Below are 57241 nucleotides of genomic sequence, written 5' to 3'. Positions count from 1 at the left end.
AGTTCGAGGCCCGCTTGTACGTCGTGCCGTCGTGGAGCGGTCACGGCGTGGCCGAGACTCGACGCAGCCTCGGTCCCGAGATCCAGGAGACGGACCGAGGAGGCGCGAGTCCGGGCCGGTGGGCGGCCCTCGGCGCGCTCGTGGGCGGCTCGTTCCTCGGGGGAGTGGCCGCGACCGTGTGGCGGGTCAACGGCCTCTGGGCTCTGTCGCTGATCTTCGTCGTCGGGGCCGCCGTCGGGGCCGTGCTCGCTGTCGGTACCCGGACCATCTTCCGAGAGGGCGAGGCGGACCCGGCGTCTGAGGTCTCTGCCCCGAGACCGACGGAGGGACGCCTGCCGGCGGTCGAGGTCCCCTGGGACGTGGCCCGTGCCGCTCCCGAGGACTCGACCGGGGACGAACTCGTCCTCTGGTCGACCCTGACCAGCCGATATCGCGAAGCGAGGGAGGCATTGGTCGCCGGTGGAGGCGAGGACGACCGCTTCACGGACCCCGGTGAGGCCGGAGCACGGATCGCCGAGTGGGAGACCGCCTACCGGACGGCGAGCCGGGACTACGAACCGGTGGCGCGCCTCCTCGGCTTCACGTTGCCCTGAGGGCACGAACCCGACGGTCGGGCCCCGCGGGTCGGGGCCGAGGACGGAGAAAGCCCCGACCCGCAGAAGCGGATCGGGGCTCTCGATTCAGTGGCGGGCGAACCCGCCGACTGACGGCGTCACGAGGACGTCACCGAGTCAGATGACGCGGATGTTCTCAGCCTGGAGGCCCTTGTTGCCCTGAGCCGTGTCGAACTCGACCTTCTGGTTCTCTTCCAGGTTGCGGTAGCCGTCGCCGGCGATCGCGGAGAAGTGCGCGAAGACGTCAGTGGTTCCGTCGTCGGGGGTGATGAAGCCGAAGCCCTTTTCGGAGTTGAACCACTTAACGGTGCCTGTTGCCATTTTTCTATTTCCTTCAATCAGGGTTGTCGATCTCGATTTCGAGATCGCTCGTCGCGGTGCCTTTTTGTCCGCTCCCTCTGAGAACGACGCCACCGTCGGAACCCCTCTCGGTGAGAGGAGGCCTTCGGCACGTCGCGAGATACAAATGCGTAACACAACAACCAGTTCCATCAGCGTAGTGCACGGAGGCCCACGGGCACACCCTCTGAGCAGAACTCGTCTCGGCGTGTCGGCCCGATGACCGCACGAGGCAAGGAGATCCACATCTCGTCGGCACGGCCACGACGAGGCTGTCGCTCGTTCGCCTAGGGGGGCTGGTGCCGGATGTGGGACTCGAACCCACACGCCCTCACGGACAGAGCATTTTGAGTGCTCCGCGTCTGCCATTCCGCCAATCCGGCGCACAACAACCAGGTCGACAATACCGTAGGCTTCACGTCGTGAGTGACCAGGAAGCAACCCCAGCAGCACCCCGTCGCGTCGTCGTGGCCGAAGATGAGTCCCTCATCCGCCTCGACATCGTCGAGATCCTCCGCGACAACGGTTTCGAGGTGGTGGGCGAAGCCGGAGACGGCGAGACCGCCGTCGCCCTCGCGACCGAGCTGCGCCCCGACCTCGTCATCATGGACGTCAAGATGCCGCAGCTTGACGGCATCTCCGCCGCCGAGCGGCTCTCGAAGGCGCACATCGCGCCGGTCGTCCTGTTGACCGCGTTCAGCCAGAAAGAGCTCGTCGAGCGGGCGAGCGAGGCCGGTGCTCTCGCATACGTCGTGAAGCCCTTCACGCCCAACGATCTGCTGCCCGCGATCGAGATCGCCCTCTCGAGGTACGCGCAGATCATCACGCTCGAGGCCGAGGTCGCCGACCTGGTCGAACGGTTCGAGACCCGCAAGCTCGTCGACCGTGCGAAGGGCCTGCTGAACGAGAAGATGGGGCTCACCGAGCCCGAGGCCTTCCGGTGGATCCAGAAGGCTTCCATGGACCGCCGTCTGACGATGCACGACGTGGCCCAGGCGATCATCGAACAGCTCAGCGCCAAGAAGTAGTCGTTCGCGACGACAGAAGGCCCGCCCCGACGATCGGGGCGGGCCTTCTCGCGTCGGCGGCCTAGTCTCGGGCGTCCGTGAGGTAGTTGGTGATGCGGACCGTCGACAGGAGGCGGCCGCGGTCGTCGGTCATGACGACCTGGTGCGTGGTCAGGGTGGAGCCGAGGTGCAGGGCCGTGCAGGTGCCCGTCACCCAGCCGGTCGCAGCCGACCGACTGTGACTGGCGTTGAGTTCGATGCCCATGGCGACGCGGCCGGCCCCGGCGTGGACGTTCGCCGCGACCGACCCGAGGGTCTCGGCCAGGACGACGTGCGCGCCACCGTGCAGGATGCCGACCGGCTGCGTATTCCCCTCCACGGGCATCCGACCCACGGCCCGCTCGGCGCTCATCTCGTCGATGACGATGCCCATCTTCTCGGCGAGAGCGCCGACACCCCGACGGCGGAACAGCTCGACGGCGGCGGCGCTCAGGGACGCCTCCGACGAGACGGTCCTCTCGGCGTCGTTCGGGACGGCGGACGGACTGCTCATGGTTCTCCGGGTGATCGGACCGAGGCGCCCGGCGACGGTGTCGGGGGTGCCCGCTAGGCTGACGTGGTGACGGACGACACGAAGCCTACCCTCCTGGTCATCGACGGCCATTCCCTCGCTTTCCGGGCCTTCTACGCCCTCCCGGTCGACAGTTTCGTGAACCGCGAAGGCCAACACACCAACGCCATCCACGGCTTCATCTCGATGCTGCTCAGCCTGCTCAAGGCCGAGAAGCCGACGCATCTGGCCGTCGCGTTCGACATCTCGCGATTCTCCTTCCGCACGCGTGAATATCCCGAGTACAAGGGCACCCGGTCCGAGACCCCTCCCGAGTTCGTCGGCCAGATCCCCCTCCTGCAAGAGGCGCTGCACGCCATGGGCATCACGACCATCACGAAAGAGGACTTCGAGGCCGACGACATCCTCGCGACGCTCGCCACCCGCGGTCGCGACGACGGGTACCGGGTGTTGGTGGTGTCCGGCGACCGCGACGCCATCCAGATGGTCAACGACGACGTCACCCTCCTCTACCCCTCGGCCAGAGGCGTCAGCGAGCTCACCCGATACGACCGCGACAAGGTCTTCGAGCGGTACGGCATCGAGCCCCACCAGTACCCCGAGGTCGCCGCACTGGTCGGCGAGACGAGCGACAACCTCATCGGCATCGACAAGGTGGGGGAGAAGACCGCCGTCAAGTGGATCAACCTCTACGGCGGTCTCGACGAAATCCTCGCGCGGGCAGACGAGATCAAGGGTGTCGTCGGGCAGAAGCTGCGCGAACAGAAAGAGAACGCCGTCCGCAACCGCCGACTGAACCGCCTCGTCACCGACGTCGAGCTCCCGGTGGGCCCCGGCGACCTCGAACGCCGGGGCATCGACGAGGCCGCCGTCCGCGAGCTGTTCGACAAGCTGCAGTTCCGCACCCTGCTCGAGCGCGTCCTGGCCCTGTCGGAATCGACCGACCCGTCTGCCGCCAACTCGGGCGAGCCGGCCGTGACGGCGGCACCCGAGGGCCTCCCGGTCGTCCGCACCCTCATCGACGAAGAACTCGCCTTCTGGCTGAAGAAACACGCGTCCGATCGCGAGAAGCCCGTCGGCCTGACGGTCGAGTACGGCGCGGACGGCATCGTCGGGCTCGGCATCTCGTCCCTCGACGAGTCGGCGTACGTACCCTGGGCCGCGGGTCGCGGAGACTACGTCGCGCTCGAGGCCTGGCTCGACGACGCCACGCCCAAGGTGGTCCACGACGCGAAGCGGGCTTACAAGGCCCTCTCCCGCGCAGGCCTGACCTTGACGGGCATCGTCGGCGACCCCCGGGTCGCCGCCTGGCTGCTGCGCCCGGGCCGCACCTCCTTCGCGCTCTCCGACCTCGTCTACGAACAGCTGGGCGAGACCCTGCCCGTCGGCGACCCCAACCAGCTCGTGTCGGGCGACGACGACGTCAACGTGGCCTCCGAGGCCTGGTACGTCCTCCGACTGTCCGATTCGCTGGTGAGAGCCCTCGACGAAGGCTCACGACGGGTGCTCACCGAGATCGAGCTTCCGCTCGTCCCGGTGCTCGGCGACATGGAGCTCACGGGTGTCGCCGCCGACCGCGACACGCTCAAGGCGCTCTCGCTGCGGTTGGGCGAGCAGGCCGGCGAGTTGGCGTCGGCCGCCTTCGCCGAGATCGGACGAGAGGTCAACCTCGGCTCGCCCAAGCAACTCCAAGAGGTGCTCTTCGAGCAACTCGAGATGCCCAAGACCCGGGCGACCAAGACGGGCTACTCGACCGACGCCGCCTCCCTGGCCGATCTCCAGGAGAAGCACCCTCACCCCTTCCTCGACCTGTTGTTGAAGCATCGCGATGCGACGAAGCTGCGCCAGATCATCGAGACCCTCGAGAAGTCGATAGCCGACGACTCCCGCATCCACACGACCTACGACCAGACGGGCACGACGACCGGGCGCATCTCGTCCGTCGACCCCAACCTCCAGAACATCCCGGTCAAGGCCGCCGTCGGTCGCGAGATCCGCGCGGCGTTCGTGCACGGCCCCGACTACGAGACGCTCCTCACGGCCGACTACTCGCAGATCGAGATGCGCATCATGGCGCACCTCTCAGGTGACGAGGGGCTGATCCAGGCGTTCAACGAGGGCGAAGACCTGCACCGCTTCGTCGGTGCCCGCATCTTCGGGGTGGAACCCGCCGACGTCACCCCTGCCATGCGCACCAAGGTCAAGGCCATGTCCTACGGCCTCGCCTACGGTCTCAGCGCCTTCGGCCTGTCGAAGCAGCTGCGCGTCGAGACGGCCGAGGCCCGCCAGCTCATGACCGACTACTTCGCCCGGTTCGGTGCCGTGCGCGAGTACCTCCGCAACGTCGTCGAGCAGGCAAGGGAAGACGGTTACACCGAGACCATCTACGGTCGTCGCCGCCCCTTCGCCGACCTCAAGTCCCCGAACCGCGTCCTGCGCGAGAACGCCGAGCGGGCCGCGTTGAACGCGCCCATCCAGGGCTCGGCGGCCGACATCATGAAGATCGCCATGCTCGGCGTCCGATCCGAACTCGACGAGCGCGAGATGGGCTCGCGGGTGCTGCTCCAGGTGCACGACGAACTCATCGTCGAAGTCGCACCGGGCGAGGTCGACGACGTGCGCGAGATCGTCCGCCGTCGCATGAGCGGCGCTGCCGACCTGCGCGTGCCGCTCGACGTCAGCGTGGGCCTCGGCGAGAGCTGGGACGCAGCCGCCCACTGAGCCCACGACTCGGAGGCCCCGTGCCGACGCTCACCCGGGCGCGGGCCCGGGCCCGGCCCGCGCTCGAGCGGCGACGGATGCCGCCGGGTCGGATACTTCTGCAGTTCCGAACCCGCGCCTCCTCGTCCCTGGCAGGCACACACCTGGGCCCGGATGCCTCGCTCGGGCACCCGATGCCCACTCATCGGGCATCTCTCTGCCCATCGGGCAGCGAAACGCCTCGGACCCGGGCACAAACGGACACGACACGCGGCACAGACTTGACCGGGCCACACAAACGGACTTATATAAGCGCAGATCAACAGCAGTTGAACTCCTTCCGCACTTCCGCACCACCGGTCAGCCCTCGAGGCGACCGTGCAGTCCGACGACGAGGTCTCCCATGTACGCACCGGAGCGTCACCAGCAGATCCTCGACACCGCCCTGTCCCGGGGCCGGGTCGAGGTCGCCGGTCTCGCGCGAGAGCTCTCCGTCGCGCCCGAGACCGTGCGCCGTGACTTGACTGCCCTCGAGCGCCGGGGCGTCCTGCGCCGCGTGCACGGGGGCGCCATCGCCATGGAGCGGCTCGGCATCGAGCCCCCCGTGGTCGACCGCGAGGGGACGGCCGCGTCCGAGAAGGAGCGCATCGCCCGCGCAGCTCTCGACGAACTGCCCGACGGCGGCTCCATCATCGTCGACGCCGGCACCTCGACCATCCGCCTCGCCGAACTGCTGCCCCTCGACCGCGAGCTGACCGTGGTCACGCACTCCCTCGCCGTCGCCACCATCCTGATCAGCCGACCGAACGTCACGCTGCACCTGCTCGGCGGTCTCATCCGCACCCGCACGTACTCGGCCGTGGGGGACTGGACGCGGGCGCAGATCGCCGACGTCTTCGCCGACGTCGCGTTCATCGGCACGAACGGCGTGTCGGTGGAGCGCGGCATCAGCACCCCCGATCTGGCGGAGGCGCGGGTCAAGCGCGCGCTCATCGCCGCGTCGCGACGCACCGTCGTCCTCGCCGACCACACCAAGTTCGGTCGCGAGGACTTCGCCAAGGTCGCGCCGCTCACCGACGTCGACACCGTCATCACCGACTCCGGCGTTGACGCCGAGCTGGCCGACGACGTCGAGCAGGCCGGCCCCCGGGTCGTGATCGCATGACGCGAATCCGACCGGCCACCCTCGTACCACCCCGACGCACCACAGCACCCCACACCACCTCCACCACCCCACATCCCTCTCGTCGCTGAGAGCAACAAGGAGAAGTCCTCACCATGTCCGAATTCACCCCCACCGTCACCGGTACGGGAGCCCGAGCGCGCGTCCAGCGCTTCGGTGGCTTCCTGGCCGGCATGATCATGCCGAACATCGGCGCCTTCATCGCCTGGGGCCTCATCACGGCCCTCTTCATCCAGACCGGTTGGACGCCGGTTCCCCAGCTCGGCGGATTCGGCGAGATGTCGGACGGCACGCCGTGGCCCGGTCTCGTCGGCCCGATCATCAAGTACCTCCTGCCGATCCTGATCGCCTACACGGGTGGTCGCATGGTCCACGGTCAGCGCGGTGCCGTCATCGGTGCCGTCGCCGTCATGGGCGTCATCGTCGCCACCGACGTGCCGCAGTTCCTCGGCGCGATGATCGTCGGCCCGCTCGCCGCCTGGGTCCTGAAGCAGTTCGACAAGCTCGTCGACGGCCGCATCAAGTCCGGCTTCGAGATGCTCGTCAACAACTTCTCGCTCGGCATCATCGGTGGCGCCATGGGCGTCCTGGCCTTCTTCGGCCTCGCCCCCGTCACCACGGCGATCACGAACGTCTTCGGTGGCGCCGTCGGGTTCCTCGTCGACCGCGGCCTGCTGCCCCTGGCGTCGATCATCATCGAGCCCGCCAAGGTGCTGTTCCTCAACAACGCCATCAACCAGGGCATCCTGACCCCGCTCGGTGGCACGCAGGTGCAAGAGGCCGGCAAGTCGATCCTCTTCATGCTCGAGTCGAACCCCGGCCCGGGCCTCGGCATCCTCCTCGCGTACCTCTTCTTCGGTCCGCGCGCCATCCGCCCCTCGGCCCCGGCCGCGATCATCGTCCACTTCTTCGGCGGCATCCACGAGATCTACTTCCCGTACGTGCTCATGAAGCCGATCCTGCTCGTCGCCGCCGTCCTCGGTGGCGCGACCGGCATCGCGACCTTCGCGCTCTTCAACGTCGGCCTCGTCGGTCCCGCCTCGCCCGGCAGCATCATCGCCTACACGCTCGTCGCCGCCCGCGGGGACCTTCTCCCGATCTACCTGGGTATCCTGCTCTCGGCGGCCGTCTCGTTCGTCGTCTCGTCCCTCCTGATGGGCTTCGGCCGCAAGGAGAACCGCGAGGCCCGTGCCGAGGACGCCGCCGCGCAGGAGCAGGCTCTCGCCGACGCCCAGGCCGCCACCGCGGCCAACAAGGCCACCAGCAAGGGCACCGCGGCACCCACCGCCTAGCCCGCCCGCACCACCAGTCAGCACCACCACCACACAAGGAGAAGGTCATGGCAACCCTCGACGGTTCCAGCATCAAGAAACTCATCGTCGCGTGCGACGCGGGCATGGGCAGCAGCGTCATGCTGGCGTCCACGCTCAAGAAGCAGCTGAAGAAGAGCGGTGTCACCGTCGAGCACTCGCCCGTCGCGTCGATCCCATCGGATGCCGACGTCGTCGTCACCCAGAACAACCTGGCCGAGCGGGCCCGCGGTGTCGTGCCGAACGTGCCCGTCGTGCCGTTCCAGCTGTTCATGGGAGACCCCAACGTCGCCAAGGTCGTCAAGGCGATCCAGGACGGCTCGACGGTCGAGGTCTGACGATGACCGACCAGCAGGCACCCGAGCTCTCGGCGCTCCTCGCCGAGTCGTCCATCCGACTCGACGAGGTCGCCGCCTCGCGTGACGAGGCCATCCGCAAGACGGGTCAGGCGCTCATCGACGCGGGCGCGATCGACGAGTCGTACGTCGACGCGATGTTCGAGCGTGAGAACTCGGTGTCCACCTACGTCGGCGAGGGTGTGGCGATCCCGCACGGCACCCTCGCCGGCAAGGACTCGGTCAAAGAGGACGCCCTCGTCGTCCTGCGGTTCCCGGTCCCGGTCGACTGGGACGGCAACGAGGTCTCGGTCACGGTCGGCATCGCCGCCAAGGGCAACGGCCACATCGCGATCCTCAGCCAGCTGGCCAGCATCCTGATGGACCCCGACAAGGCCGCTGCCCTGCGCGGCTCGACCACGACCGCCGAGGTCTACGAGCTGCTCGCGTCGACCGACGACGACGACTGACCCCCACCCCCTCCAGAGGAGAAGACATGCCAGAACGTTCCGTCACCATCGCCTCGAGCGTCGGGCTGCACGCCCGTCCCGCCTCGTTGTTCAGCCAGGCCGCCGGCAAGACCGGCGCCAAGGTCACGCTGACCTCCGCGGCCGGCAAGAGCGTCAACGCCGCCAGCATCCTCGGCGTGCTCTCGTTGGGCATCGGCCACGGTGAAGAGGTCGTCGTCGCGACCGAGGGCGACAACGCCGAGGCCGCCCTCGACGAGCTCGTCGCGCTCCTCGCGACCGACCTCGACAAAGAGTAGGCACCAGCACCGAGACGGGGCGCCCGCCGACCAGAGTCGGCGGGCGCCCCGTTCGTCGTGGGACCCGAGGAGGCGCGGTGCGGGCCCTCCGGCACCGCGCCTCCTGCGTCACTAGGCTCGTCGGCATGACCGATCCCGCGACGACTCCGACCCCGCGCACCCCGACCCCCGTAGACGGGGTCGCCGAACGCTGGGTGGACACCCTCTGCGAGCTCGACCCCACCACCGCGACCTGGATCGGCCGTGAGGGCCGCACCGGCGAGTACGGCGACTACTCGCCCGAGGGTCACGCACGCCGCGTCGAGGCCGTCCGAGCCGCTCTGGCCGAACTGCGGAGCACCGCCCCCGTGGACGACGTCGACCGCGTCACCCGGGACGACCTGACAAGCGAGCTCCAGCTCGACCTCGAGTACGCCGAGCAGCGACTCGAACTGCGCGACCTGAGCGTCATCGCGTCGCCGGCACAGGGCATCCGCGAGGTGTTCGACCTGATGCCGACCACGTCCGAGGGAGACTGGGTCGACGTCGCGTCCCGCCTCGGTCGGGTTCGGACCGCCGTCGACCAGTACGTCGAGACGTTGCGTGCCGGCATCGCCGGGGGAGTGACCCCCGCCCGCCGCCAGGTCGAGAAGGTGGCCGAGCAGTGCGCCCGCATCGGTGCCGCCGACGGCTTCTTCACCGAGTTCGTCGGCGGAGCCCGGCTCGGCGACGGCAGCGAACCCGGCGCGGCGCTGGCTCGGGACCTCGCGTCGGGCGCCTCGTCCGCCGCAGAGGCCTACGTCGACCTGCGACGGTTCCTTCTCGACGAGCTGCTCCCCGCCGCCACCACCGTGGACGCCGTCGGACGCGACGCCTACGCCCTGCACTCGCGACGGTTCCTGGGAGCGACGGTCGACCTCGACGAGACCTACGAATGGGGGATCGACGAGCTGGCCCGGATGACGAGTGAACAAGAGGCCGTCGCACGTCAGATCGAACCCGGGGCGTCGGTCTCCCGGGCCATCGAGCTGCTCGACACCGACCCCGCACGCCAGCTCGTGGGCACCGACGCCCTCCGCGCCTGGATGCAAGAGCTCAGCGACCGGGCCGTCGCCGAGTTGGGGCGCGACCAGTTCGACATCCCCGAGCCTGTCCGCCGGCTGGAGTGCCGCATCGCACCGACGAAGGACGGTGGCATCTACTACACGAGCCCCAGTGACGACTTCTCGCGACCCGGTCGCATGTGGTGGTCGGTGCCCGAGGGCGTCACCCGCTTCGGCACCTGGCGTGAGACGACGACGGTGTTCCACGAGGGCGTCCCCGGTCACCACCTGCAACTCGGCCAGGCCGTCCACAACCGGGCCACGCTGAACACCTGGCGCCGACAGCTGGCGGGGACCTCGGGGCACGCCGAGGGTTGGGCGCTCTACGCGGAGCGGCTGATGGACGAGCTCGGCTGGCTCGGCGACCCGGGCGACCGCTTGGGCATGCTCGACGGGCAGCGCATGCGCGCGGCGCGCGTCGTGCTCGACATCGGCGTCCACTTGGGCAAGCCGTTCCCCGGCGGCGGCGGGTCCTGGGACGCGTCGAACGCATTCGGCTTCATGTCCGAGAACGTCAACATGGACACCGGGTTCGTGCGCTTCGAGGTCGACAGGTACCTCGGCTGGCCGGGACAGGCGCCGTCGTACAAGGTCGGTCAACGCATCTGGGAGGACCTCCGCGCCGAACGCGCGCGGCGTGACGGCGACGCGTTCGACGTCAAGGCCTTCCACCGGGACGCCCTGCGGCTGGGTGGGGTCGGGCTCGACACGCTGCGGCGGGCCCTGCTGGAGTGAGTCGTCCCGGCGCCCGACACGCCGTTGCCTACAGCTGCGGCACCGCGCTAAGATCATCGAGCGCTATCTGCGTCGATCTTTCCGCACGCCGCGTTCGACACATCCTCCCGAACACCGTTCGAGGGGCGAACACGGCCCGATTCATGCCCGTACTGGAGCACTAACTACATGACAACCGTAACGACCAAGGCACCCAAGCAGGTCGCCATCAACGACATCGGATCCGCTGATGACTTCCTGGCCGCGGTCGAGAAGACCCTGAAGTTCTTCAACGACGGCGACCTCATCGAAGGCACCGTCGTGAAGATCGACCGCGACGAGGTCCTCCTCGACGTCGGCTACAAGACCGAGGGTGTCATCCCCTCGCGCGAACTCTCGATCAAGCACGACGTCGACCCCACCGAGGTCGTCGAGGTCGGCGACACGGTCGAAGCCCTCGTCCTCCAGAAGGAAGACAAAGAAGGCCGCCTGATCCTGTCCAAGAAGCGCGCTCAGTACGAGCGTGCCTGGGGCGACGTGGAGAAGATCAAGGACGCCGACGGCGTCGTCACCGGTACGGTCATCGAGGTCGTCAAGGGTGGCCTCATCGTCGACATCGGCCTCCGTGGCTTCCTCCCCGCCTCGCTCATCGAGCTGCGTCGCGTCCGCGACCTCACGCCCTACCTGGGCCAAGAGATCGAGGCCAAGATCCTCGAGCTCGACAAGAACCGCAACAACGTGGTCCTGTCGCGCCGTGCCCTGCTCGAGCAGACGCAGTCCGAGAGCCGTACGACCTTCCTGAACAACCTCCACAAGGGTCAGGTCCGCAAGGGCGTCGTCTCGTCGATCGTCAACTTCGGTGCGTTCGTCGACCTGGGCGGCGTGGACGGCCTCGTGCACGTCTCCGAGCTCAGCTGGAAGCACATCGAGCACGCCAGCGAGGTCGTCGAGGTGGGCCAGGAGGTCACCGTCGAGATCCTCGAGGTCGACCTCGACCGTGAGCGCGTGTCGCTCTCGCTCAAGGCCACCCAGGAAGACCCGTGGCAGGTGTTCGCCCGCACGCACGCGATCGGCCAGGTCGCTCCGGGCAAGGTCACCAAGCTCGTCCCCTTCGGTGCGTTCGTCCGCGTGGCCGACGGCATCGAGGGTCTCGTGCACATCTCCGAGCTGTCGGCGAAGCACGTCGAGCTGGCCGAGCAGGTCGTCGCCGTCGGCGACGAGGTGTTCGTCAAGGTCATCGACATCGACCTCGACCGCCGTCGCATCTCGCTGAGCCTCAAGCAGGCCAACGAGGGTGTCGACCCCGAGGGCACCGAGTTCGACCCGGCGCTCTACGGCATGCTCACCGAGTACGACGACCAGGGCAACTACAAGTACCCCGAGGGCTTCGACCCCGAGACGAACGAGTGGCGCGAGGGCTTCGACTCGCAGCGCGAGAAGTGGGAGCAGGACTACGCTGCCGCCCAGGCGCGCTGGGAAGCCCACAAGAAGCAGGTCGCTGCCTCGCTCGTCGAAGAGACGACGTCGTTCGACGCTCCCACGGGATCGTCGTTCTCGGCCGAGTCCCCTTCGGGCGCCGGCACCCTCGCCGACGACGAGTCGCTCGCCGCTCTTCGCGAGAAGCTGTCGAACAACAACTGAGTCCCTCCGGTCTCGACCAGAAGGCGGTTCCCCCACGGGGGAGCCGCCTTCCGGCGTTCGCGGCGTAGTCTCGACGTCGTGTTCGTCTGTGGATTGACCGGTGGCATCGCCGCCGGCAAGTCGGTCGTGGCCCGTCGACTCGCCGAACGGGGGGCGGCGCACGTCGACGCCGACGCCCTCGCACGTGAGGTGGTCGAGCCCGGGTCGGCGGGACTAGAGGCCGTGGTCGCCCGCTTCGGGTCCGAGGTGCTGCGGTCCGACGGCTCCCTCGACCGGGCCGCCCTGGGAACCGTCGTCTTCGCCGACCCTGCCGCTCGCCGTGATCTCGAGGGGATCACGCACCCGGCCGTGCACGCTCTCTCGGCCCGTCGCATGGCCGATGCCGTCGCCGACGACCCGGAACGCGTCGTGGTCTACGACGTGCCGCTCCTCGTCGAGTCGCGGGGGACCGCCGGCTTCGATGTGGTCGTCGTCGTGCACGCCCCCCGTGAGGTACGCCTGCGGAGGCTCGTCGAGCTGCGGGGGATGAACGATGAGGAGGCGCGGCGCCGCGTGGACGCGCAGGCCGACGACCGGACACGGCTCGCCGTCGCGGACGTCGTCGTCGACTCGTCCGGGTCGCTCGAGCACACGCTGGAACAGACGGACGACCTCTACGACCGGCTGCGTTCGCTGTCAGCGGCGAAGCAGGCAGCCTCCCCGGACGCGAGTGTCGGTGGTCCCTCGTAAACTGGAATCCATGGAACCGACCCGCAGTGTCCGCCCGTTCGAAGTCATCAGTGAGTTCGAACCCAGCGGCGACCAGCCGGCTGCCATCGCCGAGTTGGCGGGGCGCATCAACGCGGGCGAGACCGACGTCGTCCTGCTGGGCGCCACAGGAACGGGCAAGTCGGCGACCACGGCCTGGCTCGTCGAACAGGTGCAGCGCCCCACGCTCGTCCTGGCCCACAACAAGACGCTCGCGGCCCAGTTGGCGAACGAGTTCCGGTCGCTCTTCCCGAACAACGCCGTCGAGTACTTCGTGTCGTACTACGACTACTACCAGCCCGAGGCCTACGTCCCGCAGACCGACACCTTCATCGAGAAGGACAGCTCCGTCAACGCCGAGGTCGAGCGCCTGCGGCACTCGACGACGAACTCCCTGCTGAGCCGGCGCGACGTCATCGTCGTCTCGACGGTGTCCTGCATCTACGGTCTCGGCACTCCCGAGGGCTACATGGAAGCCATGATCGCCCTCCAGGTCGGCATGCGGATCGATCGCGAGACGCTGATCCGCCGCTTCGTCTCGATGCAGTACCAGCGCAACGACATCGACTTCTCGCGTGGCAACTTCCGTGTGCGGGGTGACACCATCGAGATCATCCCCATGTACGAAGAACTGGCCATCCGCATCGAGATGTTCGGCGACGAGGTCGAGGCCCTGTACGCCCTCCACCCGCTCACGGGCGACGTCGTCAAGACCATGGACGCGGTGTCGGTCTTCCCGGGGTCCCACTACGTCGCGGGTACTGACGTCATGCACCGGGCGATCGGGACCATCAAGGACGAACTCGCCACCCGTCTCGACGAGCTCGACAAGCAGGGCAAGCTCCTCGAGTCCCAACGTCTGCGCATGCGCACGACGTTCGATCTCGAGATGATGGAACAGATCGGTTTCTGCAACGGCATCGAGAACTACTCGGCGCACATCGACGGTCGATCGCCCGGCGAGGCGCCCCACTGCCTGCTCGACTACTTCCCCGACGACCTGCTCGTGGTGATCGACGAGTCGCACGTCACCGTGCCCCAGATCGGTGCCATGTACGAGGGCGACGCCTCGCGCAAACGCACCCTCGTCGACCACGGCTTCCGGCTGCCGAGTGCCCTCGACAACAGGCCGCTCAAGTTCGAGGAGTTCCTCGACCGGGTCGGCCAGAAGGTCTACCTCTCGGCGACACCCGGCAAGTACGAGCTGGGGATCACCGACAGCGTGGTCGAGCAGATCATCCGACCCACCGGGCTCATCGATCCCGAGATCGTGGTCAAGCCGTCCGCGGGTCAGATCGACGACCTGCTCGAAGAGATCCGCTCACGGGTCGAGATCGACGAACGCGTCCTGGTCACCACCTTGACCAAGAAGATGGCCGAAGAACTCACCGACTTCCTCACCGAGGCCGGCGTGCGGGTGCGGTATCTGCATTCCGACGTCGACACGCTCCGACGGGTCGAGCTGCTGACCGAACTGCGCCAGGGGGTCTACGACGTGCTCGTCGGCATCAACCTGCTCCGTGAGGGCCTCGACCTCCCCGAGGTGTCGCTCGTCGCCATCCTCGACGCCGACAAAGAAGGCTTCCTCCGCTCGTCGACGTCCCTCATCCAGACCATCGGTCGTGCGGCCCGCAACGTGTCGGGTCAGGTGCACATGTACGCCGACGTGATGACCGATTCGATGAAACAAGCACTCGAAGAAACCGATCGTCGTCGCGAGAAGCAGGTCGCCTACAACCTCGAGCGCGGTATCGATCCCCAGCCGTTGCGGAAGAAGATCGCCGACATCACCGAGGTCCTGGCTCGAGAGGGCGCCGACACCGCTCGCCTCCTCGCGGATCGCCAGGGCGGCAAGCGCGCCCCCACGCCGAACCTCCGCCGCGAGGGCAAGGCGGCCAGCGCGGCGAACGGTCTCGAAGCCATCATCGCCGACCTCAACGAGCAGATGCTGCAGGCCTCGGCCGAGCTCAAGTTCGAATTGGCCGGTCGACTCCGTGACGAGGTCGCCGACCTGAAGAAAGACCTGCGCCAGATGGAGGCGGCCGGCCATGCCCGGTGATCGTCGCCGTGTCGTCGTCACGGGTGCGACCGCGGGTCTCGGCTACTACTCCGCCGAGCGGCTCGTCACGGCCGGTCATCAGGTCGTCCTCGCGGCCCGCGACGCAGAGCGAGCCGTCCGGGCCGCCGATCTCCTGCGCAGCCGCGTGCCCGGGGCGGACGTCGACACCGTCGCGCTCGACCTCGCCGATCTCGCGTCGGTCCGCTCGGGTGCGTCCGCCATCGCCGCCGGTGGGCCGGTCGACGGCCTGCTGGCCAACGCAGGCGTCGTCGGTTCGCGTCGTCGCCAGACGACGACCGACGGCTTCGAGCTCCAGTTCGGCACCAACCACCTCGGCCACTTCGCGCTGGTCTCGCACCTCCTTCCGGCGCTCGAGTCGGCCGGGACGGCGCGAGTCGTGCACCTCGGCAGCATCAGCCACCGGTGGGTGCGACTCGACCTCGACGATCCCATGATGGTCTCGAGCTATTCGGGGGCCGTCGCCTACGCGCGATCCAAGCTCGCGGTCATGACCTTCGGGTTCGACCTCGATCGGCGACTCCGGGCGGCCGGATCGTCGATCTCGAGCGTCGTCGCCCACCCCGGGTTCTCGTGGGAGTCCCTCAGCGACCCACGCCCGCCCGTCGTCGAGCCCCACCGTCCTCCGGCCGTCCTCACCTCGATGATGCACACGTTCTCCCAGGGCAAAGAGGTCGGAGCAGAGCCCCTCGTCCACGCCCTCGTGGGCGAAGACGTCGTCGGCGGGGAATACTGGGGTCCGGCCGGGTGGTTCCAGCTGACCGGCGCCCCGGCTCGCGTGCCCGCCAAACGTCATACCCGCGACGAGTCGGTCGCATCCCGTCTCTGGCAGGTGTCGGCCGGCCTGACGGGCGTCCAACCGGTCATCTCGTCCCCGGCCCCCTGACCCTGCGCCGCCGGCTGCATCTCCCGCGGGCCTGCCCGCCACGACGACGAGCGTCGTCCACATCGACAGAATGGTAAGAGTGTCCATCTCACCTGTAGAAGGTTCCTCCACGCTGAGCGTCCGGGGTGCCCGCGTGCACAACCTGAACAACGTCGACCTCGAGATCCCGCGTGACTCGTTGGTCGTCTTCACCGGGTTGTCCGGCTCCGGCAAGTCGTCCCTCGCCTTCGACACGATCTTCGCCGAAGGGCAGAGACGGTACGTCGAATCGCTGTCCGCCTACGCGCGGCAGTTCCTGGGCCAGGTCGACCGGCCCGACGTCGACTTCATCGAGGGCCTCAGCCCGGCCGTCTCCATCGATCAGAAGTCCACGAACCGCAACCCGCGATCCACGGTCGGCACGATCACCGAGATCTACGACTACATGCGCCTCCTATGGGCACGGATCGGCGTGCCGCACTGCGCCGTCTGCGGCGAGAAGATCAGCAAGCAGAGCGTGCAGCAGATCGCCGACCAGCTCATGACCCTCGAGACGGGCACCCGTTACCAGGTGCTGAGCCCCGTGGTCTCGCAGAAGAAGGGCGAGTTCGTCGACCTGTTCGCCGAGCTCGCGTCCACGGGGTACTCCCGGGCCATCGTCGACGGTGAGCAGATCCAGCTCAGTTCGCCGCCCAAGCTGAAGAAGCAGATCAAGCACGACATCTCGGTCGTGGTCGACCGCCTCGTCGCCTCCGATCAGGCGCTGACCCGTCTGACCGACTCGCTCGAGACCGCCCTCCGCCTGACCGACGGCCTGGTCACCATCGACTTCGTCGACACCGACGAGGGCGCGGCCGGCAAGTACCGGACGTTCTCCGAGAAGCTCTCGTGCCCGAACAACCACCCGGTCCAGCTCACCGAGATCGAACCCCGCACGTTCTCGTTCAACGCCCCCTTCGGTGCCTGCCCCGAGTGCTCGGGTCTCGGCACCAAGATGTCGGTCGACTCCGACCTGCTCCTGGGCGATCCCGAGCTGAGCCTCGCCGACGGCGTCATCCTCCCGTGGACCCAGTCGGGCAAGGGCCTCTACAACTACTTCCAGAAGCTCCTCGAGGGCCTGGCCGGCGATCTCGGCTTCAGCCTCAAGACTCCGTGGCACGACCTGTCCGAGAAGGTCCAGCAGGCCGTCCTGCAGGGCAACGACTTCGAGGTCACGGTCAAATGGCGTAACCGCTTCGGGCGTGAGATGACGTACTCGACGGGTTTCGAGGGTGTGATGCCCTACATCGAGCGCAAGTACGCCGAGGCCGAGACCGACACTCAGCGCCAGCGTTACGCGTCCTACCTCCGTGAGATCCCGTGCGTCGTCTGCAAGGGCAAGCGGCTCAAGCCCGAGGTCCTCGCCGTCCTGGTCGACGGGAACGACATCGCGACCGTGTCCGAACTCAGCCTCGCCGACGCCTTCGAGTTCATGAACAGCCTCACTCTCACGACCCGCGAGGCGCGCATCGCCGCCCAGGTCCTTCGTGAGATCCGGGTCCGGCTCGAGTTCCTGCTCGAGGTGGGTCTCACGTACCTCTCGCTGGCCCGCGCCGCCGGGTCCCTCTCGGGTGGCGAGGCCCAGCGCATCCGCCTCGCGACCCAGATCGGCTCGGGCCTGACGGGGGTGCTCTACGTCCTCGACGAACCGAGCATCGGCCTGCACCAGCGGGACAACCGCCGACTGATCGACACGCTGGTCAAACTCAAGAACCTCGGCAACACGCTGATCGTCGTCGAGCACGACGAGGACACCATCAAGACGGCTGACTGGGTCGTCGACATCGGTCCGGGTGCCGGCGTCAACGGCGGCACGGTCGTGCACTCGGGCAGCTACGAGGACCTCGTCGCGAACACCGACTCGTACACGGGTGACTACCTCGCCGGGCGGCGCTCGATCGAGACGCCCACCAGCCGTCGTCCCGTCGACAAGAAGCGCATGATGTCGGTCGTGGGCGCCAAGGCCAACAACCTGCGCGACGTCACCGTCGATTTCCCTCTGGGCACCTTCGTCGCGGTGACGGGTGTCAGCGGTTCGGGCAAGTCCTCGCTCGTGAACGACATCCTGTACAAGGTCCTGGCGAACCAGCTCAACGGAGCCCGTCAGATCCCCGGCAAGCACACGCGTGTCACGGGGCTCGACGCCCTCGACAAGGTCGTCCACGTGGACCAGGCACCGATCGGTCGCACCCCGCGCTCGAACCCCGCGACCTACACGGGAGTCTTCGACCGCATCCGCACCCTCTTCGCCGAGACGACCGATGCAAAGGCCCGCGGCTACCTGCCGGGACGCTTCAGCTTCAACGTCAAGGGCGGTCGCTGCGAGAACTGCGCGGGTGACGGCACCATCAAGATCGAGATGAACTTCCTGCCCGACGTCTACGTCGCCTGCGAGGTGTGCGGTGGTGCGCGCTACAACCGCGACACCCTGGCGGTGCGCTACAAGGGAAAGAACATCTCCGAGGTCCTCGAGATGCCGATCAGCGAAGCAGCCGAGTTCTTCGCCCCCATCTCGGCGATCTCGCGGTTCATGTCGACGCTGGTCGACGTCGGCCTCGGCTACGTGCGACTCGGCCAGAGCGCCACCACGTTGAGCGGTGGCGAGGCTCAGCGCGTGAAGCTCGCGACCGAGCTGCAGAAGCGCTCCAACGGGCGCAGCGTCTACGTTCTCGACGAGCCGACCACGGGTCTGCACTTCGAGGACGTGCGCAAGCTCCTGCTCGTGCTGAACGGCCTCGTCGAGAAGGGCAACACCGTCATCACGATCGAGCACAACCTCGACGTCATCAAGTCCGCCGACTGGCTGATCGACATGGGCCCCGAAGGAGGCGCGGGTGGCGGTACCGTCATCGCCACCGGCACGCCCGAACACCTCGCCACCGTGCCCGAGAGCCACACGGGCGTCTTCCTCAGGGAGATCCTCGAGTCGGGTCACACCGTGCCGCGCGTCCAGAAGAAGAAGGCCACGCCGACGCGACGTCGGGAGGCCGTCGAAGCACGATGAGCAACACCGTCTCCTGGCGCCCGAAGGCGGGCGAGATCCCGACCGACCCCGGCGTCTACCGCTGGCGTGACGAGCGGGGCCGGGTCTTGTACGTCGGCAAGGCCAAGAACCTCCGGGCCCGGCTGAGCAACTACTTCGCCCCGCTGCCTTCCTTGCACGAACGAACCCGACGGATGGTCCTGACGGCGAGGTCGGTCGAATGGACCGTCGTGGGCAGCGACATCGAGGCCCTGCAGCTCGAGTACACGTGGATCAAAGAGTTCGACCCTCCGTTCAACGTCAAGTTCCGCGACGACAAGACCTACCCCTTCATGGCCGTCACCCTGGCCGACGAGGCGCCCCGGGTGATGGTCACGCGGAACCCGCGCATCAAGGGGGCGAAGTACTTCGGGCCTTACCCGAAGATCTGGGCGGTCCACGACACCATCGACCTGATGATCAAGGTCTTCCCGATCCGCACGTGCTCCGACAGCAGCTACAAGAAGGCCATGCAGACGGGCAAGCCCTGCTTCCCAGGGCAGATCGGTCGTTGCGGCGGGCCCTGCTCCCACAAGGTGTCGATCGACGAGCACCGGGCCATCGTCGACGAGTTCGTCAGGTTCATGGGCAGCTACGACAAGAAGGTGATCGCCGACCTGCAACGGTCCATGAAGACGGCCGCCGTCGAGCAGCGCTTCGAGGACGCGGCGGCCTACAGGGACCAGGTGCAGGCCCTCGAGGCCGTGCTCGACAAGTCGGCGGTCGTCCTCCGCGACAACGTCGACCTCGACCTCTACGCCCTCGCCGAGGACGAGCTGGCGGCCGCCGTCCAGCTCTTCACGGTGAGGGGCGGTCGCATCCGTGGTTCCCGCGGATGGGTCGTCGACAAAGAGATCGACATCTCGACCGGCGACCTCGTCGAGCAGGTCCTGCAGGGCATCTACACCGCCGGCGCCGAGCTTCCCCGCGAGATCGTCGTGACCGAGACGCCGGACGACAACGACGCCCTCGAGAGCGTGCTGAGTTCCCTCCGCGGGCGCGGGCGGGTGCAGATCCACACGGCACAGCGGGGTGAGAAGGCGAACCTGATGCAGACGGCGACCCTCAACGCGCAGCAGTCGCTCATGCTCTACAAGACCCGTCGCAGCGCCGACTTCGCCACCCGGTCGACCGCCCTGGCCGACATCCAGGAGGCCCTCGGCATGAGCGACGCGCCCTTGCGCATGGAGTGCTACGACGTCTCCCACCTCTCGGGCACGAACATCGTCGCCTCGATGGTGGTCTTCGAGGACGGTCTGCCGCGGAAGGACCAGTACCGGCGCTTCAACATCCCTCAGTCGACTGATGACACCGAGTCGATCTACCAGACCCTCAGCCGCCGTCTCTCGCGCCTCGACGACGAACTCGCCCCCGTCGAAGAGGTGGGTGAGCAACGCAAACGGTTCGCGTACCGCCCCAACCTCCTCATCGTCGACGGCGGACAGCCCCAGGTGGCGGCGGCGCGACGAGCTCTCGACGATGCCGGCGTCACCGACATCGCCCTGTGCGGCATCGCCAAGCGGCTCGAGGAGATCTGGCTGCCCGACGACGACTTCCCGGTCATCCTGCCGCGCAACAGCGACGCGTTGTTCCTGATCCAGCGCATCAGGGACGAGGCGCACCGGTTCGCGATCACACACCAGCGGCAGCGACGCAAACGCGACATCTCGACGCAACTGGCCGAGATCCCCGGGTTGGGCCCCTCGCGGGTGGCCGTCCTCCTGAAGCACTTCGGCTCGGTCAAGCGGCTGAAAGACGCAGACGTCGCCGACATCTCGGCGATCCGCGGCATCGGACCGACCCTCGCCGCGGCCGTCGTCGAACGGCTCCGCGGAGCCGAGGACGTGACGGCCGACGACGCCGTGCCCCCCACGAGCCCCGCCTAGACTCGATGCACCGCCCGCCGACCCGGAGGACACCACCGACATGAGCGACGTCAGCGAACAACAAGAGGTCCTGATCGTGACGGGCATGTCCGGTGCCGGGCGGTCGACGGTCGGCAACGCCCTCGAGGACCTCGACTGGTACGTGGTCGACAACCTGCCCGCGCAGATGCTGCGACCGTTGCTCGACCTGGCCGAGCGCGCGGGGGATTCGCTCCCCAAGATCGCCGCCGTGGTCGACGTCCGCGGGGGTCGCCTCTTCAGCGAGGCACAGGAGGCCGTCCGGACCCTCCGAGCGAGCATGCCCAGCAAGGTGCGCGTCCTCTTCCTCGACGCGACCGACGCGGCGTTGGTCCGCCGTTTCGAGCAGGTCCGGCGGCCGCACCCGCTGCAGGGTGACGGCACCTTGCTGGACGGCATCCTGGCCGAGCGTGCGCGCATGGAAGAGCTCCGCGAGACCAGCGACGTGATCATCGACACGTCAGAACTCAACATCCACCAGCTGGCCACGACGATCTCCGAGAAGTTCGCCGAGTCCGATCGCGCCGGGGTGCAGGTGACCGTCCTCAGCTTCGGGTTCAAGTACGGCCTGCCCACCGACGCCGACATGGTGGGTGACGCGCGGTTCCTCCCCAATCCGTTCTGGGTGCCCGCGCTCCGGCAGCAGTCGGGGCTCGACGAGCCGGTCACGACGTACGTCATGCAGCAGGACGGGGCACGAGAGTTCGTCGACGCCTTCGCCGCCTCGCTCGTCCCCGTGTTGTCGGGCTATCAGCGTGAGAACAAGAGACACGCTACGATCGCCATTGGCTGCACCGGGGGCAAACATCGATCGGTCACCCTCGTGGGTGAACTGGCGGCGCGTCTGCGTGGACTCCCCGGCGTGGCGGTCAGCGTGAAACACCGCGACCTCGGCCGAGAATGACCCACCGAGGTCGTTCAGCACGCCCGTGTACCGACGACAAGTCGACCTGACGAAAAGGAACAACCGGAGTGGCCCAGACTGCCGACGTCAAAGAAGAACTCGCCCGCGTCGAGGTGAGCAGGACGACGATCCGGGCCGCCGAGCTCGCCACCGTTCTCCGCTTCGCCGGGGGACTGCACCTCATCTCCGGTCGCATCGCGGTCGAGGCAGAACTGGACTCGGCCCTCATCGCCCGACGGGTCCGCAAAGACCTGGCCGAGCTGTACGGGGCCCGGAGCGACGTCGCCATGACGGCTCCCTCCGGCACACGACGCACCCCCGGGTTCCTCGTGCGGGTCCACGAGGCCGGCGAGACGCTGGCCCGTCAGACCGGGCTCATGGACGCCCGCCGACGACCGGTGCGTGGCTTGCCGAACCGACTCACGACCGGCTCGCGTGACGATCTCGCCGCGATCTGGCGCGGTGCCTTCCTCGCCCAGGGTTCCCTGACCGACCCCGGTCGTTCCGCCTCGCTCGAGGTCGTGTGCCCCGGCAACGAGACCGCCATGGCGCTCGTCGGGGCCGCCGGGCGACTGGGCGTCGCGGCGAAGGCCCGCGAGGTCCGGGGCGTGCACCGCGTGATCATCCGCGACGGCGAGGCGATCGGCACCATGCTCAAGGTGATGGGTGCCGAGAAGAGCGTGACCGACTGGGAAGAGATGCGCCAGCGCCGGGAGGTGCGCGCGACCGCCAACCGACTCGTCAACTTCGACGACGCCAACCTGCGACGTTCCGCCCAGGCCGCCGTCGCCGCCTGCGCCCGGGTCGACCGGGCGATGGAGCTCCTCGGCGACGACATTCCCGACCACCTCAAGTACGCGGGCGAACTGCGACTGGCCCACCGCGACGCCAGCTTGGACGAACTCGGCCACCATGCCGACCCCCCGATGACCAAGGACGCCGTGGCGGGACGCATCCGCCGCCTGCTCGCCATGGCCGACAAGAAAGCCAGTGACCTGGGCCTGCCGGGTACGGACGCCAATCTCCCGAGCGACCTCGACCTCGACTGAGGTCGACGGAGGGGGTCCCATGACGTCACGGGACGGCGAATCCCAGAGGGCGACTGCTACTGTCGTAAGCGGTGTCCGACCCGAGGTCATCGAGAGTTCGGGCGTCGCCACGGGCCTGGTCGCCCACACCCTCCACGCGTCCCCACGACGCCTGATCATCAGGAGTTTCATTGACCGTCAAGATCGGCATCAACGGCTTCGGTCGCATCGGCCGTAACTACTTCCGCGCGGCGCTCGCCAAGGGAACCGACATCGAGATCGTCGCCGTCAACGACCTGACCGACAACGCTGCCCTCGCACACCTCCTCAAGTTCGACTCGATCACGGGTCGTCTCGACGCCACCGTCGAGCTCGACGGCGACTCGATCGTCGTCGACGGCAAGCCGATCAAGGTGCTCGCCGAGCGCGACCCCGCCAACCTGCCCTGGGGCGAGCTGGGCGTCGACATCGTCGTCGAGTCGACCGGTTTCTTCACGAAGGCCGAAGACGCACGCAAGCACATCACCGCCGGTGCGAAGAAGGTCCTCATCTCGGCTCCCGCCACCGGTGACGACGCCACCATCGTGCTGGGCGTGAACGAGGGCATCTACGACCCCGCCAACCACCACATCATCTCGAACGCGTCGTGCACGACGAACAGCCTCGCGCCCCTGATGAAGGTGTTCCTCGACAACTTCGGCGTCGAGCGCGGTCTCATGACGACGGTCCACGCGTACACGGCCGACCAGAACCTGCAGGACGGCCCGCACAAGGACCCCCGCCGTGCCCGTGCCGCCGCGCTCAACATCGTCCCGACGTCGACCGGTGCTGCCAAGGCCATCGGCCTCGTGATCCCCGAGCTCGCCGGCAAGCTCGACGGCTACGCCCTGCGCGTTCCCGTCCCCACCGGCTCGATCACCGACGTGACCCTCGAGACCAGCACCCCGGTGACGGTCGAGCAGATCAACGCCGCGTACAAGGCCGCAGCCGAGGGCGAGCTCAAGGGCATCCTCGCCTACTCCGAAGACCCGCTGGTGTCCACCGACATCACGACCGACCCGCACTCGTCGATCTACGACTCGGGGCTCACCAAGGTCATCGGCAACCTGGTCAAGATCACCTCGTGGTACGACAACGAGTGGGGCTACTCGAACCGCCTCGTCGACCTGACGAAGTACGTGGCCGACCGCCTCTAGTCCGACCCCGGTGCCCCGGCCCTCGCGGGCCGGGGCATCGTCCTCCGAACCCGAAACGAACCCATGAGCCTGCGAACCCTCGATTCCCTCGGTCCCTTGTCGGGCAAGCGCGTCATCGTCCGATGCGACCTCAACGTCCCGCTGAAGGACGGCGAGATCACCGACGACGGACGCATCCGTGCCTCCCTCGACACCCTCGACCTACTCATCAACCAGGGGGCCAGGGTCGTCGTCATCTCGCACCTCGGTCGCCCCGACGGCGAGGCCAAGGCCGAGTACAGCCTGCGACCGGTCGCGCAACGACTCAGCGAACTCCTCGGCAAGAGCGTCGGCTTCGCGGCGAGCACCGTCGGCGACGAGACCACCGCAGCGGTGGCCGGTCTGACCGACGGCCAGATCGTGGTGCTCGAGAACCTCCGCTACAACGCTGCCGAGACGTCGAAGGACGAGTCGGAGCGTCAGGAGTTCGCCCGTCGCCTGGCCGAACTCGGCGACGTGTTCGTCTCCGACGGCTTCGGCGTCGTGCACCGCAAGCAGGCGAGCGTGTACGAGCTCCCCGCGCTCCTCCCGAGCGCAGCCGGCACGCTGATCTCCCGCGAGCTCGAGGTCCTCGACAAGCTGACCGAGAACCCCACACGGCCCTACACCGTGGTCCTCGGAGGTTCGAAGGTGTCCGACAAGCTCGGCGTCATCGAGCACCTGCTCCCGCGGGTTGACAACCTGCTCATCGGTGGCGGCATGCTCTTCACCTTCCTCGCCGCCCAGGGGCTCCCCGTCGGCAAGAGCCTGCTCGAGAAGGACCAGCTCGACCGGGTCCGGGGCTACGTCGACGAAGCCGCGCGTCGGGGCGTCAATCTCGTCCTCCCCGTCGACGTGGTGGTCGCTTCGTCGTTCAGCGCCGATGCCGACCACACCGTGGTCGCCTCGGACGGCATCGAGTCCTCTCCTCTGGGTGCGGATGCCCTCGGGTTGGACATCGGCCCCGAGACGGCGGCCCGCTTCGCCGAGACCGTCCAGACGTCGTCCACGGTCTTCTGGAACGGACCGATGGGAGTCTTCGAGTTCCCGGCCTTCGCACACGGCACCAAGGCGGTCGCCGAGTCTCTCACCCATGTCTCGGGTCTCGGTGTCGTCGGCGGTGGCGACTCGGCCGCGGCCGTTCGTGCCCTGGGCTTCACGGACGACCAGTTCGGCCACATCTCCACCGGTGGTGGAGCCAGCCTCGAATTCCTCGAGGGCAAACGACTCCCCGGACTGGAGGTCCTCGGATGGTGACCACGCGCACCCCCCTCATCGCCGGCAACTGGAAGATGAACCTCGATCACCTGCAGGCGATCGCGTTCGTCCAGAAGCTCGCCTGGTCCCTCAAGGACGCCAAGCACGACTTCGACTCGGTCGAGACCGCGGTGTTCCCGCCGTTCACCGACATCCGCAGCGTGCAGACCCTGCTCGACGCCGACAAGCTCGAGCTGGCGCTCGGAGCCCAGGACCTCTCCGCCCACGATTCCGGTGCCTACACGGGCGAGGTCTCGGGGCCGTTCCTCGCCAAGCTCGACGTCCGCTACGTCCTGGTCGGGCACTCGGAGCGCCGGACGCTCCACGCCGAGGACGACGAGGTCGTGGCGACGAAGGTCGCTGCGGCTCATCGGTCGGGCCTCGTCCCCGTGATCTGCGTCGGCGAGACGGCCGACGACCTCGAGCAGCACGGACCGAGCGCGGTGCCGGTGGCTCAACTCCGTGCGGCGCTCGCCCAGGTGCCCGCGTCCGCCGAGATCGTCGTGGCCTACGAGCCCGTCTGGGCGATCGGGTCCGGGCAAGCGGCCACGGCCGAGCAGGCCGAGCAGGTCTGCGCCGCGCTGCGGGTGGCCCTGGTCGACATCGTCGGTTCTGACGCCGCCGCCGCGACCCGTGTCCTCTACGGCGGATCGGTCAAGTCCACCAACATCGCGTCCTTCATGCGTGAGCCCAACGTCGACGGAGCCCTCGTCGGTGGGGCGAGCCTCGACGTGTCGGAGTTCGCCAGCATCGTCCGTTTCCAGGCGCACGTCGGCGTCTGAGCCGATCGGGGCGCCGCACGTCGGTGCCCTTCCGGCTCGTGCTGCCGGGGTGACGGCCTCTCGCGGCTATACTGTTCAGCGGTCTTACCGCATCGAAAGGTCCCACGTGGAAATTCTCCAGGTCATCCTGCAGGTGTTGCTCGGCATCACGAGCCTCCTGCTGACCCTCCTCATCCTGCTCCACCGCGGTCGCGGCGGCGGTCTGTCCGACATGTTCGGCGGTGGTGTCACGAGCAACCTCGGGGCGTCCGGCGTCGCCGAGCGCAACCTCAACCGAATCACGGTCTTCCTGGGTCTCGTCTGGATCACCTGCATCGTGGTCCTTGGCCTCATCACCAAGTTCGCGGCGGTCAGCTGATGGCCTCGGGCGGTAGTGCAATCCGCGGTTCGCGCGTCGGCGCGGGCCCCATGGGCGAACAAGACCGTGGCTTCCACGCCGAGCGGATCACCATCTCGTACTGGGACGCCCTCGGCAACGAGGTCGTACGCCACTTCGCGGCCAACGTGCCCGACGAAGAGATCCCCGAGACCGTCGATTCGCCCTCGAGCGGGCTGCCGGCAGGTCGCGACAAGGCGAACCCACCGACGGTCGCCAAGCTCGAGCCCTACAAGACTCACCTCGCGTACGTGAAAGAGCGCCGGACCGAAGAAGAGGCCGAGCAATTGCTCGAAGAGGCCCTTCAGCAGTTGCGCGTCCGACGCGGCAAGGCCTGAGCCAAGTCGAGCGCACCTCCTGGTGTCTCGACGCCGACCACGACGAAGGGCCCCGCAGCCATCAGCTGCGGGGCCCTTCGTCGTGCCACGAACGCTCGGTCCGGGCCGGGACTCAGTACGTGGAGGCGATCAGGTTCTCGGGGACCTCGGCGGCTGCGTCCTGGTCGACGAAGAAGACGGTGCGCTTGCGCCCCTTGACCCCGGCAACCGGCACCTGGTCCGCACCGGCACCCGCGAGGGCGAGCCCCAGAGACGAGGCCTTCTCGGCCCCGGCGAGGATCATCCAGACGCGCTGCGAGTTGTTGATCACGGGCAAGCTCAGCGTCAGGCGCACCGGCGGCGGCTTGGGGGAGTCGTCGATCGTGAGCACGGTCGGCTCGAGCTGACGGATCTGCGCCTTGTCGGGGAACAACGAGGCCACGTGACCGTCGGGACCGACGCCGAGAAGCGTGATGTCGAAGTGGGGGGCCTCGTCGTCGGCCTGTGCGTGCTGGCGGAGCTCGTCGCGGTAAGCGACGGCCGCTGCCTCGACGTCGGCGTAGTCGCCGACAGCACCGAAACGGTGGACGTTCTCGGGCAGCAACCCGATGTGGTCGAGCAGGTCGATGCCGGCCTGTGTGTCGTTGCGGTCGGAGTCTCCGGCGGGAACCCACCGTTCGTCGGCCCACCAGATCGAGACCTTGGACCAGTCGACGCTGTCGCGGGCCGGTGACGCGTTGATGGCCGCCAGCACGAGCGTGCTCACCGACCCGCCGCTCACGACGACCGACGCATAGTTCTGCTCTTCGAGCACGTCGATGATCTTGGTGATGAAGCGGGCGGCCACGGACGCACCCAGCGATTCTTTGTCGGGGTGGACCAGCACCCGGCGTTCGTTCGTCACGGTTCTCTATCTGCTCTAGTTGCTCTGGACGGGTTCGCTCAATTGGCCGACCCCGTGTCTCACGACGTTCCCGAACAGGTCGTCGGGGTCGAGTCTACGGAGTTCCTCGGCCAGGCAGTCGCGAAGCGAGCGGCGTGGCAGCGCGAGGTCGTGAGTGGGCTGGCCCGGTTGGGTCAGTGTCGCGACGTCGTCGAGGGAACGTTCGAGGACGATGGACCCGGAGGCGCGGACGAGTTGGACCCCGTGGATGCCGCTCGAGCCGGTCGCCCGGGTCGTCAACTCTCCGTCGACGGGCACCTGGAGCTGCAGACGCAGCCAGGCGGCAAGGAGGAGCGTCGAGGGGGAGTCGGGCGCCCCGGAGACACCGACCTCGGTCACCGACTCGTAGGGCGGCTGGTCGAGCACCGCGGCGAGCTGTGCCCGCCACAGGGTGAGCCGGGTCCAGGCGAAGTCGGTGTCACCGGGAGCGTAGCTGCGAGCGAGGTCGATGATCGACTGGCGCGGGTTGGACTGACTCGCGGCGTCGGTGATGCGCCGTTGCGCGATGCGCCCCAGTGGGGACTCCGAGACGACGGGAGGAGCAGTCTTGGGCCACCACGCCACGACGGGAGCGTCGGGGAGCAGGAGCCCGGTGACGAGCCCCTCTTCGTCGCTCGCGGTCTCACCGTAGGCCCGGAGCAGGATGACCTCGCTGGCACCGGCGTCGCCCCCCACGCGGATCTGAGCGTCGAGTCGTCCCTCGCCATCGTTGACGCCGGCCGAGGTGGATACGACGATGACCCTCATGGGGTGCTCGCGGGAGGCGTCGTTCGCTGCCTCGATGGCTTCTTCCTCGTCACCGAGACGCGTGGAGATGATCAAGGTGAGGACGCGCCCCAACGCGACCGCGCCTCCTTCTTCCCTGATCTTGACCAGCGTCTTCTGGACGCGGCTGATGGTGCTGTCGGGCAGGTCGACGATCACGGACGCCTCCAGGTACGGCCGTCACGGGCCATGAGTTCATCGGCCGAGGCGGGGCCCCACGTGCCGGGTCGGTACTGTTCGGGCTGGCCCTGGGTGGCCCAGAACTCCTCGATCGGGTCGAGGATCTTCCACGAGAGCTCGACCTCTTCGTGCCGGGGGAACAAGGGAGGATCGCCGAGGAGGACGTCGAGGATCAGACGTTCGTAGGCTTCGGGGCTGGCCTCGGTGAAGGCGTGACCGTAGCCGAAGTCCATGGTGACGTCGCGGACCTGCGTGCCGATGCCGGGCACCTTGGACCCGAACCGCAGGGTGACTCCCTCGTCGGGCTGGACCCGGATCACGAGAGCGTTCTGCCCCAGGGACGTCTGGGTGCCGAAGATGTTCTCGGGCACCTGCTTGAAGACGACCGCGATCTCGGTCACGCGACGCCCGAGACGCTTCCCGGCGCGGAGGTAGAAGGGCACGCCCGCCCAGCGTCGGGTGGCGATCTCGAGCTTGATGGCGGCGAAGGTCTCCGTCGTGCTCTCGGGGTCCATGCCCTCTTCGTCGAGGAAGCCGAGGACCTTCTCGCCGCCCTGCCACCCGCCGGCGTACTGGCCTCGTGCAGTGCCGGTGGCGAGGTCGGCGGGCAGGCGGACGGCCGAGAGGATCTTCTCCTTCTCGGCCCGGAGATCGCGTGCGGCGAACGTGACCGGCTCTTCCATCGCCGTCAGGGCGAGCAGTTGGAGGAGGTGGTTCTGGATGACGTCGCGGGCGGCACCGATGCCGTCGTAATAGCCGGCCCGGCCGCCCACTCCGATGTCCTCGGCCATGGTGATCTGGACGTGGTCGACGTAGTTGGAGTTCCAGAGGGGTTCGTACATCTGGTTCGCGAACCGCAGCGTGAGCAGGTTCTGCACCGTCTCTTTGCCGAGGTAGTGGTCGATGCGGAACACGCTGTCGGGCTCGAAGACCGTCTCGACGACGGCGTTGAGTTCGCGAGCCGTCTTGAGGTCGCTGCCGAAGGGCTTCTCGATGACGACGCGACGCCACGCACCGTCCTTCTCCTCGGCAAGCCCGGAGTTGCGGAGCTGCTCGGTGACCATGGGGAAGGCCTTGGGCGGGATCGAGAGGTAGAACGCGTGGTTCCCCATCGTGCCGCGCTCGCGATCGAGTTCTTCGATGGTGTCCTTGAGCCGAGCGAACGCGTCGGCGTCGTCGAAGACTCCCTGGACGAAACGGAAGCCCTCTTTGAGCTGACGCCAGACGTCTTCGTCGAACGGCGTGCGGGCGTGGTCCTTGACGGCCTGGTAGACGACCTGCTCGAAGTCCTGGCCCTCGAACTCACGACGGGCGAAACCGACGAGCGCGAAGCCGGGCGGCAACAGGCCACGGTTGGCGAGGTCGTAGACGGCGGGCATGAGCTTCTTGCGGGAGAGGTCGCCCGTCACACCGAAGATGATCAGGCCGCTCGGGCCGGCGATGCGGTTGAGACGTCGGTCGGAGGGCAACCTCAGCGGGTTGGACTCCGGCGTGATCGGCACCGGTGACATGGGGTTCCGTTCTGTGGTTCGAGGGGTGATCCGGTCGAGGACGGGCGAGACCTGCGGAGACCACCCGGGGGCAAGACGAAAGGGCCGGCGCCCGTGAGGACGCCGGCCCTTTCGGCTCAGCGGAGTGCGGCGGTGATGACCGGCAGTGCGGCCGCCACGTCGGTCACGGTCAGCGTAAGCACGGGACGACCGTGCTCCGCCAGGACCTTCGCGTCACCGGCGGCCTGTGCCTGCACGAGCTGCCCGAACGTGAACGGGCTGTCCGGGATCTCGAGATCGGTCGCGGGCACCTGCGTGATCTGCAGGAAGACACCGTTGGCGGGGCCCCCCTTGTGGTACTGACCCGTCGAGTGCAGGAAGCGCGGCCCCCACCCGAAGGTGACGGGACGCTGCGTGCGAGCCGCGAGGAGGTCACGGATCTCTTCAAGCTGCGGGTTCGCCACGCGGTCCACGTACGCCTGGATCGAGAGGTAGCCGTCGTCGCTCAGGTGCGAGAGCAGCGCGGCCACCGCCGACTCGAGCGTGTCGCCCAGTTCGACGCCTCCGACCTCGCGTACCTCGACGCCCTCGGCCGTGAAGGCCGGGGGAGTGGGCTCGGGACGGTCGTCGAGCAGCGCACGCGTCGCGATCTTCGCCGACTCGACGTCCGGCTGGTCGAACGGGTTGATGTCGAGCAGACGCCCGGCTACCGCGACGGCGTACTCCCAGACCATGATCTGGCCGCCGAGCGAACCCGAGATCTCGACCTCGCCGGGCGCGACCTCGCGGGTCTCGTCGGCGTTCGCCACGAGACGGACGACCTGCACGTCGTGCAGACCCGCCGTGATCTCGGGGGCGGAGGTCCCGATCACCACGGGGAGCAGTCCACGACCTTGCTTGCCGGTCGACTCGGCGATGAGCTGTTCGGCCCAGTCCGGGAACCCGACGATGTGGGTGCCGTCGGCGACGATCGCGATCTTGTCACGCAGCGGGGAGGTGCCCGCCAGCACGGCGCCCAGCACGAGGCCGGGGTTGTCGGCACGGTCCTGCGCCAACTCGACCGTGACGGCGTCGGCCTCGGCGAGCAGCTCGCGGATGTCGGCACCGGCCAGGCCGGACGGCACGAGGCCGAACGCCGAGAGGGCCGAGTAACGCCCGCCGATGTTGGGGTCGGCGTTGAAGACGCGGTAACCGGCCTCACGAGCCTGCCCGTCGAGGGGCGAACCCGGGTCGGTGACCACGACGATGCGCTCGACGGGGTCGATGCCCGCGTCGGTGAACGCCTTCTCGAACGTCTTGCGCTGGCTGGCCGTCTCGACGGTCGAACCCGACTTCGACGACACGACCAGCACGGTGCGCTCGAGACGGTCGGCGAGGGCCGTGAGGACCTGACCGGGCTCCGTCGCGTCGAGCACGGTGAGCTCGACACCGTAGGTGCGGGTGATGACCTCGGGCGCGAGCGACGAACCGCCCATGCCCGCGAGCACGACGTGGTCGACGCCCTTGGCGGCGAGCTCGTTGCGCAACGACTCGATCTCGTCGAGGAGCGGAGTCGAGACCACGACGGCCTCGGTCCAACCGAGACGCTTGGCCGACTCGTCCTCGGCGTCAGGGCCCCACAGGGTGGGGTTCTGAGCCGTGATGCCCGAAGCGACGAGGTCGCTCACGAGCTGCGGGACGACCGTCTCGACCGCCTGTGCCGCGTCTCCGCTGGCAGCGATGGTGATGGTCACTTGGACTCCCCGGCGGGCTTGGCTGCCTCGAGGGCCGCCGTGACCGTGTCGAGCAGTTCGTTCCACGACACGATGAACTTCTCGACGCCCTCTTTCTCGAGGGTCTCGGTCACGTCGTCGTACGAGACGCCCTGCGCGGCGATCGCGTCCATGGTCTCGTTGGCCGACGCGTAGGAGGCGCTGATCGTGTCGCCACGGATCTCACCGTGGTCGAAGGTCGCCTCGAGCGTCTTCTCGGGCATCGTGTTGACGACGTCCTGGGCGACGAGCTCGACCACGTAGGTGGTGTCGAGGACGGCGGGGTCCTTGACTCCGGTCGAGGCCCAGAGGGGACGCTGCTTGTTGGCACCGGCAGCGAGGAGGCCCTTGGCCCGCTCCGTGTCGAAGGCCTGCTGGTAGACCTCGTAGGCGAGCTGGGCGTTGGCCACGCCGGCCTTGCCCTTGAGTGCCTTGGCCTCGTCCGTTCCGACGGCGTCGAGGCGCTTGTCGATCTCGGTGTCGACACGCGAGACGAAGAACGAGGCGACCGAGTGGATCTCGGTGATGTCGATGCCGGCGGCCTTGGCCTGCTCGAGGCCCGTGAGGTACGCGTTAATGACGGCGCGGTAGCGCTCGAGGCTGAAGATCAACGTCACGTTGACGCTGATGCCCTGGGCGATGACCGCGGTGATGGCCTCGAGACCCTCGACGGTTGCCGGGATCTTGATGAGGGCGTTGGGGCGACCGACCTTGGCGGCCAGCTTGACCGCCTGGTCGATGGTGCCCTGGGCGTCGTGCGCCAGACCCGGCTCGACCTCGATCGACACGCGGCCGTCGAAGCCGTCGGTCGTGTCGTAGACCTCGCGGAAGATGTCGCAGGCACGGGTGACGTCGTCGGTCGTGATCTCGAAGACGGCGTCGGTGACGCTGACACCGGTCTTGGCGAGCAGGGCGACCTGGTCGTCGTAGGCCTCGCCCTTGGCCAGAGCCGAGGCGAAGATCGTGGGGTTGGTGGTGACGCCGACGACGTTGCGCTCGGCGATCAGCTTCTGCAGGCCGCCCGCGTTGATGCGCTCGCGCGAGAGGTCGTCGAGCCAGATGCTCACGCCGGCGGCGGAGAGCTGTGCGGTGTTCGAATCAGTCATGTTCTTCTTCTTCCTTTGTCGACGCTCAGAGAGCGGCGATCGAGTCCTTGGCGGCGGCGACGGCGGCTTCGGTCGTCATGCCGAACTGCTTGAACAGCGTCTTGTAGTCGGCCGAGGCGCCGAAGTGCTCGATCGACACGCTGCGACCGGCGTCGCCGACGATGCCGCGCCACGGCATGGCCACACCGGCCTCGATCGAGACGCGGGCCTTGACGGCGGCCGGGAGGACGGCCTCTTTGTACTCGTCGCTCTGCTCGTCGAACCACTCGATGCTCGGAGCCGAGACGACGCGGGCGTTGATGCCCTCGCCGCGCAAGACCTCACGGGCCTCGACGGCGATCTGCACCTCGGAGCCGGTCGCGACGAAGATCACGTCGGGCGTGCCGCCCGGCGCCTCGGCCAGGACGTAGGCGCCCTTGGCGACGTTCTTCGCCGACGCGAAGGTGTCGCCCTCGGCGTCACCGGTACCGCGCTCGAAGACGGGCAGGTTCTGGCGGCTGAGCGCGATGCCGGCGGGGCCGTGGTGGCGCTCCAGGATCGTCGCCCAGGCCCAGGCCGTCTCGTTCGCGTCGGCCGGACGCACGACGTCCAGGTCGGGGATCGCCCGCAGCGACGCGAGCTGCTCGATCGGCTGGTGGGTCGGCCCGTCCTCGCCGAGGGCCACGGAGTCGTGGGTCCAGACGTATATCGCGGGCGACTTCATCAGTGCCGCGAGACGGACCGCGGGGCGCATGTAGTCGCTGAAGATGAGGAAGGTGCCACCGAACGGGCGCGTGTTGCCGTGCAGCGTGATGCCGTTGAGGATGGCGCCCATCGCGTGCTCGCGGATGCCGAAGTGCAGCACGCGACCGTACGGGTCGCCGCTCCACTCGTCGGTCGACCACTCGGTCGGCACGAACGACTTCGAGCCCGTGATCGTCGTGAGGTTCGACTCGGCCAGGTCGGCCGAGCCGCCCCAGAGCTCGGGGACGACGCCGGCGAGGGCGTTGATGACCTTGCCCGATGCGGCGCGGGTCGAGACGTCCTTGCCTGCCTCGAAGACGGGGAGAGCCTCTTCGATGCCTTCGGGCAGCTCGTTCGCGAGGATGCGGTCGAGCATGACCTTCTTGTCAGGGTTGGCCGACGCCCAGGCGGCGAGCTTCTCGTCCCATTCGGCGTGCTGGGCCTGGCCGCGCTCGACGGCCTTGCGGGTGTGCTCGAGGACGGCGGGGTCGACGTCGAACGACTTCTCGGGGTCGAAGCCGAGGACCGACTTCAGGCCGGCGACCTCGTCGGCGCCCAGTGCCGAGCCGTGGATCTTGCCGGAGTTCTGCTTCTTGGGCGAAGGCCAGCCGATGATCGTCTTGAGGATGATCAGCGAGGGCTTGTCGGTGACGGCCTTGGCCTTCTCGATGGCGTCGTGCAGTTCGGCGACGTCCTCGACGTATTCACCCGTCTTCTTCCAGTCGACGACCTGGACGTCCCAGTCGTAGGACTCGAAGCGCTTGTGGACGTCCTCGGTGAAGGCGATGTTGGTGTCGTCCTCGATCGAGATCTGGTTCGAGTCGTAGATGGCGACGAGGTTGCCGAGCTTCTGGTGGCCGGCCAGCGACGCGGCCTCGCTCGTGACGCCCTCTTGCATGTCGCCGTCACCGGCGATGACGTAGACGAAGTGGTCGAACGGGCTCGTGCCGGGCGCGGCGTCGGGGTCGAACAGGCCACGCTCGAAGCGGGCGGCGTAGGCGAAGCCCACCGAGCTGGCGAAGCCCTGACCCAACGGACCGGTCGTGATCTCGATGCCGTCGGTGTGGCCGTACTCGGGGTGGCCAGGGGTCTTCGAGCCCCAGGTGCGGAGGGCCTCGAGATCGTCGAGCTCGAGACCGTAGCCACCCAGGTAGAACTGGATGTACTGCGTCAGCGAGCTGTGGCCGACGGACAGGATGAAGCGGTCGCGACCGATCCAGGTGCTGTCGCTCGGGTCACGACGCATGACCTTCTGGAAGAGCAGGTAGGCGGCGGGCGCCAGGCTCATCGCGGTGCCCGGGTGGCCGTTGCCGACCTTCTCGACCGCGTCGGCCGCGAGGACGCGGACCGTGTCTACTGCTTTGTTGTCAATGGATTCCCATTGCAGATCTGCCACTGGAAGTTGACCCTTCTTGATGCGAACTGCGCGGGGTCGATTCGCTCCCGCGCTGACGTGCGCCTGCCGAGACGTCGTCGGCTGGGTCGCACACACGCTGGGGGCGGGGATCGGGACGGTTCGTCCGGTGACTCGGGACCGAGAGGGCGTGCGACTGGCAAGCACCTGCAAGTATAGGGACGAACCCCCTCCGCCCGTCCGCATCCGGCCGGGGGCTCGCCGTCAGCGTCGACGTTCATCGCCTAGACTCCTCGGGCAAACCGTTCGTCTCGTTAGAGGACTCATGACCGCAGCCGTAGACATCCGCCCCGACACGTCACCCCGGGGCTTCCGTCGCAAGGCTCGGGCGTACGTCGCCCTCACGAAGCCCCGCGTGATGGAGCTCCTGCTCGTCACCACGGCGCCGACGATGTTCTTGGCCCAGGGCGGCATCCCCAACCTGTGGCTCGTCGCGGCGACGCTGATCGGCGGTGCCCTGAGCGCCGGCTCGGCCTCGGCCTTCAACTGCTACATCGATCGCGACATCGACCGCATCATGAAGCGCACCCAGGGTCGGCCGCTCGTCACGGGTGACGTCAGCGACCGCGAGGCGCTGGTCTTCTCGTACGTGGTCGGCGTCGCGTCGATCGTCTGGCTCGCCCTGACGGTGAACCTGCTCTCGGCGGCGCTCTCGCTCGGGGCCATCCTCTTCTACGTCGTCGTCTACACGCTCTGGCTCAAACGCCGCACGCCGCAGAACATCGTGTGGGGCGGGATCGCCGGGTGCATGCCCGTGCTCATCGGTTGGGCCGCCGTCACGAACGACCTCTCGTGGTCGGCCGTCATCCTCTTCATGGTGATCTTCCTCTGGACGCCGCCGCACTACTGGCCGTTGTCGATGAAGTACCGCGACGACTACGCCGCGGCCGACGTCCCGATGCTCGCCGTGGTGCGCGGCCGGTCCATCGTCGGCTTGCAGGTCATCCTCTACGCCTGGGCCACCGTGGTCTGCTCGTTGATCCTCGTCCCCGTCGCCGGCATGGGCGTGCTCTACACGGTCGTGGCCCTCGCCAGCGGCGCCTGGTTCGTCTGGGAGTCCCACCGCCTCTACAGCCGGGCCATCCAGCACGTCGCCGAGGTCCGGCCGATGCGCGTCTTCCACAGCTCGATCACGTACCTCACGCTGCTGTTCGTCGCCGTCGGCGTCGACCCCCTGCTCCCGTTCTAGCCTCGTGAGCCCCTCCGACTGGACGGTCCGTCCGGCGCGCCCGGACGACGTCGGACCACTGACCGATCTGAAGCTCGTCGTCCTGAGGCCCGAGTTCGAGCGTCTCGGCATCTGGAACCCGCCCCGCCACCGTGCTCGTTTCGTGCGCGAGTTCGCTGCCGACGAGACGCGGGTCGTCGAGGGCGACCAGCGCCTCCTCGGCTGCATGGCGCTGCACCCGGACGGCGACACGACCTGGCTCCGTCACTTCTACCTGGTCGAGGAGGCGCGAGGTCGCGGCATCGGAACCGCCCTGCTCGCCGAGGCGATCGGCTCGGTCACCACGGGGTCGATCACCCTCGACGTGCTCACCGGCAGTCGTGCCGTGTCGCTCTACGAGCGGACGGGATTCGTCATCGTCGACCAGGACGACGTCGACACCGTCATGCGTCGCGACTAGACCCCACGGTCGCGTCGATCAAGCGCGGACGGCGGCCGCCTCGACGATCGGTTCGACCTCGTCCGGTGCCTGGTCGTTGCGCAAGGAGAGCACGGCGGCGGTCGTCGCGGCGACGAGCAGCGCGGCCAGCACCATGTGACTGCCGACCAGCAGGGGCGGAAGTCCGGTGCGCGCTTGAGTGATGCCGACCGCGATCTGCACGAGCTCGACACCGAGCAGGGCGAGGGGGAACCGTCGGGGGAGGCCTGCCCGGATCGTCCAGACGACGACGGCCAGGGTGAGGGCGAGGGTGGCGTAGGCCGGCCAGCTGTGGACGTGGTCCATGATCGCCGGGTCGAGACCGTTGCGGGGCGTGGCCGCGTCACCGGCGTGCGGGCCGGAACCGGTCGTGAGGACGCCGACGACCACCGTGACGCCGACGACGGCCGCCGCCACGTGGACGAGCCGCGCGTAGCCCCGCGGAGTCGCCGCGTGGTGCCCCCGGGGCCCGCGGTACACCCGCCAGAGCAACGTGCTGGTCAGCGCGACGAGGACGATCGAGACGACGAAGTGGGCTCCGACGATGTAGGGGTTCAAGCCCGTGAGGACGGTGATGCCCCCGAGCACGGCCTGGAAGGGGATGCTCAGACCCTGCAGGAGGGTGAGCCAGAAGAAGTCGCGACGGACCGTGCGCATCCGCAGCACGAAGAGGAACGCGAGGATGACCACCAGGGTGAGCACGAAGGTGAGCAGACGGTTGCCGAACTCGATGACGCCGTGGATGCCCATCTCCGGCGTGCTGACGAACGAGTCGGCCGTGCAGCGGGGCCAGGTGGGGCAGCCGAGGCCCGATCCCGTGAGCCGCACCGCGCCTCCCGTGCCGATCAGCAGCACCTGACAGACGAACGACGCCCAGGCGATGAAACGGACCCGGCGGTCGACGGTCGTGGGGAGCCACGACCAGGCTCGGGTCAGGACTCCGGTGGCGCCCACCTGTGCGTTGCTCACGACTTGCTGCCTTTCGTCACTTTCGGCGGTCGGCCCTGTAGAATCAACGGGTTCAGGAACACGACCCGGCAGGGTGTCGACGGAGACATCCGAAGACCGTGAAATCCGCAGAAGCGGTGCACGGCCTTCACCACCAGTCTAAGCAACGCCACCTGACGACTCGATCACGTCGAGCGTCGACCGGCGAGGCGGCGACAGCCGGTGTGTTCGACTCGCAGGGCGAGCAACCGGGCCGCACCACCACCCGGGGAATGCCGTTCGGCCGACCCGTGTTCGGTCCGGCAGAGAAAGAGGTAGTCATGTCAGACGTGTTGATCGATCGACCCGAGCTCGCGAGCCTGGGGCAGTACGAGTTCGGCTGGTCCGACTCCGACACCGCGGGCGCCTCGGCGCGCCGAGGGGTGTCACCCGAGGTCGTCACCGACATCTCGAACCTGAAGAGCGAACCCGAGTGGATGCTCAAGAACCGGCTCAAGGGCCTGACGCTGTTCGAGCGCAAGCCCATGCCGACGTGGGGCGCCGACCTGTCGGGCATCGACTTCGACAACATCAAGTACTTCGTGCGCTCGACCGAGAAGCAGGCGACCACCTGGGACGAGCTGCCGGACGACATCAAGAACACCTACGAGAAGCTCGGCATCCCCGAGGCCGAGCGCAACCGCCTCGTGGCGGGCGTCGCCGCCCAGTACGAGTCCGAGGTGGTCTACCACCAGATCCGCGAAGACCTCGAGCAGCAGGGTGTCATCTTCATGGACACCGACACGGCGCTGCGCGAGCACCCCGAGCTCTTCCAGGAGTACTTCGGCACCGTCATCCCGGCCGGCGACAACAAGTTCGCCGCGTTGAACACGGCCGTCTGGTCGGGCGGCTCGTTCGTGTACGTCCCGAAGGGCGTCCACGTCGAGATCCCGCTGCAGGCGTACTTCCGCATCAACACCGAGAACATGGGTCAGTTCGAGCGGACGCTGATCATCGCCGACGAGGGCAGCTACGTCCACTACATCGAGGGCTGCACGGCTCCGATCTACAAGTCCGACTCCCTGCACTCGGCCGTGGTCGAGATCATCGTGAAGAAGAACGCCCGCGTTCGCTACACGACGATCCAGAACTGGTCCAACAACGTGTACAACCTGGTCACCAAGCGGGCGATCGCCCACGAGGGCGCGACCATGGAGTGGATCGACGGCAACATCGGCTCGAAGGTGACGATGAAGTACCCGTCGATCTACCTGGTCGGCGAGCACGCAAAGGGCGAGACCCTGTCCGTCGCCTTCGCGGGCCCCGGTCAGCACCAGGACGCCGGCGCGAAGATGATCCACATGGCGCCCTACACGACGTCCTCGATCGTCTCGAAGTCGATCGCCCGAGGCGGCGGTCGCGCGGGTTACCGTGGCGAGGTGCGCGTCGACGAAGCGGCCCACCACGCGGCCAACACGGTCCGTTGTGACGCCCTGCTGGTCGACACGATCTCTCGTTCCGACACGTACCCCGCCATCGACATCCGGGTCGACGACGTCCAACTGGGTCACGAGGCCACCGTGTCGCGGGTCAGCGAAGAGCAACTCTTCTACCTCATGTCGCGCGGCATGGCCGAAGACGAAGCGATGGCCATGATCGTCCGTGGCTTCATCGAGCCCATCGCCCGCGAGCTCCCGATGGAGTACGCGCTCGAACTCAACAAGCTCATCGAGATGAGCATGGAAGGATCAGTCGGCTAGATGTCCGCCGCAGCACCCACCACCACACCAGAGTCCACCACCACGCCGGGCGTCCAGCACGGCGCCGGTGCCCACAGCGACGGCGGCTGGGGCCTCGTGCCCGTGCAGACGCGTTCCGAGCGGTTCACCTCGGTCGACCCCGCGGCGTTCCCCGACGTGACCGGGCGCGAGGTGGACTGGAAGCTCAGCCCGGTGTCGCGCCTCCGTCCGTTGATCGACGGTGACCTCGACGGCTCGCCCTATGCCTACCTGGCTCGAGAGACGCCCGGCGCCACCGTCGAATGGATCGACCGCAGCGACTCTCGGGTCGGCACGGCCGGAACGCCCGAAGACAAAGCGGCGGCGAACGCGTGGTCGAGTGCCGAGAAGGTCCTGGCCGTGACGCTCACGGGCGACGAGCCGTCGGCGATCACCGTCGGACGCTCGGGTCTCGATCGCGAGCCACGGGCCGGTCACACCCTGATCCACGCCAAGGCGAACAGCCAGGCCATGGTCGTCCTCCGCAACACCGGGTCGGCGCAACTGGTCGAGAACGTCGAGATCGTCGTCGACGAGGGTGCGCACCTCACCGTCGTCACCCTGCAGGAATGGGACGACGACGCGGTGCACCTCGCGAGCCACCACGCCCGCATCGGTCGCGACGCCCAGCTCAAGCACTTCGTCGTCAGCCTCGGCGGATCGGTCGTCCGGGTCAACCCGTCGGCCCACCTGGCAGAGCAGGGTGCCGACGCCGAACTCTACGGCGTCTACTTCGCCGACGCCGGCCAGCACCTCGAGCAGCAGGTCTACGTCAACCACGACGCCCCCAAGACGCGGAGCCGCGTCAACTACAAGGGTGCCCTCCAGGGTGCCGGTGCCCGGACGGTGTGGATCGGTGACGTTCTCATCGGACGGACGGCTCCCGGAACCGACAGCTACGAGCAGAACCGCAACCTGGTGCTGAGCGAGGGCACGCGCGCCGACTCGATCCCGAACCTCGAGATCGAGACCGGCGACATCGAGGGCGCGGGTCACGCCAGCGCGACCGGTCGCTTCGACGACGAGCACCTCTTCTACCTGCAGTCGCGCGGCATCTCCGAGCACGAGGCACGCCGCCTGGTGGTGCTCGGCTTCCTCGTCGAGGTCATCCAGAAGATCGGCGACGCCGACCTGCAGGCCCGGCTCGTTGACGCCATCGAGGTCGAACTCGCCGCGGGCGAGGCGACGTCGACCGAGACGGTCGCCTGATGGCGACGAAGGTCTGCGGCGTCGACGACGTCAGCCCCTCCCAGGCGCACCGCGTCGTCGTCGACGGTGTCGCGATCGCCGTCGTGAAAGACAGTGCCGGCACGATCCACGCGATCGGTGACACCTGCACCCACGGCGACATCTCGCTCTCCGAGGGCTTCGTCGAGGACGACACCCTCGAGTGCTGGGCCCACGGCTCGAAGTTCGAGCTCACCACCGGCAAGCCGCTCACGCTGCCCGCCTACGAACCCGTACCGGTCTTTTCGGTCTCCGTCATCGACGGCGAGGTGTACGTCGACACCACCTCGACCTCCACCGGCGCCGCACAGTAAAGGAACAGAACGCATGTCCACTCTCGAGATCCGCGACCTCAAGGTCAGCATCGACACCGACGCCGGCCCCAAGCCCATCCTCAAGGGCGTCGACCTCACCATCAACGAGGGCGAGATCCACGCCGTCATGGGCCCCAACGGCTCGGGCAAGTCGACCCTCGCCTACACGATCGCCGGCCACCCCCGCTACAACGTCGACGGGGGCTCCATCCTGCTCGACGGTCGCGAGGTGCTCGAGATGAGCGTCGACGAGCGCGCCAAGGCGGGTCTCTTCCTCGCCATGCAGTACCCCGTCGAGATCCCCGGTGTCACGGTCTCGAACTTCCTCCGCACGGCCAAGACCGCCCTCGACGGCGAGGCCCCGGCCATCCGCGGGTGGATCAAGGACCTCCGCGAGTCGATGAACGCCCTCAAGATGGACTCGGCCTTCGCCGAGCGCAACGTCAACGAAGGCTTCTCGGGTGGTGAGAAGAAGCGACACGAGATCATGCAGCTCGAGCTCCTCAAGCCGAAGTTCGCCGTCCTCGACGAGACCGACTCCGGTCTCGACGTCGACGCGCTGAAGATCGTCTCCGAGGGCGTCAACCGTGCCAAGGCCAACACCGGGCTCGGTCTGTTGCTCATCACGCACTACACGCGCATCCTGCGCTACATCAAGCCCGACTTCGTCCACGTGTTCGTCGACGGCCACGTCGCCGACGAGGGTGGCCCCGAGCTGGCCGACCGCCTCGAGAACGAGGGTTACGACCGGTACGTCACGGCTGCCGCGGCCGAGGCCGCTGCGACCCCGGCGGTCTGACCGTGGCCGTCGCACTCAGCCCCGAGAAGTTCGATCAGACCATCGAGGCACTGAAAGAGGTCGTCGACCCCGAGCTGGGCGTCAACATCGTCGATCTGGGACTCATCTACGACCTCGCGATGGACGAAGAGCACGAGAACGCGCTCATCATCAGCATGACGCTGACGAGCGCGGGTTGCCCGTTGACGGATGTCATCGAGGGAGACACCGCCAACGCCCTCGACGGTGTCGTCGACGCCTTCCGCATCAACTGGGTGTGGATGCCGCCGTGGGGTCCCGATCGCATCACTGACGACGGTCGCGACATGATGCGCGCGATCGGGTTCTCCATCTGAACCCTGCCCGTCGGCACGATGACGAAGCCCCGCCCCTCCGAGAGGGGCGGGGCTTCGTCGTGCGTCCTCGACGATCACGCCGGGGAGCAGGAGGCGCTAGTCACCGATGCGCTTCAGCGCACGCCAGGCGAGAGGCAGGGCCGCCGCCGCGATCAGCCACTTGGCGATGCCGCCGACGATGAACGGGTACAGGCCGGCCGCGAGGACACTCGGCAGGTCGTTCGGCAGACCCAACGAACCGAGCACGACCGCCAGATAGGGAAGGCCCACGGCGAAGGGGATGAGGCTCGCCAGGAAGAAGGCGGCCGCCGAGCGCCACCACTTCTTGTCCCAGTCCCGCTCGGACAGCCAGCCGATGACGGCCGCCGCCACGACGAAGCCGATCACGAAGCCGAAGCTCGGCTGGAGGACGCTGAGGGGGCCGCCCGAGAACTCGGCGAAGATCGGCAGTCCGGCGACGCCCAGCACCAGGTAGGTGGCCAGGGAAAGCGCGCCGCGACGCGCGCCGAGGGACGCGCCGACGAGCATCACGCCGAGCGTCTGTCCCGTGACGGGCACCGGCCAGAGCGGCACCTGCACCTGCGCGAGGGCCGAGACGACGGCGACCCCACCGAGGACGAGGGCCACGTCGGTGGCGGCGCCCCGGGCCACCAGACGGTCGGCGAGGACCGGCCGTGAGGTCGATGCGGCAGTGTTCGTCATGGGGACTCCTAGAATGGGTAGGTTGATCGGCCGAGCGGCTGGTCGGCAGCGCAGTGCTGCGACCCTCTCCACACGACGTCCCCATCCTATGGGCGGCCCCCTTCCGGGCCCCGTTGTGGACTCCTCACCAATCGATTGGACATCTGCTGTGCTCTCCGTGCACGATCTCGAGATCCGCGTCGGCGCGCGCCTCCTCATGGCCGACGTCTCGTTCCGGGTCGACCGGGGCGACAAGATCGGCCTCGTCGGCCGCAACGGCGCCGGCAAGACGACCATGACCAAGACGCTTGCCGGTGAGACCCTCCCGACGGGCGGCAAGATCGAGCGCTCCGGCGAGATCGGCTACCTGCCGCAGGACCCTCGCAGCGGCAACCCCGAAGACCTCGCCCGGACGCGCATCCTCGACGCCCGAGGTCTCGGCCAGCTGCTGCTCGGCATCCAGGAAGCGACCCTCGCCATGGGCGACCCCGATCCTGACGTCGCCGCGCGCGCCATGAAACGCTACGGCGACCTCGACGACCAGTTCAACGCCCTCGGCGGGTACGCAGCCGAGGCCGAGGCCGCCTCCATCGCGAGCAACCTCAGCCTGCCGGACCGCATCCTCGACCAGCCCCTGTCGACGTTGTCGGGTGGTCAGCGCCGACGCATCGAGCTGGCCCGCATCCTGTTCTCGGCGGCCGACACGATGATCCTCGACGAGCCCACGAACCACCTCGACGCCGACTCGGTCGTCTGGCTCCGCGAGTACCTGAAGACCTACCAGGGCGGCGTCATCGTCATCAGCCACGACATCGAACTCGTCGAGGAGGTCGTCAACCGCGTCTTCTACCTCGACGCCAACCGCCAGGCCATCGACGTCTACAACATGGGGTGGCGCAACTACCAGCGGCAGCGTGCTGCCGACGAGGAGCGCCGCAAGAAAGAGCGCTCGAACGCCGAGAAGCAGGCCTCGGCCCTGCAGAAGCAGGCGGCCCGGTTCGGCGCGAAGGCGTCGAAGGCCGCTGCGGCCCACCAGATGGTGGCACGAGCCGAGAAGCTCCTCTCCGGCCTCGACGAGGTCCGCGCGGTCGACCGCGTGGCCAAGCTGCGCTTCCCGACGCCGGTGGCGTGCGGAAAGACGCCCCTCATGGCCTCGAACCTGTCGAAGAGCTACGGCTCGCTCGAGATCTTCACCGCCGTCGACCTCGCCATCGACCGTGGCTCGAAGGTCGTCATCCTGGGCCTGAACGGTGCCGGCAAGACCACCCTGTTGCGCATCCTCGCCGGGGTAGACGAGCCCGACACCGGGCAGCTCGAGCCGGGCCACGGGCTGCGGGTCGGCTACTACGCCCAGGAGCACGAGACGATCGACGTCAAGCGCAGCGTGCTCGAGAACATGGTGTCGTCCTCGCCGAACATCACCGAGATGGAGGCGCGGCGAGTGTTGGGCTCGTTCCTCTTCACGGGCGACGACTCGGCCAAGCCGGCCGGTGTGCTGTCCGGCGGCGAGAAGACACGGCTGGCTCTGGCGATGATCGTCGTCTCGGGGGCGAACGTCCTCCTGCTCGACGAGCCCACCAACAACCTCGACCCCGCGAGCCGCCTCGAGATCCTCGACGCCCTGAGCAACTACGAGGGTGCCGTCGTCCTGGTGAGCCACGACGAGGGCGCCGTCGAGGCCCTGAACCCCGAGCGAGTGCTGATCATGCCCGAGGGCACCGAGGACCACTGGACCCCGGACTACTCCGACTTGATCAACTTGGCGTGATCACCCCGGCCTGACCAGGTCCGCAGCCGCAGCCGCAGCCCCGGTCGGCGCCATGGTCAGCGGCGTACGGCGCCGTGGTCAGCGGCGTACGGCGCCGTGGTCAGCGGCGCGCGCCGTCGAGGATCTCGTCCTCGACGTCGTTGTCGTGGCGGGGCCGGGCGTCGCGACGACGCTGCCGTTCGGCCTCACGCTCGACGAGTTCGTCGTCGTCGGCGTTCTGGTTGCGGTACTCCTGTCGGAAGACGTAGAACAGGAAACCGAAGGCTCCGACCGCGAACATCAACCACTGGACGAAGTACGACAGGTTGAGGCCCGTGTCGATCTCGGGCTTCGAGGACGGCACGGGTGCCGTGGCTGGCACGGGGCTCTCGCTGACGACGAGCCCGTAGGCACTCGAGTAGACGGGCTGCCCGACGCGGGACTCGACCTCGCTGAGCTGGATGGTCGCGATCTGGTTCGTCCCGGGAACGCCCGTCCGGTCGCCCAGGGCCGGTTCACCCGGTTTCAGGCGTGCGACCACCGTGACGTCGCCCGACGGAGGCGCGGGCACGACGTCGGGGGAGTCCTGGGCGTTGCCGGTCGGCACCCAGCCGCGGTCGACGACGAAGATCTGGCCCTGGGTGGTGCGGAACGGCACGAGGACCTCGAAGCCCGGCTGCCCGTTGAGCGGGCGGTTGCGCACCAGCAACTCGTCGTCGGCGAGGTAGCGCCCGGTCATCTCGACCGGCTGCCACTCTTGAGCGGCATCGTAGGACGACAGCTCGGGCAACGCCTGTTGCAGGGGGATCGGGTCGGCGTCGTAGGTCTGCTCGAGCTGGTGCACGACCGCGAGCTTCTCGTCGTGCCGCGACCACTGCCAGTGGGCGAGGAACACGCAGATGATCGCGAAGACGACGGCGACGGCGAGGTAGCCCAGCCATCTGCGCGAGAGGGCGAAGCGGATGTTCGTCACCGCGCCTCCGTTCCGACCTGTTCGACGACCTCTGACACCCCCGTCACGACGACCGGGAAGTCACGTGCCTCGAGGAACTCGCGCAGGAAGTCGACGTGCTCGTCGCATGCCGACCACACCTTGACCCGGTCGATGCCGTGGATCTTGGGATTGCGCCAGTGAACATTATGCCGTGCCTCGGCTCGACAGGAGGCGCGAGAGCACTGCACGCCGACGGGATCGAGGCCGAGCATCAGGCGCTCCGCCGATCGTGATCCGCCTCGCCGGGCACGTCGTCGGACGAGGCGGCGGGGCCGGCAGGACCTGAGTCGCCGTCGACCACGGTCGGCCGGAACGGCGCCTGCGGCTCGCGGTAGAGCTCGATGCCGCCCGGGCTCTCGACCGCGTCGCCCGCCTCGTGGCCCACGTTCGCGAAGACGACGGCGATGTAGGGGATGACGACGGCACCGATGACGGGCAACAGGGTCCACCAGCCGAGAGGGAAGACGAAGCAGAGGGCGATGCAGACCAACCTGATGCCCATCGCCACCAGGTACTTGACCATGCGGGAGTGCCGGTCGTCGGTGGGGGAGGGCGGAAGGGACGTGATCGTGTTCGAGGCCTTCACGGGGCACACCTCGATGTCGGGAAGAGGGCGGACGCACCACGGACGGGTGCCGGACGGATCTCGGGACGAGACGCCCGGGGGACCGCCTCGATCCTAAGACCCGGGTCCGACAGTAGGCTGGTCGGCGGCCTGCCGATCACAGGTTCGCCGTTCCGCGCCGCGACCTCGCGGCCACCGTCGAGATCGCTCACGAGGAGACAACCCATGACCACGCCCCGCACCGTCCTCGTCACCGGCGGCAACCGAGGCATCGGCTTCGCCATCGCCGAAGAGTTCGTCGCCCAGGGTCACCGCGTCGCCGTCACGGCCCGCAGCGGGCAGGGCCCCGAGGGCACGCTCACCGTCGCCGCCGACGTCACCGACGCCGCGTCGATCGACGCGGCCTTCAGCACCGTCGAGGCCGAGCTCGGGCCGGTCGAGGTCGTCGTCGCCAACGCCGGCATCACGAAGGACGGTCTGCTCATGCGCATGACCGAGGACGACTTCACCTCGGTCGTCGACACCAACCTCGGCGGCGCCTTCCGCGTCGTCAAGCGGGCGTCCAAGGGCATGCTCAAGGCCCGCTTCGGACGCATCGTCCTCGTGTCGAGCGTCGTCGGCCTCTACGGCGGCCCGGGCCAGGCCAACTACGCCGCCTCGAAGGCGGGCCTGGTCGGCTTCGCCCGCTCGCTGACCCGCGAGCTCGGAGCCCGCGGCATCACCGCCAACGTGGTGGCCCCCGGCTTCGTCGAGACCGACATGACCGCCGTCCTGCCCGAGGCGCAGCAGGCCGAGTACAAGAAAAGCATCCCCGCCGGCCGGTACGGCACCACGGCAGAGGTCGCGAAGACGATCACGTGGCTCGCGGGCGACGACGCCGCCGCCTACATCTCGGGGGCCGTGATCCCGGTCGACGGCGGCCTCGGAATGGGCCACTAGGTCCGACCACGCAGGAGGCGCGGGTCGTCCCCGCGAGGGACGCCCGCCTCCCGCCGCGGGTCAGCCGCGCAGTCCGAGCAGGGGCAGCAGCTGGGACAGGTCGTTCGTCCCGACGACCACGTCGGCTCGCTCACGGACCCGCGGCTTGGCGTTGAACGCGACCGAGAGTCCCGCGACGGCCATCATCTCGAGATCGTTGGCGCCGTCACCGACGGCGACGGTCTGCGCGAGGCCGACCCGCGCCTCCTCGGCCCATTGCCGCAGGGCGGCGGCCTTGGCGTGCGCGTCGATCACCGGACCGGAGACCCGTCCGGTCAGCCGGCCGTCCCGCACCTCGAGACGGTTGGCCCGGCGGAAGTCCAGACCCAGGTCGTCGGCCAGCGGGTCGAGGGTCTCGTGGAACCCGCCCGACACGACGCCGACGAGGCCACCCGCGGCGTGGACGACGTCGAGGAGGTCACGGACGCCGCGGGTCGGCGTGAGGCGCGAACGCACCTCTGCGAAGACGGACTCGGGCAACCCCTCGAGGGTCGCGACGCGCTCGGCGAGACTCGCGGCGAAGTCGAGCTCACCCGCCATCGCCCGGGACGTGACGTCCTCGACGCGATCTCGCGAACCGGCGGCGTCGGCCAGCAGCTCGATCACCTCGTCCTCGATCAGGGTGGAGTCGACGTCGAGGACGATGAGGAAACGCGGCACGCCGACAGCCTAGGGCCGTCGGCGCACCGCGCCTCTCGTGTGACCCCGGACGACTACTGGTCGACCCGGACCCCCTTGCCGACCACCGTGATGCCGGACGGCGTGACGGTGAAGCCGCGGGCCCGGTCGGCCTCGGGATCGACGCCGACGGAGGCCCCGGCCGCGATGACGACGTCCTTGTCGAGGATCGCCCGGTTGACGACGGCGTTCGGGCCGACGTGCGCCCGCTCGAAGACGACCGAGTCGACGACGCGTGAACCGCTGTCGAGGGTGCACCAGGGACCCAGGACGCTGCGTTCCACGTGCGCACCCGAGAGCAGCGAACCCAGCGACACGATCGAGTCGATCGTCGTGCCGAGGTTGCCGTGGCCGTCCCGGACGAACTTCGCGGGGGGCGAGTTGAGCTGCTGGCTGAAGATCGGCCAGTCGGTGTTGTAGAGGTTGAAGATCGGCAGGGCCGAGATCAGGTCTCGGTGCGCGTCGTAGAACGAGTCGATGGTGCCGACGTCGCGCCAGTAGTAACGATCGCGCTCGGTCGACCCGGGCACCTCGTTGCGGTTGAGGTCGTAGACGGCCGCGTCGCCACGGGAGACGAAGTCGGGCACGATGTCGCCGCCCATGTCGTGGTTCGAGTCGGGCTTCTCGCCGTCGCGCAGGACGGCGTCGATCAGGACGTCCGCGTCGAACACGTAGTTGCCCATGGACGCGAGGATCTCGTCGGGGGAGTCCGGGAGGCCCGTGGCGTCCGTGGGCTTCTCGAGGAACCGGCCGATGCGCGTCGGGTCGTCCGAGTCGACCTCGATGACGCCGAACTGGTCGGCGAGGGAGATGGGCTGACGGATGGCGGCCACGGTGACCCCGGCACCCGAGGCGATGTGCGCCTCGATCATCTGGGAGAAGTCCATGCGGTAGACGTGGTCGGCACCCACCACCACGACGATGTCGGGTTTCTCGTCACGCAGCAGGTTGAGGCTCTGCAGGATGGCGTCGGCGCTGCCGGCGAACCAGCGCTTGCCGAGTCGCTGCTGGGCCGGGACCGAGGCGACGTACGCCCCGAGCAGACCCTCGATGCTCCAGGTCTGCGAGACGTGGCGGTCGAGGCTGTGCGACTTGTACTGGGTCAACACGACGATCTGCCGCAGACCCGAGTTGATCAGGTTCGACAGGGCGAAGTCGATGAGACGGTAGTTGCCACCGAACGGGACAGCGGGTTTCGCGCGGTCGGCGGTCAGCGGCATCAGGCGTTTGCCCTCGCCACCAGCCAGGACGATGCCGAAGATCTTCTTTGATGCCATGGGGCCAGAATGGCACGATTCGCGGTCGCACGACTACGGTGAACCACGTGCGAGTCGATGTCATCACCAAGGAATACCCGCCCAACGTCTACGGGGGCGCGGGCGTCCACGTCGTCGAACTCGTCAAGGCCCTGCGTCAGGGCGTCGAGGTGCAGGTGCGGGCGTTCGGCGAGGTCGACCCCGAACCCGACACGACCGGGTACCCCGACCTGCCCCAGCTCGACCAGGCGAACGCCACCCTGCGCACCCTCGGTGTGGATGTCACCATGGCCCAGGACGTCGCCGGAGCCGACGTCGTCCACAGCCACACCTGGTACGCGAACGCGGCCGGCCAGCTGGCCCAGATGCTGCACGGCGTCCCTCACGTCCTGACGGCCCACAGCCTCGAACCGCTGCGCCCCTGGAAGGCCGAACAGCTCGGTGGCGGCTACCGCGTCTCGAGCTGGATCGAGCGCCAGGCCTACGAGACCGCCGATCGCGTGATCGCCGTCAGCGACGGCATGCGCCGTGACATCCTGCGCTCCTACCCGTCGATCGACGAGTCGAAGGTCCAGGTCGTGTACAACGGCATCGACCTCGAGGGGTGGCAACGCGTCGACGACGCCGAGCTGGTCCGGGGCCTGGGCATCGACCCCGACCGCCCGTCGGTCGTCTTCGTCGGTCGCATCACCCGTCAGAAGGGCCTCCCGTACCTGCTGCGCGCGGCGAAGCTGCTGCCCGCCGACGTGCAGCTCGTGCTCTGCGCCGGTGCGCCCGACACCCCCGAGATCATGGCCGAGGTCACGGGCCTGGTCCGCGAGCTCCAGGAAGAGCGCACCGGGGTCGTCTGGATCGACACCGTGCTGCCCCGGCACCAGCTCAGCGCCGTGCTGAGCCAGGCCACCACCTTCGTCTGCCCTTCGGTCTACGAGCCCCTGGGCATCGTCAACCTCGAGGCGATGGCCTGCGGCGTGCCCGTCGTGGGGTCCGACACGGGTGGCATCCCCGAGGTCGTCGCGGACGGCCTGACCGGCCGCATCGTGCCCCTCGAGCAGGTGCAGGACGGCACCGGCACCCCGGTCGACCCCGACCGCTTCGTCGCCGACCTGGCGGCCACGCTCACCGAGGTCGTCTCCGACCCGGCCCTCGCACGCCTCATGGGGCGGGCCGGCCGCATGCGGGCCGAAGAAGAGTTCTCGTGGTCACGGATCGCCGAGCAGACCTTGGGGATCTACGAGGGCCTGCTCAACTAGGCTGAGCAGCATGCCTACCGTCCTGCAGCTGACCGATGTCTCGATCGTCCGAGGCGGCACCGCCGTCGTCGACAAGCTGACCTGGACGGTCGACTCCGACGAGCGCTGGGTCGTGCTCGGGCCGAACGGTGCCGGCAAGACCAGCCTGCTCCAGGTGGCCGCCGCGCAGAGTCACCCCTCGTCGGGCGAGGCAAGCATCCTCGGCTCCGACCTCGGCTCGGTCGACCTGTTCGACCTGCGGCCGCGCATCGGCTTCGCCTCGACGGCCATCGCCCGTCGCATCCCCGCCAAAGAGAAGGTCGTCGACGTCGTCCTGACGGCCGCCTACTCGGTCACCGGTCGCTGGAACGAAGAGTACGAGGGCGTCGACGTCCGTCGGGCGCACCGCGTTCTCGACGAGTGGAAGCTCGACCACCTCTCGGACCGCACGTTCGGCGAGCTGAGCGACGGCGAGCAGAAGCGCGTCCAGATCGCCCGCTCGGTCATGACCGACCCCGAGCTGCTGCTCCTCGACGAGCCGGCCGCGAGCCTCGACCTCGGCGCCCGCGAAGAGCTGCTGCAGATGCTGTCGGGCTACGCCTCGTCCGAGGGCGCTCCGGCCATCGTCATGGTGACCCACCACGTCGAAGAGATCCCCCGGGGCTTCACGCACGCCCTGTTGCTCGACCACGGCTCCGTCGTCGCGGCCGGTCCGCTCGACGAGGTCATCACGGCCGAGACCCTCGGCGCCACCTTCGGCGTCGAGCTGCGGGTCGAGTCCGACGGGGGCCGGTACTCGGCCCGCGCAGCCGGCTGACCCGCGCCTCCTACGATCCGGGCTGTCGGTCTGGTATCGTTGACAGCTGGTCCGCAGCGTCGCTGCGCGTGCCTCCTGAACTCACCATCATCACTCGTTCGCTAGACCTAGGACAATCATGAAGACCGACATCCACCCCGAGTACAAGCAGATCGTCTTCCGGGACCTCGCATCGGGCGCCACGTTCCTCACGCGCTCCACCACGACGAGCGACAAGACCATCGAGCTCGACGGTGAGACCTACCCGGTCATCGACGTCGAGATCTCGTCCGAGTCGCACCCGTTCTACACAGGCAAGCAGCGCATCCTCGACTCGGCCGGCCGCGTCGAGAAGTTCAACTCGCGCTACAAGAACTTCGGCAAGTAGGCCTCAGCCCGCAGCCCTGTCAGAGGCGGTCCACTTCGGTGGGCCGCCTCTTTCGCGTACCCGGGCGACACGCCTCGGCTGGGTCCCCGACGTCAGGCCACGTGGAAAGCGCGAGAGGCCCGCAAGACCCGAGGAGGCGCGGGGCGCGACCCCACTCAGGCGAACGGGAGAGGGCGGTGCGGCCAGTCGCCGTGCGCCGTGAAGGTGGGGTCCTTCGCCCGGCGCATGTACTGCTGGAAGCTCTCGGCCTGGGTCGAGCACCAGCCGACCTGGAGATCGTGCAGCTCGGTGACGGGCACGTCGAGCCGGTCGGGGTACCGCTTGGCCATCGCCTGGGCCACGCGACCCGCGGCGATCGCGTCGGCCCCGGCGTCGTGCGCGTCGTCGAGCGACACGCCGTAGACCGCGGCGGCGGCCTCGAGGGTGCGCTTGCCCTTGCGATAGGTGTCGACGGCCTTGTCGATGACGAGGGGGTCGACGACGCAACCGATCTCGCCGACCTCACCCAACGGCTCGACGCCGTGGCGGCGGGCCTCGCGGTCGAGCAGGGTGAGGTCGTACGGCGCGTTGTAGACGACCAGCGGCACGCCGCGAGCGAAGACGGCCCGGATGGCCGCGACGATCTCGGCCACGACCTCGGCGGCCGGACGCCCCTCGGCGCGGGCCCGCTCGGTGGAGATGCCGTGCACGGCACTGGCCTGCTCGGGGATCTCGACACCGGGGTCTGCCAACCATTCGCCATGGGCGACGGTGGCCCCGGTGGCATCGATCAGGCCGACGTGGGCGGTCACGATGCGGGCCGTCTCGACGTCGATGCCGGTGGTCTCGAGGTCGAAGACGCCGAGGGCCTGCCACCAGACGGCCGGCGGCTCGCCCACGGCCGCGAGGTCGGGAGCGGTGCCGGGCGTCTCGGTGTCAGTCACCCTGCGAGTTTAGGAGGCGCCACCGACAGCGGGTGCCGCCGCGGCGGGCACGTCGCCGACGTGCAACCAGAAGAACGCCTGCGTCCCGAGGGTCAGCGTCACCTTTCCCTCGTCGTCGAACGAGGGGAACTGCGCTCCACCGAACAGGTCGAACAACGTGCGCCCGGCGAACTGCGGGGCCACGATGTCGACCGAGGTCGGGTTGTGACCGAACGAGAAGACGCAGAGGATGTCCTCGGCCGAGTCGCCGAACTGCGTCCCCGCCCCTTCGTACGAGCGGACGAACGACAGGACGGACTCCTGGTCGGTCTCGAGCACCTCGAGGGTGCCGAGGCCGAAGGTCGGGTGGGCCTTGCGCACGTGGATGACGTTGCGCACCCAGTGCAGCAGCGACCGTGACTGGGCCAGCTGGCTCTCGACGTTCACCAGGTTGTAGTTGTAGACGAGCGACTGGACGACCGGCAGGAAGAGCTTGCCCGGGTCGGCGGTCGAGAAGCCGGCGTTGCGGTCGGGCGTCCACTGCATGGGCGTGCGGGACGAGTCGCGGTCCGGCAGCCAGATGTTGTCGCCCATCCCGATCTCGTCGCCGTAGTACAGGAACGGGCTGCCGGGCAGCGAGAACAGCAGAGCGTGCACGAGTTCGAGTTCGGCGCGCGAGTTGTCGAGCAGCGGGGCGAGACGGCGGCGGATGCCGATGTTGGACCGCATGCGCGGGTCGTAGGCGTACCAGCCGTACATCGCCTGCCGGTACTCCTCGCTGACCATCTCGAGGGTGAGCTCGTCGTGGTTGCGGAGGAACACCGCCCAGGCGGCCCCCGGCGGCACCTCGGTGGTCTCCGAGAGGATGCGCTTGAGCTCGTCGGCGCTCTGGGCGCGGAGCGAGTAGAAGATGCGGGGCATGACCGGGAAGTCGAAGGCCATGTGGCACTCGGGCTCGTCCTCGGTGCCGAAGAACGCCGCCGTCTCGGCCGGCCACTGGTTGGCCTCGGCGATGAGCACGCGTCCGGGGAACTCTTCGTCGACCATCGCACGCAGGCGCTTGATCAGGTCGTGCGTGGCCGGCTCGCCCTCGCCGTTTCCCTCTTCGGTCTCGAAGAGGTAGGGGATCGCGTCGAGTCGGAGGCCGTCGACGCCCATCGACAGCCAGTGACGGACGACGTCGAACACGGCCTCCTGGACGGCGGGGTTCTCGAAGTTGAGGTCGGGCTGGTGCGAGAAGAAGCGGTGGAAGAAGAACTGGCGGCGAACCGGGTCGAACGTCCAGTTGGACTCTTCGGTGTCGACGAAGATGACCCGGATGTTCGAGTACTCCTCGTCGGTGTCGCGCCAGACGTAGAAGTCGCCGTAGGGACCCTCGGGGTCTTCGCGGCTCTGCTGGAACCACTCGTGCTGGTCGCTCGTGTGGTTCAGCACCATGTCGATGACGATGCGCATGTTGCGCTCGTGCGACTTGGTCACGAGGTCGCGGAACTCGTCGAGCGTGCCGAACTCGGGCAGGATCGCCTTGTAGTCCTGGATGTCGTAGCCGCCGTCGCGCAGGGGCGACTGGAAGAACGGCGGCAGCCAGAGGGCGTCGACGCCGAGCCACTGCAGGTAGTCCAGGCGGGTGAGCAGACCTTGCAGGTCACCCGCCCCGTCACCGTTGCTGTCGACGAACGACCGCACCATCACCTCGTAGAACACCGCCCGGCGGTGCCAGTTGGGGTCGAGGGTCAGTCCGGGCTGCTGGATCGGGGCAGTGAAGCTCACCCGCCCACCCTACGGGCGCGCGCCCCGGGGCGCGCACTCCGCCCAGCGCGTCGCTCGTAGACTCGGGCGCGTGATCGTCCGACCCCCGCGCGTGAAGTCGCCGTACCGTGCCCGCCTCGACGCCCGACCGGTGCGCGACGACGCCGTCGAGGTCGCCGGCAGCCTCACCCGCTACTGGACGTACGAACCACCCGAGGGGCAGGAGGCGCGGGTCACCGTCGTCGCGGTGCACGGCTTCCGGGGCGACCACCACGGTCTCGAACCCGTCGTGGCGCACCTCGACCACGTGCGGGTGGTCATGCCCGACCTGCCGGGCTTCGGCGAGTCGACCCCGTTGGACGGAGAGCACAGCGTCGCGGCGTACGCGCGCTGGCTGACCGCGTTCGTGGCGACCCTCTCGCTCGGTGACGACGTCGTGGTGCTGGGGCACTCGTTCGGCTCGATCGTCACGTCGGCCGCGGTGGCCGACGGACTCCGCGCCTCCCGGTTGATCCTGGTCAACCCGATCGCCGCCCCCGCCCTGCAGGGCCCGCGCGGCGTGGTGACCCGCCTGGCCGTCTTCTACTACTGGGCCGGCGCCGCCCTGCCGGAGCGCGCCGGGCAGCAGGTGCTGCAGAACGCCGCCGTCACGCGGATGACGAGCCTCGCGATGGTCAAGACGCACGACCGGGCCCTGCGCCGGTGGATCCACGACCAGCACGACAGCTTCTTCTCACGGTTCTCGGACCGTCGCGTGGTGCTCGACGCGTTCCGCGCCTCGGTCTCGAGCGACGTGAGCACGTACGCCGCCCGCGTCACCGTGCCCACCCTGCTGATCGCCGCCGACCGCGACGACATCACGGCCCTGCCGGCGCAGCACCGGCTGCAGGCGCTCTTCCCCGACGCGACGCTCGACGTCATCGACGGGGTCGGCCACCTGATCCACTACGAGAAGCCGCGCGAGGCCGCCGCCGCGATCGAGGCGTTCGTCCGATGAGGGTCGTCGTCGACTGCCGGTACGTCCGCGTCGGACGCCACGACGGCATCAGCCGGTTCAGCGCCGGCGTCGTGTCGGCCCTGGCCGAGCGCCACGAGGTGACGATGCTCGTCAGCGACCCACGCCAGCTCGACAAGCTGCCCGACCAGCCGCACGTGCTCGTCAGCGCGCCCACCAGCGTCCTCGAACCCCTCGTGGCCCGGCAGGTGAACCGGCTGCGCCCCGACGTCGTCTGGTCGCCCATGCAGACCATGGGCTCGGCCGGGCGCCGGTACCCGCTCGTGCTGACGCTGCACGACCTGATCTACTACACGAACCGCACGCCACCGCCCGAGTTCGCCCTGCCGATCAAGCTGCTGTGGCGGCTGTACCACCTGGCCTGGTGGCCGCAGCGGGTGCTGCTGAACCGGGCCGACGCGGTCGTCACGGTGAGCCGCACGACGCGGGACGAGATGCGTCGCCACCGGTTGACCCGGCGTCCCGTGACGGTCGTGTACAACGCGGCCGATCCGGTCGATCCGGTCGACGCGGTCGAGCCGCGCACCGCACCCGCGCGGCGCGACCTCGTCTACATGGGGTCGTTCATGCCGTACAAGAACGTGACCGCGCTGGTCAGGGCACTGCCGTTGCTCGACGGGTACCGACTGCACCTGATGAGCCGGGTGTCCGAGGCCGAGCGCGCCTCCTTGACGGCTCTGGCGCCGGTCGGGTCGCTGGTCTTCCACGACGGGGCGAGCGACGACGAGTACCGCGAGACCCTGCTCGGTGCGACCGCCGTCGTGACGGCCTCGCGCGCCGAGGGGTTCGGCATCCCGCTCGTCGAGGGCATGGCGCTCGGCACGCCGGCCGTGGTCAGTGACATACCGATCTTCCGCGAGATCGGTGGTGACGCGGCGCTCTACGTCGACCCGTCGTCGCCCGCGTCGATCGCCGCCGCCGTCCGCCGGCTCGAGGGCGAGTGGGAGGCGCGCTCGGCCGCGTCGGTCGAGCAGGCCGCCCGGTTCAGCTGGGCTGACTCGGCCGACGTGCTGCTGCGCCTGCTGGCCGACGTCGCCGCGGCGGGTAGCCACCGGCACCGGCGCTCGGGACGCTGACGGGCAGGGCGCTCGGGCGGGGAACTCAGGCCGGGTCGGCCGTGTCGCGCTCGAGCGCGTTCTGGTACTCGAAGGCGTAGGTGCCGGCGCGTTCGGACTCGACCTCGATGGGGTCGTCGAACTCACGCAAGGTCAGGGTGTCTCCGGTGACTTCGAAGGAGTGGATCGACCCGTTGCGGATGGGCACGCCGAGGTGCGCGTCGGTGTCGGGGGAGACGTGGTTCACCACCGCCCGGATGACCGCGCCGTGCGTCGCGACGACCACGGACGCGCCGTCGCCGTACCGGGCGGCGATCGCGGCGAGGGCGGGCAGCACCCGTGCGACGAGGGCCCCGCGGCTCTCGCGACCGGGCACCGGGGTGCCCGTGGGGAACCGTGCCTCGACCTGCTCGCCGGTCAGGCCCTCGGCATCGCCGTAGCGGCGCTCGGCGACCTCGGGGGCGAGCTCGGGCGCGGCCAGCCCCAGGCGCTCGGCGATGATCGACCCGGTCTCGGCCGCCCGCGAGAGAGGGCTGGCGACGACGGCGTCGAACCGGCGGCGGGCGAGGAGGTCGCCGGTCTCTCGGGCCTGCGAGCGACCGAGGTCGTTCAGGGGGATGTCGGTGGAGCCCTGGATGCGTCGGGCGCGGTTCCAGTCGGTCTCGCCGTGGCGGACCAGGTACAAGAGCGTCATCGTTCCTCCGGTGGGCACGGCCCCGGGGGTCACGCGACCAGGTGCTCGGCCAGGGCCGCCAGGGTCTCCGACGTGCCGGCGTCCAGCTTAACCGTGGCCCGCGAGTCACCCTTGGTGACGCCCCGGTTCAGGACGACCACGGGCAGCTTGCGACGCGTCGCCTGGTCGAGCAGGCGGATGCCGCTGTTGACGACCAGCGACGAGCCGGCGACGAGCAGCGCCTCGGCACCGACGACCATCGACCGCGCCTCGGCGAACCGCTCGGTGGGCACGAACTCGCCGAAGAACACGACGTCGGGCTTGAGCAGGCCACCGCAGA

At 68.5% G+C, this 57241-nt stretch carries 55 protein-coding genes and 1 tRNA gene (2 of these 56 cut by a window edge); 36 read left to right on the top strand and 20 right to left on the bottom strand.

Annotated features, from left to right (window positions below):
• On the top strand, positions 1–593 hold the 3' portion of the coding sequence (locus AC1MBW_RS14260; protein ID WP_480024877.1) for a hypothetical protein. The gene continues 34 nt to the left of window position 1, outside the view; the window shows 593 of its 627 coding nt (coding positions 35–627); the start codon falls outside the window, past its left edge; its stop codon occupies positions 591–593.
• Between the two features lie 138 nt (positions 594–731).
• Here AC1MBW_RS14260 and AC1MBW_RS14255 read toward each other — a convergent pair whose 3' ends face one another.
• Positions 732–935 (bottom strand): cold-shock protein, encoded by a 204-nt coding sequence (locus AC1MBW_RS14255; protein WP_043592793.1) that lies wholly within the window; start codon positions 933–935, stop codon positions 732–734.
• A 315-nt stretch (positions 936–1250) separates the two neighbouring features.
• Positions 1251–1336: transfer RNA gene (locus tag AC1MBW_RS14250), tRNA-Leu, on the bottom strand.
• A gap of 39 nt (positions 1337–1375) precedes the next feature.
• Between AC1MBW_RS14250 and AC1MBW_RS14245 the strand changes: the two genes are divergently transcribed.
• Positions 1376–1981, top strand: a complete 606-nt coding sequence (locus AC1MBW_RS14245; protein WP_043592796.1) for an ANTAR domain-containing response regulator — start codon at positions 1376–1378, stop codon at positions 1979–1981.
• 61 nt (positions 1982–2042) lie between these two features.
• Here AC1MBW_RS14245 and AC1MBW_RS14240 read toward each other — a convergent pair whose 3' ends face one another.
• Positions 2043–2393, bottom strand: coding sequence for a PaaI family thioesterase (locus AC1MBW_RS14240; protein ID WP_235451023.1), 351 nt, complete (start codon positions 2391–2393; stop codon positions 2043–2045).
• Positions 2394–2579: 186 nt separating this feature from the next.
• Between AC1MBW_RS14240 and polA the strand changes: the two genes are divergently transcribed.
• The 20 genes from polA (at position 2580) to AC1MBW_RS14140 (ending at position 26815) form a co-directional block, all read left to right on the top strand.
• On the top strand, positions 2580–5252 hold the full coding sequence (polA, locus tag AC1MBW_RS14235) for a DNA polymerase I (protein WP_480024876.1): 2673 nt from the start codon (positions 2580–2582) through the stop codon (positions 5250–5252).
• Between the two features lie 382 nt (positions 5253–5634).
• Complete coding sequence (locus tag AC1MBW_RS14230) at positions 5635–6396, top strand: DeoR/GlpR family DNA-binding transcription regulator (protein ID WP_054146076.1); 762 nt, start codon at positions 5635–5637, stop codon at positions 6394–6396.
• Positions 6397–6509: 113 nt separating this feature from the next.
• Entirely contained in the window at positions 6510–7706 is a 1197-nt protein-coding gene (locus tag AC1MBW_RS14225) for a PTS transporter subunit EIIC (protein WP_054146077.1), read from the top strand.
• 47 nt (positions 7707–7753) lie between these two features.
• On the top strand, positions 7754–8062 hold the full coding sequence (locus tag AC1MBW_RS14220; protein WP_054146078.1) for a PTS lactose transporter subunit IIB: 309 nt from the start codon (positions 7754–7756) through the stop codon (positions 8060–8062).
• Between the two features lie 2 nt (positions 8063–8064).
• Positions 8065–8529, top strand: coding sequence for a PTS mannitol transporter subunit IIA (locus tag AC1MBW_RS14215; protein ID WP_054146079.1), 465 nt, complete (start codon positions 8065–8067; stop codon positions 8527–8529).
• Positions 8530–8555: 26 nt separating this feature from the next.
• Positions 8556–8825, top strand: coding sequence for an HPr family phosphocarrier protein (locus AC1MBW_RS14210; RefSeq protein WP_043592801.1), 270 nt, complete (start codon positions 8556–8558; stop codon positions 8823–8825).
• Positions 8826–8950: 125 nt separating this feature from the next.
• Complete coding sequence (locus tag AC1MBW_RS14205) at positions 8951–10642, top strand: DUF885 domain-containing protein (protein ID WP_480024875.1); 1692 nt, start codon at positions 8951–8953, stop codon at positions 10640–10642.
• Between the two features lie 168 nt (positions 10643–10810).
• On the top strand, positions 10811–12262 hold the full coding sequence (gene rpsA, locus AC1MBW_RS14200) for a 30S ribosomal protein S1 (protein WP_054146081.1): 1452 nt from the start codon (positions 10811–10813) through the stop codon (positions 12260–12262).
• 78 nt (positions 12263–12340) lie between these two features.
• A complete protein-coding gene (gene coaE / locus AC1MBW_RS14195; RefSeq protein WP_480024874.1) occupies positions 12341–12991 on the top strand; it encodes a dephospho-CoA kinase in 651 nt (216 codons plus the stop codon).
• 10 nt (positions 12992–13001) lie between these two features.
• On the top strand, positions 13002–15068 hold the full coding sequence (uvrB, locus tag AC1MBW_RS14190; protein ID WP_480024873.1) for an excinuclease ABC subunit UvrB: 2067 nt from the start codon (positions 13002–13004) through the stop codon (positions 15066–15068).
• Positions 15058–15972 (top strand): SDR family NAD(P)-dependent oxidoreductase, encoded by a 915-nt coding sequence (locus AC1MBW_RS14185; RefSeq protein WP_480024872.1) that lies wholly within the window; start codon positions 15058–15060, stop codon positions 15970–15972. Before uvrB ends, AC1MBW_RS14185 begins: the two co-directional genes overlap by 11 nt.
• Before the next feature lie 70 nt (positions 15973–16042).
• Positions 16043–18994, top strand: a complete 2952-nt coding sequence (uvrA, locus tag AC1MBW_RS14180) for an excinuclease ABC subunit UvrA (protein WP_152970229.1) — start codon at positions 16043–16045, stop codon at positions 18992–18994.
• Positions 18991–20898: an excinuclease ABC subunit UvrC gene (gene uvrC, locus AC1MBW_RS14175; protein ID WP_054146084.1), complete on the top strand. Its 1908-nt coding sequence runs from the start codon at positions 18991–18993 to the stop codon at positions 20896–20898. Before uvrA ends, uvrC begins: the two co-directional genes overlap by 4 nt.
• A gap of 40 nt (positions 20899–20938) precedes the next feature.
• Entirely contained in the window at positions 20939–21820 is an 882-nt protein-coding gene (gene rapZ, locus AC1MBW_RS14170) for an RNase adapter RapZ (RefSeq protein ID WP_055972789.1), read from the top strand.
• Positions 21821–21888: 68 nt separating this feature from the next.
• Positions 21889–22869: a DNA-binding protein WhiA gene (whiA, locus tag AC1MBW_RS14165; RefSeq protein WP_054146086.1), complete on the top strand. Its 981-nt coding sequence runs from the start codon at positions 21889–21891 to the stop codon at positions 22867–22869.
• A 170-nt stretch (positions 22870–23039) separates the two neighbouring features.
• Complete coding sequence (gap, locus tag AC1MBW_RS14160) at positions 23040–24044, top strand: type I glyceraldehyde-3-phosphate dehydrogenase (RefSeq protein WP_043595015.1); 1005 nt, start codon at positions 23040–23042, stop codon at positions 24042–24044.
• 63 nt (positions 24045–24107) lie between these two features.
• Positions 24108–25319, top strand: coding sequence for a phosphoglycerate kinase (locus AC1MBW_RS14155; RefSeq protein WP_480024871.1), 1212 nt, complete (start codon positions 24108–24110; stop codon positions 25317–25319).
• On the top strand, positions 25313–26101 hold the full coding sequence (gene tpiA / locus AC1MBW_RS14150; protein ID WP_054146089.1) for a triose-phosphate isomerase: 789 nt from the start codon (positions 25313–25315) through the stop codon (positions 26099–26101). Before AC1MBW_RS14155 ends, tpiA begins: the two co-directional genes overlap by 7 nt.
• A 106-nt stretch (positions 26102–26207) precedes the next feature.
• The gene (gene secG, locus AC1MBW_RS14145; protein ID WP_043595012.1) at positions 26208–26459 is read left to right on the top strand and encodes a preprotein translocase subunit SecG; all 252 of its coding nucleotides are present in this window, start codon (positions 26208–26210) and stop codon (positions 26457–26459) included.
• Positions 26459–26815 carry an RNA polymerase-binding protein RbpA gene (locus tag AC1MBW_RS14140; protein ID WP_043595011.1) on the top strand — a complete coding sequence of 119 codons (357 nt, stop codon included), beginning with the start codon at positions 26459–26461 and terminating at the stop codon, positions 26813–26815. Before secG ends, AC1MBW_RS14140 begins: the two co-directional genes overlap by 1 nt.
• Before the next feature lie 112 nt (positions 26816–26927).
• Here AC1MBW_RS14140 and pgl read toward each other — a convergent pair whose 3' ends face one another.
• From pgl to tkt, 6 genes are all read right to left on the bottom strand, one after another.
• Positions 26928–27698 carry a 6-phosphogluconolactonase gene (pgl, locus tag AC1MBW_RS14135; protein WP_480024870.1) on the bottom strand — a complete coding sequence of 257 codons (771 nt, stop codon included), beginning with the start codon at positions 27696–27698 and terminating at the stop codon, positions 26928–26930.
• A gap of 15 nt (positions 27699–27713) precedes the next feature.
• Complete coding sequence (locus AC1MBW_RS14130) at positions 27714–28661, bottom strand: glucose-6-phosphate dehydrogenase assembly protein OpcA (RefSeq protein WP_480024869.1); 948 nt, start codon at positions 28659–28661, stop codon at positions 27714–27716.
• Complete coding sequence (gene zwf / locus AC1MBW_RS14125; RefSeq protein WP_054146092.1) at positions 28658–30193, bottom strand: glucose-6-phosphate dehydrogenase; 1536 nt, start codon at positions 30191–30193, stop codon at positions 28658–28660. The genes AC1MBW_RS14130 and zwf overlap by 4 nt, the downstream gene beginning before the upstream one ends.
• A 116-nt stretch (positions 30194–30309) precedes the next feature.
• Positions 30310–31905 carry a glucose-6-phosphate isomerase gene (locus AC1MBW_RS14120; protein ID WP_480024868.1) on the bottom strand — a complete coding sequence of 532 codons (1596 nt, stop codon included), beginning with the start codon at positions 31903–31905 and terminating at the stop codon, positions 30310–30312.
• The gene (gene tal / locus AC1MBW_RS14115) at positions 31902–33029 is read right to left on the bottom strand and encodes a transaldolase (protein WP_054146094.1); all 1128 of its coding nucleotides are present in this window, start codon (positions 33027–33029) and stop codon (positions 31902–31904) included. The genes AC1MBW_RS14120 and tal overlap by 4 nt, the downstream gene beginning before the upstream one ends.
• A 25-nt stretch (positions 33030–33054) precedes the next feature.
• Positions 33055–35148, bottom strand: coding sequence for a transketolase (tkt, locus tag AC1MBW_RS14110; RefSeq protein ID WP_054146095.1), 2094 nt, complete (start codon positions 35146–35148; stop codon positions 33055–33057).
• A gap of 283 nt (positions 35149–35431) precedes the next feature.
• On the opposite strand from tkt, the gene AC1MBW_RS14105 reads away from it, so the two are divergent.
• A complete protein-coding gene (locus tag AC1MBW_RS14105; RefSeq protein WP_054146096.1) occupies positions 35432–36355 on the top strand; it encodes a heme o synthase in 924 nt (307 codons plus the stop codon).
• Positions 36356–36359: 4 nt separating this feature from the next.
• Positions 36360–36794 (top strand): GNAT family N-acetyltransferase, encoded by a 435-nt coding sequence (locus AC1MBW_RS14100; RefSeq protein ID WP_480024867.1) that lies wholly within the window; start codon positions 36360–36362, stop codon positions 36792–36794.
• A gap of 18 nt (positions 36795–36812) precedes the next feature.
• On the opposite strand, the gene AC1MBW_RS14095 is transcribed toward AC1MBW_RS14100, so the two are convergent.
• Positions 36813–37781, bottom strand: a complete 969-nt coding sequence (locus AC1MBW_RS14095) for a COX15/CtaA family protein (protein WP_480024866.1) — start codon at positions 37779–37781, stop codon at positions 36813–36815.
• 299 nt (positions 37782–38080) lie between these two features.
• Between AC1MBW_RS14095 and sufB the strand changes: the two genes are divergently transcribed.
• From sufB to AC1MBW_RS14070, 5 genes are read left to right on the top strand one after another with little or no spacing between them, the layout of a single operon-like run.
• Positions 38081–39499, top strand: coding sequence for a Fe-S cluster assembly protein SufB (gene sufB / locus AC1MBW_RS14090; protein WP_055972817.1), 1419 nt, complete (start codon positions 38081–38083; stop codon positions 39497–39499).
• Positions 39500–40726, top strand: coding sequence for a Fe-S cluster assembly protein SufD (gene sufD, locus AC1MBW_RS14085; RefSeq protein WP_480024865.1), 1227 nt, complete (start codon positions 39500–39502; stop codon positions 40724–40726).
• Positions 40726–41058, top strand: a complete 333-nt coding sequence (locus AC1MBW_RS14080; protein ID WP_082059966.1) for a non-heme iron oxygenase ferredoxin subunit — start codon at positions 40726–40728, stop codon at positions 41056–41058. Before sufD ends, AC1MBW_RS14080 begins: the two co-directional genes overlap by 1 nt.
• A 13-nt stretch (positions 41059–41071) precedes the next feature.
• On the top strand, positions 41072–41857 hold the full coding sequence (gene sufC / locus AC1MBW_RS14075) for a Fe-S cluster assembly ATPase SufC (RefSeq protein ID WP_480024864.1): 786 nt from the start codon (positions 41072–41074) through the stop codon (positions 41855–41857).
• A 2-nt stretch (positions 41858–41859) separates the two neighbouring features.
• Positions 41860–42192, top strand: coding sequence for a metal-sulfur cluster assembly factor (locus tag AC1MBW_RS14070; protein ID WP_043594998.1), 333 nt, complete (start codon positions 41860–41862; stop codon positions 42190–42192).
• A 96-nt stretch (positions 42193–42288) separates the two neighbouring features.
• On the opposite strand, the gene AC1MBW_RS14065 is transcribed toward AC1MBW_RS14070, so the two are convergent.
• Positions 42289–42894, bottom strand: coding sequence for a biotin transporter BioY (locus AC1MBW_RS14065; protein ID WP_480024863.1), 606 nt, complete (start codon positions 42892–42894; stop codon positions 42289–42291).
• A gap of 148 nt (positions 42895–43042) precedes the next feature.
• On the opposite strand from AC1MBW_RS14065, the gene AC1MBW_RS14060 reads away from it, so the two are divergent.
• Entirely contained in the window at positions 43043–44641 is a 1599-nt protein-coding gene (locus AC1MBW_RS14060; RefSeq protein ID WP_054146101.1) for an ABC-F family ATP-binding cassette domain-containing protein, read from the top strand.
• A 100-nt stretch (positions 44642–44741) separates the two neighbouring features.
• Here the strand turns inward: AC1MBW_RS14060 and AC1MBW_RS14055 are convergent, their stop codons facing one another.
• From AC1MBW_RS14055 to AC1MBW_RS14045, 3 genes are read right to left on the bottom strand one after another with little or no spacing between them, the layout of a single operon-like run.
• A complete protein-coding gene (locus tag AC1MBW_RS14055; RefSeq protein WP_480024862.1) occupies positions 44742–45593 on the bottom strand; it encodes an SURF1 family cytochrome oxidase biogenesis protein in 852 nt (283 codons plus the stop codon).
• On the bottom strand, positions 45590–45826 hold the full coding sequence (locus AC1MBW_RS14050; RefSeq protein WP_043594994.1) for a hypothetical protein: 237 nt from the start codon (positions 45824–45826) through the stop codon (positions 45590–45592). The genes AC1MBW_RS14055 and AC1MBW_RS14050 overlap by 4 nt, the downstream gene beginning before the upstream one ends.
• A complete protein-coding gene (locus tag AC1MBW_RS14045; RefSeq protein ID WP_054146103.1) occupies positions 45826–46200 on the bottom strand; it encodes a DUF3099 domain-containing protein in 375 nt (124 codons plus the stop codon). Before AC1MBW_RS14045 ends, AC1MBW_RS14050 begins: the two co-directional genes overlap by 1 nt.
• A 204-nt stretch (positions 46201–46404) precedes the next feature.
• Here AC1MBW_RS14045 and fabG point away from each other — a divergent pair, with 204 nt between their 5' ends.
• On the top strand, positions 46405–47118 hold the full coding sequence (fabG, locus tag AC1MBW_RS14040) for a 3-oxoacyl-ACP reductase FabG (protein WP_480024861.1): 714 nt from the start codon (positions 46405–46407) through the stop codon (positions 47116–47118).
• Between the two features lie 60 nt (positions 47119–47178).
• On the opposite strand, the gene serB is transcribed toward fabG, so the two are convergent.
• Both serB and AC1MBW_RS14030 read right to left on the bottom strand, forming a co-directional pair.
• Positions 47179–47817 (bottom strand): phosphoserine phosphatase SerB, encoded by a 639-nt coding sequence (gene serB, locus AC1MBW_RS14035; protein WP_054146105.1) that lies wholly within the window; start codon positions 47815–47817, stop codon positions 47179–47181.
• A 53-nt stretch (positions 47818–47870) separates the two neighbouring features.
• Positions 47871–49112, bottom strand: coding sequence for a glucose-1-phosphate adenylyltransferase (locus tag AC1MBW_RS14030; RefSeq protein ID WP_054146106.1), 1242 nt, complete (start codon positions 49110–49112; stop codon positions 47871–47873).
• A gap of 47 nt (positions 49113–49159) precedes the next feature.
• On the opposite strand from AC1MBW_RS14030, the gene glgA reads away from it, so the two are divergent.
• The 3 genes from glgA to AC1MBW_RS14015 all read left to right on the top strand — a co-directional run bounded on the left by glgA (position 49160) and on the right by AC1MBW_RS14015 (position 51507).
• Positions 49160–50344, top strand: a complete 1185-nt coding sequence (gene glgA, locus AC1MBW_RS14025) for a glycogen synthase (RefSeq protein ID WP_054146191.1) — start codon at positions 49160–49162, stop codon at positions 50342–50344.
• Between the two features lie 10 nt (positions 50345–50354).
• Positions 50355–51140: an ABC transporter ATP-binding protein gene (locus AC1MBW_RS14020; RefSeq protein ID WP_054146107.1), complete on the top strand. Its 786-nt coding sequence runs from the start codon at positions 50355–50357 to the stop codon at positions 51138–51140.
• Positions 51141–51258: 118 nt separating this feature from the next.
• A complete protein-coding gene (locus AC1MBW_RS14015; RefSeq protein ID WP_043594989.1) occupies positions 51259–51507 on the top strand; it encodes a type B 50S ribosomal protein L31 in 249 nt (82 codons plus the stop codon).
• Between the two features lie 155 nt (positions 51508–51662).
• Here AC1MBW_RS14015 and AC1MBW_RS14010 read toward each other — a convergent pair whose 3' ends face one another.
• Together AC1MBW_RS14010 and treS are read right to left on the bottom strand one after the other, a co-directional pair.
• On the bottom strand, positions 51663–52385 hold the full coding sequence (locus tag AC1MBW_RS14010) for an exonuclease domain-containing protein (protein WP_480026123.1): 723 nt from the start codon (positions 52383–52385) through the stop codon (positions 51663–51665).
• Positions 52386–52439: 54 nt separating this feature from the next.
• Entirely contained in the window at positions 52440–54179 is a 1740-nt protein-coding gene (gene treS / locus AC1MBW_RS14005; protein ID WP_054146108.1) for a maltose alpha-D-glucosyltransferase, read from the bottom strand.
• Between the two features lie 70 nt (positions 54180–54249).
• Here treS and AC1MBW_RS14000 point away from each other — a divergent pair, with 70 nt between their 5' ends.
• Positions 54250–55155 (top strand): alpha/beta fold hydrolase, encoded by a 906-nt coding sequence (locus AC1MBW_RS14000; RefSeq protein ID WP_235451014.1) that lies wholly within the window; start codon positions 54250–54252, stop codon positions 55153–55155.
• Positions 55152–56249, top strand: a complete 1098-nt coding sequence (locus AC1MBW_RS13995) for a glycosyltransferase family 4 protein (protein ID WP_480024860.1) — start codon at positions 55152–55154, stop codon at positions 56247–56249. The genes AC1MBW_RS14000 and AC1MBW_RS13995 overlap by 4 nt, the downstream gene beginning before the upstream one ends.
• Positions 56250–56274: 25 nt before the next feature.
• Here the strand turns inward: AC1MBW_RS13995 and AC1MBW_RS13990 are convergent, their stop codons facing one another.
• On the bottom strand, positions 56275–56922 hold the full coding sequence (locus AC1MBW_RS13990) for a histidine phosphatase family protein (protein ID WP_054146110.1): 648 nt from the start codon (positions 56920–56922) through the stop codon (positions 56275–56277).
• A 29-nt stretch (positions 56923–56951) separates the two neighbouring features.
• On the bottom strand, positions 56952–57241 hold the 3' portion of the coding sequence (locus AC1MBW_RS13985; RefSeq protein ID WP_480024859.1) for an NAD-dependent protein deacetylase. It continues 553 nt past the right edge of the window; 290 of the gene's 843 nt are visible here — the last part of the coding sequence; its start codon lies off the right edge, out of view; the stop codon is at positions 56952–56954.

Source organism: Frigoribacterium sp. AP1, assembly GCF_056680555.1.
This window is presented reverse-complemented; position numbering and strand designations above follow the sequence as displayed.

Bases quoted from the DNA above. Each gene is read 5' to 3' on its own strand.
- AC1MBW_RS14255 (WP_043592793.1), bottom strand. From the start codon at position 935: ATGGCAACAGGCACCGTTAAGTGGTTCAACTCCGAAAAGGGCTTCGGC.
- AC1MBW_RS14240 (WP_235451023.1), bottom strand. From the start codon at position 2,393: ATGGGCATCGTCATCGACGAGATGAGCGCCGAGCGGGCCGTGGGTCGG.
- AC1MBW_RS14230 (WP_054146076.1), top strand. From the start codon at position 5,635: ATGTACGCACCGGAGCGTCACCAGCAGATCCTCGACACCGCCCTGTCC.
- AC1MBW_RS14225 (WP_054146077.1), top strand. From the start codon at position 6,510: ATGTCCGAATTCACCCCCACCGTCACCGGTACGGGAGCCCGAGCGCGC.
- AC1MBW_RS14220 (WP_054146078.1), top strand. From the start codon at position 7,754: ATGGCAACCCTCGACGGTTCCAGCATCAAGAAACTCATCGTCGCGTGC.
- AC1MBW_RS14215 (WP_054146079.1), top strand. From the start codon at position 8,065: ATGACCGACCAGCAGGCACCCGAGCTCTCGGCGCTCCTCGCCGAGTCG.
- AC1MBW_RS14210 (WP_043592801.1), top strand. From the start codon at position 8,556: ATGCCAGAACGTTCCGTCACCATCGCCTCGAGCGTCGGGCTGCACGCC.
- AC1MBW_RS14205 (WP_480024875.1), top strand. From the start codon at position 8,951: ATGACCGATCCCGCGACGACTCCGACCCCGCGCACCCCGACCCCCGTA.
- rpsA (WP_054146081.1), top strand. From the start codon at position 10,811: ATGACAACCGTAACGACCAAGGCACCCAAGCAGGTCGCCATCAACGAC.
- uvrB (WP_480024873.1), top strand. From the start codon at position 13,002: ATGGAACCGACCCGCAGTGTCCGCCCGTTCGAAGTCATCAGTGAGTTC.
- AC1MBW_RS14185 (WP_480024872.1), top strand. From the start codon at position 15,058: ATGCCCGGTGATCGTCGCCGTGTCGTCGTCACGGGTGCGACCGCGGGT.
- uvrA (WP_152970229.1), top strand. From the start codon at position 16,043: ATGGTAAGAGTGTCCATCTCACCTGTAGAAGGTTCCTCCACGCTGAGC.
- uvrC (WP_054146084.1), top strand. From the start codon at position 18,991: ATGAGCAACACCGTCTCCTGGCGCCCGAAGGCGGGCGAGATCCCGACC.
- rapZ (WP_055972789.1), top strand. From the start codon at position 20,939: ATGAGCGACGTCAGCGAACAACAAGAGGTCCTGATCGTGACGGGCATG.
- AC1MBW_RS14155 (WP_480024871.1), top strand. From the start codon at position 24,108: ATGAGCCTGCGAACCCTCGATTCCCTCGGTCCCTTGTCGGGCAAGCGC.
- tpiA (WP_054146089.1), top strand. From the start codon at position 25,313: ATGGTGACCACGCGCACCCCCCTCATCGCCGGCAACTGGAAGATGAAC.
- AC1MBW_RS14140 (WP_043595011.1), top strand. From the start codon at position 26,459: ATGGCCTCGGGCGGTAGTGCAATCCGCGGTTCGCGCGTCGGCGCGGGC.
- zwf (WP_054146092.1), bottom strand. From the start codon at position 30,193: ATGTCACCGGTGCCGATCACGCCGGAGTCCAACCCGCTGAGGTTGCCC.
- tal (WP_054146094.1), bottom strand. From the start codon at position 33,029: ATGACTGATTCGAACACCGCACAGCTCTCCGCCGCCGGCGTGAGCATC.
- AC1MBW_RS14105 (WP_054146096.1), top strand. From the start codon at position 35,432: ATGACCGCAGCCGTAGACATCCGCCCCGACACGTCACCCCGGGGCTTC.
- sufB (WP_055972817.1), top strand. From the start codon at position 38,081: ATGTCAGACGTGTTGATCGATCGACCCGAGCTCGCGAGCCTGGGGCAG.
- sufD (WP_480024865.1), top strand. From the start codon at position 39,500: ATGTCCGCCGCAGCACCCACCACCACACCAGAGTCCACCACCACGCCG.
- AC1MBW_RS14080 (WP_082059966.1), top strand. From the start codon at position 40,726: ATGGCGACGAAGGTCTGCGGCGTCGACGACGTCAGCCCCTCCCAGGCG.
- sufC (WP_480024864.1), top strand. From the start codon at position 41,072: ATGTCCACTCTCGAGATCCGCGACCTCAAGGTCAGCATCGACACCGAC.
- AC1MBW_RS14065 (WP_480024863.1), bottom strand. From the start codon at position 42,894: ATGACGAACACTGCCGCATCGACCTCACGGCCGGTCCTCGCCGACCGT.
- AC1MBW_RS14050 (WP_043594994.1), bottom strand. From the start codon at position 45,826: ATGCTCGGCCTCGATCCCGTCGGCGTGCAGTGCTCTCGCGCCTCCTGT.
- fabG (WP_480024861.1), top strand. From the start codon at position 46,405: ATGACCACGCCCCGCACCGTCCTCGTCACCGGCGGCAACCGAGGCATC.
- AC1MBW_RS14030 (WP_054146106.1), bottom strand. From the start codon at position 49,112: ATGGCATCAAAGAAGATCTTCGGCATCGTCCTGGCTGGTGGCGAGGGC.
- AC1MBW_RS14020 (WP_054146107.1), top strand. From the start codon at position 50,355: ATGCCTACCGTCCTGCAGCTGACCGATGTCTCGATCGTCCGAGGCGGC.
- AC1MBW_RS14015 (WP_043594989.1), top strand. From the start codon at position 51,259: ATGAAGACCGACATCCACCCCGAGTACAAGCAGATCGTCTTCCGGGAC.
- AC1MBW_RS13995 (WP_480024860.1), top strand. From the start codon at position 55,152: ATGAGGGTCGTCGTCGACTGCCGGTACGTCCGCGTCGGACGCCACGAC.
- AC1MBW_RS13990 (WP_054146110.1), bottom strand. From the start codon at position 56,922: ATGACGCTCTTGTACCTGGTCCGCCACGGCGAGACCGACTGGAACCGC.